The 57,671-nt window shown below is 43.2% G+C and carries 60 protein-coding genes (2 of these 60 running past the window's edge); 18 read left to right on the forward strand and 42 right to left on the reverse strand.

The window, feature by feature from the left end; translation table 11 throughout:
• The 5 genes from MHH54_RS17300 to pta all read right to left on the reverse strand — a co-directional run.
• Positions 1-1,117, reverse strand: the 5' portion of a protein-coding gene (locus MHH54_RS17300) for a TRAP transporter large permease subunit (protein WP_003214816.1). The gene continues 218 nt to the left of window position 1, outside the view; only the first 1,117 of its 1,335 coding nucleotides appear in the window; its start codon is at positions 1,115-1,117; its stop codon lies off the left edge, out of view.
• A gap of 45 nt (positions 1,118-1,162) precedes the next feature.
• Positions 1,163-2,038 (reverse strand): prephenate dehydrogenase/arogenate dehydrogenase family protein, encoded by an 876-nt coding sequence (locus tag MHH54_RS17305; RefSeq protein ID WP_003215347.1) that lies wholly within the window; start codon positions 2,036-2,038, stop codon positions 1,163-1,165.
• Positions 2,039-2,049: 11 nt separating this feature from the next.
• Complete coding sequence (locus tag MHH54_RS17310; RefSeq protein WP_080550323.1) at positions 2,050-2,721, reverse strand: RraA family protein; 672 nt, start codon at positions 2,719-2,721, stop codon at positions 2,050-2,052.
• 153 nt (positions 2,722-2,874) lie between these two features.
• Positions 2,875-3,726: a MurR/RpiR family transcriptional regulator gene (locus MHH54_RS17315; protein ID WP_003214860.1), complete on the reverse strand. Its 852-nt coding sequence runs from the start codon at positions 3,724-3,726 to the stop codon at positions 2,875-2,877.
• A 133-nt stretch (positions 3,727-3,859) separates the two neighbouring features.
• Positions 3,860-4,831: a phosphate acetyltransferase gene (pta, locus tag MHH54_RS17320; protein ID WP_003215086.1), complete on the reverse strand. Its 972-nt coding sequence runs from the start codon at positions 4,829-4,831 to the stop codon at positions 3,860-3,862.
• Positions 4,832-5,071: 240 nt separating this feature from the next.
• On the opposite strand from pta, the gene hemQ reads away from it, so the two are divergent.
• Together hemQ and MHH54_RS17330 are read left to right on the forward strand one after the other, a co-directional pair.
• Positions 5,072-5,842, forward strand: a complete 771-nt coding sequence (gene hemQ, locus MHH54_RS17325) for a hydrogen peroxide-dependent heme synthase (protein ID WP_003215092.1) — start codon at positions 5,072-5,074, stop codon at positions 5,840-5,842.
• Positions 5,843-5,909: 67 nt separating this feature from the next.
• Positions 5,910-7,070, forward strand: a complete 1,161-nt coding sequence (locus MHH54_RS17330) for an MFS transporter (protein WP_268492339.1) — start codon at positions 5,910-5,912, stop codon at positions 7,068-7,070.
• 13 nt (positions 7,071-7,083) lie between these two features.
• Here MHH54_RS17330 and MHH54_RS17335 read toward each other — a convergent pair whose 3' ends face one another.
• Entirely contained in the window at positions 7,084-7,563 is a 480-nt protein-coding gene (locus MHH54_RS17335; RefSeq protein ID WP_342500478.1) for an Lrp/AsnC family transcriptional regulator, read from the reverse strand.
• Between the two features lie 145 nt (positions 7,564-7,708).
• Between MHH54_RS17335 and MHH54_RS17340 the strand changes: the two genes are divergently transcribed.
• The 6 genes from MHH54_RS17340 to MHH54_RS17365 all read left to right on the forward strand — a co-directional run bounded on the left by MHH54_RS17340 (position 7,709) and on the right by MHH54_RS17365 (position 13,809).
• Positions 7,709-8,941, forward strand: coding sequence for an MFS transporter (locus tag MHH54_RS17340; protein WP_050944482.1), 1,233 nt, complete (start codon positions 7,709-7,711; stop codon positions 8,939-8,941).
• Between the two features lie 149 nt (positions 8,942-9,090).
• Complete coding sequence (locus tag MHH54_RS17345) at positions 9,091-9,693, forward strand: hypothetical protein (protein WP_003215386.1); 603 nt, start codon at positions 9,091-9,093, stop codon at positions 9,691-9,693.
• 1 nt (position 9,694) lies between these two features.
• Positions 9,695-10,402, forward strand: a complete 708-nt coding sequence (locus tag MHH54_RS17350; protein ID WP_106029501.1) for a cupin domain-containing protein — start codon at positions 9,695-9,697, stop codon at positions 10,400-10,402.
• Positions 10,399-11,160, forward strand: a complete 762-nt coding sequence (locus tag MHH54_RS17355; protein WP_106029500.1) for a glucose 1-dehydrogenase — start codon at positions 10,399-10,401, stop codon at positions 11,158-11,160. The genes MHH54_RS17350 and MHH54_RS17355 overlap by 4 nt, the downstream gene beginning before the upstream one ends.
• Positions 11,161-11,175: 15 nt before the next feature.
• Complete coding sequence (locus tag MHH54_RS17360; RefSeq protein WP_106035714.1) at positions 11,176-12,597, forward strand: ATP-grasp domain-containing protein; 1,422 nt, start codon at positions 11,176-11,178, stop codon at positions 12,595-12,597.
• 18 nt (positions 12,598-12,615) lie between these two features.
• On the forward strand, positions 12,616-13,809 hold the full coding sequence (locus tag MHH54_RS17365; RefSeq protein WP_199852790.1) for an aminotransferase class I/II-fold pyridoxal phosphate-dependent enzyme: 1,194 nt from the start codon (positions 12,616-12,618) through the stop codon (positions 13,807-13,809).
• 14 nt (positions 13,810-13,823) lie between these two features.
• Here MHH54_RS17365 and MHH54_RS17370 read toward each other — a convergent pair whose 3' ends face one another.
• The 12 genes from MHH54_RS17370 to MHH54_RS17425 all read right to left on the reverse strand — a co-directional run bounded on the left by MHH54_RS17370 (position 13,824) and on the right by MHH54_RS17425 (position 24,871).
• Entirely contained in the window at positions 13,824-14,615 is a 792-nt protein-coding gene (locus MHH54_RS17370) for an SDR family oxidoreductase (RefSeq protein ID WP_269457876.1), read from the reverse strand.
• A gap of 102 nt (positions 14,616-14,717) precedes the next feature.
• Positions 14,718-15,173 carry a dTDP-4-dehydrorhamnose 3,5-epimerase family protein gene (locus MHH54_RS17375; protein WP_003215275.1) on the reverse strand — a complete coding sequence of 152 codons (456 nt, stop codon included), beginning with the start codon at positions 15,171-15,173 and terminating at the stop codon, positions 14,718-14,720.
• Positions 15,166-16,020: a dTDP-4-dehydrorhamnose reductase gene (gene rfbD / locus MHH54_RS17380; protein WP_003214612.1), complete on the reverse strand. Its 855-nt coding sequence runs from the start codon at positions 16,018-16,020 to the stop codon at positions 15,166-15,168. Before rfbD ends, MHH54_RS17375 begins: the two co-directional genes overlap by 8 nt.
• 3 nt (positions 16,021-16,023) lie before the next feature.
• Positions 16,024-16,989 (reverse strand): dTDP-glucose 4,6-dehydratase, encoded by a 966-nt coding sequence (gene rfbB, locus MHH54_RS17385; protein ID WP_342500479.1) that lies wholly within the window; start codon positions 16,987-16,989, stop codon positions 16,024-16,026.
• Positions 16,986-17,726 carry a sugar phosphate nucleotidyltransferase gene (locus tag MHH54_RS17390; protein ID WP_342500480.1) on the reverse strand — a complete coding sequence of 247 codons (741 nt, stop codon included), beginning with the start codon at positions 17,724-17,726 and terminating at the stop codon, positions 16,986-16,988. The genes rfbB and MHH54_RS17390 overlap by 4 nt, the downstream gene beginning before the upstream one ends.
• Positions 17,727-17,728: 2 nt before the next feature.
• Entirely contained in the window at positions 17,729-18,757 is a 1,029-nt protein-coding gene (locus MHH54_RS17395; RefSeq protein WP_106035716.1) for a glycosyltransferase, read from the reverse strand.
• Positions 18,754-19,494: a glycosyltransferase family protein gene (locus MHH54_RS17400; RefSeq protein WP_003215406.1), complete on the reverse strand. Its 741-nt coding sequence runs from the start codon at positions 19,492-19,494 to the stop codon at positions 18,754-18,756. The genes MHH54_RS17395 and MHH54_RS17400 overlap by 4 nt, the downstream gene beginning before the upstream one ends.
• Entirely contained in the window at positions 19,484-20,608 is a 1,125-nt protein-coding gene (locus MHH54_RS17405) for an N-acetylneuraminate synthase family protein (RefSeq protein ID WP_106029493.1), read from the reverse strand. Before MHH54_RS17405 ends, MHH54_RS17400 begins: the two co-directional genes overlap by 11 nt.
• A 1-nt stretch (position 20,609) precedes the next feature.
• Entirely contained in the window at positions 20,610-21,485 is an 876-nt protein-coding gene (locus MHH54_RS17410; protein ID WP_212045675.1) for a GNAT family N-acetyltransferase, read from the reverse strand.
• Positions 21,482-22,660, reverse strand: a complete 1,179-nt coding sequence (locus MHH54_RS17415; RefSeq protein WP_113387471.1) for a DegT/DnrJ/EryC1/StrS family aminotransferase — start codon at positions 22,658-22,660, stop codon at positions 21,482-21,484. Before MHH54_RS17415 ends, MHH54_RS17410 begins: the two co-directional genes overlap by 4 nt.
• 21 nt (positions 22,661-22,681) lie before the next feature.
• Complete coding sequence (locus MHH54_RS17420; RefSeq protein ID WP_342500481.1) at positions 22,682-24,094, reverse strand: CDP-glycerol glycerophosphotransferase family protein; 1,413 nt, start codon at positions 24,092-24,094, stop codon at positions 22,682-22,684.
• A gap of 6 nt (positions 24,095-24,100) precedes the next feature.
• On the reverse strand, positions 24,101-24,871 hold the full coding sequence (locus MHH54_RS17425) for a glycosyltransferase family 2 protein (RefSeq protein WP_170965962.1): 771 nt from the start codon (positions 24,869-24,871) through the stop codon (positions 24,101-24,103).
• 184 nt (positions 24,872-25,055) lie between these two features.
• Between MHH54_RS17425 and MHH54_RS17430 the strand changes: the two genes are divergently transcribed.
• From MHH54_RS17430 to MHH54_RS17440, 3 genes are all read left to right on the forward strand, one after another.
• Positions 25,056-25,721, forward strand: a complete 666-nt coding sequence (locus tag MHH54_RS17430) for a YIP1 family protein (protein WP_223251197.1) — start codon at positions 25,056-25,058, stop codon at positions 25,719-25,721.
• Positions 25,722-25,906: 185 nt separating this feature from the next.
• Complete coding sequence (gene gerQ, locus MHH54_RS17435) at positions 25,907-26,449, forward strand: spore coat protein GerQ (protein ID WP_003215192.1); 543 nt, start codon at positions 25,907-25,909, stop codon at positions 26,447-26,449.
• A gap of 133 nt (positions 26,450-26,582) precedes the next feature.
• Positions 26,583-27,200 (forward strand): cupin domain-containing protein, encoded by a 618-nt coding sequence (locus MHH54_RS17440; RefSeq protein WP_050944496.1) that lies wholly within the window; start codon positions 26,583-26,585, stop codon positions 27,198-27,200.
• A 41-nt stretch (positions 27,201-27,241) separates the two neighbouring features.
• Here the strand turns inward: MHH54_RS17440 and MHH54_RS17445 are convergent, their stop codons facing one another.
• From MHH54_RS17445 to MHH54_RS17455, 3 genes are all read right to left on the reverse strand, one after another.
• Positions 27,242-27,613 carry a DUF423 domain-containing protein gene (locus MHH54_RS17445; RefSeq protein WP_003215282.1) on the reverse strand — a complete coding sequence of 124 codons (372 nt, stop codon included), beginning with the start codon at positions 27,611-27,613 and terminating at the stop codon, positions 27,242-27,244.
• 70 nt (positions 27,614-27,683) lie between these two features.
• Positions 27,684-28,991: a purine/pyrimidine permease gene (locus MHH54_RS17450; protein ID WP_003214905.1), complete on the reverse strand. Its 1,308-nt coding sequence runs from the start codon at positions 28,989-28,991 to the stop codon at positions 27,684-27,686.
• Positions 28,992-29,024: 33 nt separating this feature from the next.
• A complete protein-coding gene (locus MHH54_RS17455; RefSeq protein ID WP_106035719.1) occupies positions 29,025-29,357 on the reverse strand; it encodes a YwdI family protein in 333 nt (110 codons plus the stop codon).
• Between the two features lie 170 nt (positions 29,358-29,527).
• Between MHH54_RS17455 and MHH54_RS17460 the strand changes: the two genes are divergently transcribed.
• The gene (locus tag MHH54_RS17460) at positions 29,528-30,886 is read left to right on the forward strand and encodes an aldehyde dehydrogenase (protein WP_106035720.1); all 1,359 of its coding nucleotides are present in this window, start codon (positions 29,528-29,530) and stop codon (positions 30,884-30,886) included.
• A 33-nt stretch (positions 30,887-30,919) separates the two neighbouring features.
• On the opposite strand, the gene MHH54_RS17465 is transcribed toward MHH54_RS17460, so the two are convergent.
• Both MHH54_RS17465 and MHH54_RS17470 read right to left on the reverse strand, forming a co-directional pair.
• The gene (locus MHH54_RS17465; protein WP_050944499.1) at positions 30,920-31,600 is read right to left on the reverse strand and encodes a uracil-DNA glycosylase; all 681 of its coding nucleotides are present in this window, start codon (positions 31,598-31,600) and stop codon (positions 30,920-30,922) included.
• Positions 31,597-32,424: a glycosyltransferase family 2 protein gene (locus MHH54_RS17470; RefSeq protein WP_106035721.1), complete on the reverse strand. Its 828-nt coding sequence runs from the start codon at positions 32,422-32,424 to the stop codon at positions 31,597-31,599. The genes MHH54_RS17465 and MHH54_RS17470 overlap by 4 nt, the downstream gene beginning before the upstream one ends.
• 128 nt (positions 32,425-32,552) lie before the next feature.
• On the opposite strand from MHH54_RS17470, the gene MHH54_RS17475 reads away from it, so the two are divergent.
• Complete coding sequence (locus tag MHH54_RS17475; protein WP_003214888.1) at positions 32,553-32,858, forward strand: general stress protein; 306 nt, start codon at positions 32,553-32,555, stop codon at positions 32,856-32,858.
• Positions 32,859-32,983: 125 nt separating this feature from the next.
• Positions 32,984-33,793, forward strand: coding sequence for a bifunctional hydroxymethylpyrimidine kinase/phosphomethylpyrimidine kinase (locus MHH54_RS17480; protein ID WP_113387473.1), 810 nt, complete (start codon positions 32,984-32,986; stop codon positions 33,791-33,793).
• A gap of 48 nt (positions 33,794-33,841) precedes the next feature.
• Here MHH54_RS17480 and MHH54_RS17485 read toward each other — a convergent pair whose 3' ends face one another.
• The 6 genes from MHH54_RS17485 to MHH54_RS17510 all read right to left on the reverse strand — a co-directional run bounded on the left by MHH54_RS17485 (position 33,842) and on the right by MHH54_RS17510 (position 39,799).
• Complete coding sequence (locus MHH54_RS17485) at positions 33,842-34,915, reverse strand: chitobiase/beta-hexosaminidase C-terminal domain-containing protein (RefSeq protein WP_212045679.1); 1,074 nt, start codon at positions 34,913-34,915, stop codon at positions 33,842-33,844.
• Between the two features lie 154 nt (positions 34,916-35,069).
• Entirely contained in the window at positions 35,070-35,324 is a 255-nt protein-coding gene (locus MHH54_RS17490) for a hypothetical protein (protein WP_008359596.1), read from the reverse strand.
• Positions 35,325-35,514: 190 nt separating this feature from the next.
• On the reverse strand, positions 35,515-36,972 hold the full coding sequence (locus tag MHH54_RS17495; RefSeq protein WP_342500482.1) for a sucrose-6-phosphate hydrolase: 1,458 nt from the start codon (positions 36,970-36,972) through the stop codon (positions 35,515-35,517).
• 19 nt (positions 36,973-36,991) lie between these two features.
• The gene (locus MHH54_RS17500) at positions 36,992-38,380 is read right to left on the reverse strand and encodes a sucrose-specific PTS transporter subunit IIBC (RefSeq protein WP_003215414.1); all 1,389 of its coding nucleotides are present in this window, start codon (positions 38,378-38,380) and stop codon (positions 36,992-36,994) included.
• Between the two features lie 254 nt (positions 38,381-38,634).
• Entirely contained in the window at positions 38,635-39,468 is an 834-nt protein-coding gene (locus MHH54_RS17505; protein ID WP_342500483.1) for a PRD domain-containing protein, read from the reverse strand.
• Between the two features lie 52 nt (positions 39,469-39,520).
• A complete protein-coding gene (locus MHH54_RS17510) occupies positions 39,521-39,799 on the reverse strand; it encodes a hypothetical protein (protein ID WP_106029482.1) in 279 nt (92 codons plus the stop codon).
• A 500-nt stretch (positions 39,800-40,299) separates the two neighbouring features.
• On the opposite strand from MHH54_RS17510, the gene MHH54_RS17515 reads away from it, so the two are divergent.
• Positions 40,300-42,726 carry a S8 family serine peptidase gene (locus MHH54_RS17515; protein WP_342500484.1) on the forward strand — a complete coding sequence of 809 codons (2,427 nt, stop codon included), beginning with the start codon at positions 40,300-40,302 and terminating at the stop codon, positions 42,724-42,726.
• 81 nt (positions 42,727-42,807) lie between these two features.
• Positions 42,808-43,035 carry a hypothetical protein gene (locus MHH54_RS17520; RefSeq protein WP_003214732.1) on the forward strand — a complete coding sequence of 76 codons (228 nt, stop codon included), beginning with the start codon at positions 42,808-42,810 and terminating at the stop codon, positions 43,033-43,035.
• Positions 43,036-43,050: 15 nt separating this feature from the next.
• On the opposite strand, the gene MHH54_RS17525 is transcribed toward MHH54_RS17520, so the two are convergent.
• The 3 genes from MHH54_RS17525 to MHH54_RS17535 all read right to left on the reverse strand — a co-directional run bounded on the left by MHH54_RS17525 (position 43,051) and on the right by MHH54_RS17535 (position 46,180).
• Positions 43,051-44,052, reverse strand: coding sequence for an LLM class flavin-dependent oxidoreductase (locus tag MHH54_RS17525; protein WP_342500485.1), 1,002 nt, complete (start codon positions 44,050-44,052; stop codon positions 43,051-43,053).
• Between the two features lie 56 nt (positions 44,053-44,108).
• Positions 44,109-44,858 (reverse strand): oxygen-insensitive NADPH nitroreductase, encoded by a 750-nt coding sequence (nfsA, locus tag MHH54_RS17530; protein WP_003214931.1) that lies wholly within the window; start codon positions 44,856-44,858, stop codon positions 44,109-44,111.
• A gap of 110 nt (positions 44,859-44,968) precedes the next feature.
• The gene (locus MHH54_RS17535; RefSeq protein ID WP_106066982.1) at positions 44,969-46,180 is read right to left on the reverse strand and encodes an FtsW/RodA/SpoVE family cell cycle protein; all 1,212 of its coding nucleotides are present in this window, start codon (positions 46,178-46,180) and stop codon (positions 44,969-44,971) included.
• A 474-nt stretch (positions 46,181-46,654) separates the two neighbouring features.
• Here MHH54_RS17535 and MHH54_RS17540 point away from each other — a divergent pair, with 474 nt between their 5' ends.
• Complete coding sequence (locus MHH54_RS17540) at positions 46,655-46,921, forward strand: spore morphogenesis/germination protein YwcE (RefSeq protein WP_003215279.1); 267 nt, start codon at positions 46,655-46,657, stop codon at positions 46,919-46,921.
• A gap of 77 nt (positions 46,922-46,998) precedes the next feature.
• Here MHH54_RS17540 and qoxD read toward each other — a convergent pair whose 3' ends face one another.
• The 8 genes from qoxD to MHH54_RS17580 form a co-directional block, all read right to left on the reverse strand.
• Positions 46,999-47,379 (reverse strand): cytochrome aa3 quinol oxidase subunit IV, encoded by a 381-nt coding sequence (qoxD, locus tag MHH54_RS17545; protein WP_003215204.1) that lies wholly within the window; start codon positions 47,377-47,379, stop codon positions 46,999-47,001.
• 1 nt (position 47,380) lies between these two features.
• On the reverse strand, positions 47,381-47,998 hold the full coding sequence (qoxC, locus tag MHH54_RS17550) for a cytochrome aa3 quinol oxidase subunit III (protein WP_003214975.1): 618 nt from the start codon (positions 47,996-47,998) through the stop codon (positions 47,381-47,383).
• A complete protein-coding gene (gene qoxB / locus MHH54_RS17555) occupies positions 47,998-49,956 on the reverse strand; it encodes a cytochrome aa3 quinol oxidase subunit I (RefSeq protein WP_003215069.1) in 1,959 nt (652 codons plus the stop codon). The genes qoxC and qoxB overlap by 1 nt, the downstream gene beginning before the upstream one ends.
• Before the next feature lie 27 nt (positions 49,957-49,983).
• Positions 49,984-50,940: a cytochrome aa3 quinol oxidase subunit II gene (gene qoxA / locus MHH54_RS17560; protein ID WP_095117964.1), complete on the reverse strand. Its 957-nt coding sequence runs from the start codon at positions 50,938-50,940 to the stop codon at positions 49,984-49,986.
• A 516-nt stretch (positions 50,941-51,456) separates the two neighbouring features.
• Positions 51,457-52,539, reverse strand: coding sequence for an aminopeptidase P family N-terminal domain-containing protein (locus MHH54_RS17565; protein WP_003214911.1), 1,083 nt, complete (start codon positions 52,537-52,539; stop codon positions 51,457-51,459).
• A 4-nt stretch (positions 52,540-52,543) separates the two neighbouring features.
• Positions 52,544-54,064, reverse strand: coding sequence for a UDP-glucose--hexose-1-phosphate uridylyltransferase (gene galT / locus MHH54_RS17570; RefSeq protein ID WP_342500486.1), 1,521 nt, complete (start codon positions 54,062-54,064; stop codon positions 52,544-52,546).
• A 34-nt stretch (positions 54,065-54,098) separates the two neighbouring features.
• A complete protein-coding gene (gene galE, locus MHH54_RS17575) occupies positions 54,099-55,091 on the reverse strand; it encodes a UDP-glucose 4-epimerase GalE (RefSeq protein ID WP_106032070.1) in 993 nt (330 codons plus the stop codon).
• Entirely contained in the window at positions 55,091-56,275 is a 1,185-nt protein-coding gene (locus MHH54_RS17580; RefSeq protein ID WP_342500487.1) for a galactokinase, read from the reverse strand. The genes galE and MHH54_RS17580 overlap by 1 nt, the downstream gene beginning before the upstream one ends.
• A gap of 176 nt (positions 56,276-56,451) precedes the next feature.
• On the opposite strand from MHH54_RS17580, the gene MHH54_RS17585 reads away from it, so the two are divergent.
• Positions 56,452-57,297, forward strand: a complete 846-nt coding sequence (locus tag MHH54_RS17585; RefSeq protein WP_003214606.1) for an AraC family transcriptional regulator — start codon at positions 56,452-56,454, stop codon at positions 57,295-57,297.
• A 35-nt stretch (positions 57,298-57,332) separates the two neighbouring features.
• Here the strand turns inward: MHH54_RS17585 and MHH54_RS17590 are convergent, their stop codons facing one another.
• A complete protein-coding gene (locus MHH54_RS17590; protein WP_342500488.1) occupies positions 57,333-57,590 on the reverse strand; it encodes a hypothetical protein in 258 nt (85 codons plus the stop codon).
• Positions 57,591-57,617: 27 nt separating this feature from the next.
• Positions 57,618-57,671, reverse strand: the final stretch of a protein-coding gene (locus tag MHH54_RS17595) for a GtrA family protein (RefSeq protein ID WP_223251280.1). Its footprint extends 330 nt past the window's final position; only the last 54 of its 384 coding nucleotides appear in the window; its start codon lies beyond the right edge, outside the window; its stop codon occupies positions 57,618-57,620.

A 57,671-nucleotide genomic window follows, 5' to 3' on the forward strand; every position in this document is an offset into this window, starting at 1 on the left:
AAGCTGAAAATGAGACAAGCCCAACAGCTGTTAATGTGGCAGTTGAAGATAATGGTCCAGCCACCAGCGTGACAAGAACACCAACAATGAGCACCATGAGCCACTTCGGAATGGCAAGTACTGACGTGATTTGCGTCAAATCTTCTGCGAGTCCTAATTCAGCAAGCACCTGACTAGCAGCAACAGCAAACAGCATCAAGGCACCGATCGTTGTAAACTTAGGAATGGCCGACTTGAAAAACTGAGACCAATCTAAAGCAGACGCTTTTTTTCTTCCAATTGTTAAGCTAATCAGCATCATGAGAATCGGAATCCACGTAATTAAAGAAATTTGATCCATTGCCTCTGGTCCAATGTTTGGATTACTTTTTAAGTAGTTTGCCAGCGGACCAATTGTGATGATGATAGGGATCAAGGCACCGAAAAAAATAAAAATCGATTTCCATCCCTGTTTCACAGCTTCTCTAAAGGGAACAATATCATCTGGCGGCATCGCTTGGATTTTATTCTTTTTCACCAGAATATACACCAAAATAAACCGGTATACGACTTGATACAGTCCTCCTATTAAAAGAGCAATATATAAATCACCTTCAGAGACAAGGGCTGCAACTGGTGCAAAGCCCAGCATGATAAACATGGAAGAGTTTGGTGGCAGCGCGGCTCCAAGTCCGCCATTCCCGGCTAGAATCGTGGCCGTATGGGTTCGGCTCCATCCTGATTTAATCATCCAAGAAGCCGTAATAGAGCCAGTGGCAGCTGTGTTTGCAGAATTTGAACCTGAAAGAGCACCTAAGACTGCTGAACCTAACGTACTCATATAAGCCGCTCCCCCAGGAAGCTTGCCGACAACCGAATTCAGGATGCGCAAGAGTGCGTGAATTAATTCCAGCTTTTCGATTAAATAGGCCATGAACACAAACGCAACGGCTGCATAAAGCACCTCATATGTGGATGCAAATTTTAAACCATCCCAGAACAGTCTAAGCGCATCCATTCCGCCAAACAAAGTGGTTGCAATAAAGCCTAACAGCATGGCTTCTCCCATATTTCGTTTCACGACGACATTCCATATAATGATGACGGCTATGAATACAATTAATGCAATAAAACCCATGTCGTTTCTTCGCCTCCCCTTATTTTAATAAAGCGCTTACAAACATCACCCTTGCTGCATCACGTCAATGACTTCTTCCCAGCTGGCTGGTTTTTCCCCATTAAACCGTTCAACGAATTGAAAATCTGCTAATCTCTCTAGCTTCTGTTGTGCTGCCCGGGACATGCTCGCATCAATATGAGCTGAATCCAGCATTTCAATAGAGCCAAGTAGTTCGACCGCTCGTCTTTTTGCATGTAATGCACTTCCTGTCACAAGACGATTCATCGTCTCTTCAAAACTTTTGCTGTCCAGCGTTTCGCTTAGTGAAGAAATCACTTGATCTTCGACATTATATTTTTTGGAAATTTCCAAAAATTCAATGAGTAAACCGACAATCCCTTTCATATAAATGCTTCTTATTAGCTTTAAGGCTGAGGCATCTCCTGGCTGATCACTGATTTTTGTAATATTCATACCGTATTCTTTCGTTAATTCAATGAATCGATCTGTTCCACTTCCGCTAGCAGTGATTGGAACCTTGTGTTTGTTAACCGGAAGAGATCCTAGCATGGCGGCATCTACAAATAGAGCTTCTTGCTTTTTAATTTCGTCTGCCACTTGTTTTTTAATATCTGGAGTTGATGCCGACACATCCACATATACTTGATTTTTTTTCAAACTTCCTAATACGGATTGAGCCACTTCTAGGGTTTTATTCGCTGGCACAGCCGCAATGACAATGTCAGATTTTCCAATGACTTCACTCACATTACTTGTTAATTCGACGCCTGTGCGGGCTGCTTTTTCTTTCATTGGTCCAGCAAGTTTCTCATTCTGTAATAGTACATCATACGCATAAAAATGATCTAATCCTTCTGTTTTCAATCCCGTTGACAGCTCATATGCAGCTTCTCCATAACCGATAAAGCCTATCTTCATCACAGATTCCCCTATCTCTGGAATTTTTTCATTCTGCCCTCTAGCCATGCAGGGGCTAAGAGACTGATATCCTGCTTTCCTTCGCTCATATAATGTTGAATGGTTTTTAATCTTTGATGTTCATATGCTTGTTTCTCTTCAGCCAACGACAGCATCTCTTCTGCTTTCTCCTTCGGAACAATCACCACTCCATCATCATCTGCAACGACTAAGTCACCTGGTGATACTTTGACCCCTCCACACGAGATGATTCCATTCAATTCACCAGGCCCATCCTTAAAAGGTCCATTCGGCGTGAATCCCTTACTATAGATTGGAAAAGCTAATTCCTCTAAAGCGACTTTATCGCGGACAAGACCGTCGATCACGATTCCTTCTATTCCAACAGCTTTTGCTGAACTAGCCATCAATTCTCCTAAATATGCGTGACCCCTATGATCTTTCCCATCTACGATGAGTACATCGCCTACTTGTGCAGAATAAATCGCTTGGTGAAGAAACAGATTATCTCCTGGCCGTAAGCTCACGGTAAAAGCTGTGCCGACTACATTCATGCCTCTCGCAACTGGTTTGATTTGATGATCCATCGCGCCGGTGCATCCCATCACGTCTGACAGCAAGGTCGAGTTAAGCTTTCTTGCCCTAGCTATAAGATCATTTGACACGAATTGAACAGTACTCATTGTTTCCATCATCCCCTTTGAGTTATATTCATTACATTTAATTTTATATAAAGTAATATATATTACTTTTGTGATAAGATCATACCATCTCATTTTTATTTAGTAAAGCGCTTTCAGAAAATTTTAAAATAAAAAAAATGAGTCACCACACGACTAATGTGTTGTGTGATAACTCATTTTCGTTAACATATGATTGATTTGATCTAAACGTGGTTTTGTTCTTTCAGGATCATTCATCGCTAATGCACTTAAGATGAAATCGACGATAAAGATAGCAGATACGACAGAGTTATGAGAGCCTACACTTGCTGAGGAACACGGTAATACATATTGTGCATATTTGGTTAGTGGAGAGCTGTAACTGTCTGTAATTAAAAGGACTTCCACTCCATAAGACTTCGCTGCTTCCATCAAATCCTTCATACGCTTTGCATAGCGCGGATAGCTGACAGCTATAATGAAATCATCCGAGTTGAAATGAACCAAATCATCCATCCAGTCACTTTGATCTGCATCAATATACTGGCAATTCCCCAATAGCCGATTGATTCCTAATGACATGTACTCGCCAACAGGTCTTCCACTTCGGACACTTGTACACAAAACGTGGCGCGCGTTGGCTATTTTCCCAACAATTTGTTGAAAGGTTTCTTCCGTGATATTGTCCAATGCGTACTGGATATTTTGAAATTGCAGTTCTACATGGTTATGCAGGAGCTTACTCTTATTTGAATGCTTGAGATTCGCCTCAAGTCTTGTTTGAGGGTCAGCTTTATGCTTCATCGCTGATTGAAGCTCTTTTTGAAACTCAGAAAAACCAGAATACCCCACAGCAGCAGAGAAGCGCATGATGGTTGCTGTACTCGTCCCGACTTTTGACGCTAATTTATCGACAGTTAAAAAAGCGACCTCCATTGGATGTTGTACGATATAATCTGCAATTCTCCTCTGTGCATCAGTTAAAAAAGCGACCTTATGCTGAAGCTTATGTATCAAATCCTCCATTTTAGCACCTGCCCATCCTATCGGCTTTATCTACGATCAGATTGTTTTCTTTCTATATTGTACACATTTGTCCAAAATAAAAAAACAGCCAGCACGAATCTATCGCGCTGACTGTTTTAGCCGAGATGCTATTTTATAGTGCTTGAGCTGCTGTGATAAGTGCAAGGTTGTAAACGTCTTCGGCATTACAACCTCTTGAAAGGTCGTTTACTGGCTGATTTAAGCCTTGTAAGATTGGACCTACAGCTTCAAAGTTACCTAAGCGCTGTGCAATTTTGTAGCCGATGTTTCCAGCTTCTAGGCTAGGGAAAACAAATACGCTAGCATCGCCTTTAATGACGGAATCTGGTGCTTTTTTCGCTGCTACTGAAGGAACGAAAGCTGCATCGAATTGGAATTCCCCATCAAGTACAAGCTCAGGTGCCTTTTCTTTTGCAATACGAACTGCTTCAGATACTTTTTCTGTTTCGTCTGATTTTGCTGAGCCTTTTGTAGAGAAGCTAAGCATTGCCACACGTGGTTCGATGTCGAACATTTTGGCTGTGTTTGCACTTTCGATTGCAATTTCAGCTAGATCTTGGCTGTCTGGTGCAATGTTGATTGCACAATCAGCAAACACATATTGCTCTTCGCCGCGAGCCATGATGAAGACGCCAGATGTTTTCTTTACGCCTTCTTTTGTTTTAATGATTTGAAGTGCTGGGCGTACTGTGTCAGCAGTTGAGTGTGCTGCACCGCTCACAAGTCCGTCTGCAAGACCTTTGTACACAAGCATCGTACCGAAGTAGTTTTCATCTAGTAATGCTTTTCTTGCTTGCTCTTCAGTTGCTTTGCCTTTACGTCTTTCTACGAAAGCTTGTACAAGCTCTTCAAAACCTTCATATGTATGAGGATCATACACGTCAACACCATCAAGTGTAAGACCTAATTCTTTTGCTTTTGCTTCAACTTCTTGTGTTTTACCTACAACAATTGGCTGCAAGACTTTGCCATCTGCTAGTTTTTGAACGGCTGTTAGAATGCGTTCGTCCATTCCCTCAGGAAAAACGATCTTTACTCCTTTACCTGCAACCTTTTCCTGAACTGTTGAAAAAATATCTGCCACTTATATACCCTCCTTGATTTTACAAAAAAAGCGTTCTCTTTCAAGCATACTCTTCTTCTACATAAATTCAAACTACCAACTTACATTATAGCGCTTACAAATTAAATTCATATTTTTCAAACTAATTTAATCAATTTCCATAAAAGCTGACTTCGTCGTTCAAGTTTTGATCACATCTCCATTTGGACAAACTATGTTATAGTTGGAACAGATGGAAAACTGTAAATAGGAGTGAAATAAATGAGCGAACAACATACAACCAATGAAGCAGCTCAAACACTAGACGGCTGGTATGCACTGCATGATTTTAGAACCTTTGACTGGACAGCTTGGAAGCTGCTGACAAGTGATGAGCGGCAAGCGATTCTTCATGAGTTCACAGGTCTATTAGAAAAATGGAAAACAGCTGAGCACGATAAGGCTGGAAGCCAAACAATCTATAGTATTGTCGGCCAAAAAGCAGATATTATGCTCATGATTTTGCGTCCAACCATGGAAGAACTGGGTGAAATTGAACTTGAATTCAACAAGACACGACTAGCAGAGTTTACGATCCCAGCTTATTCGTACGTTTCAGTTGTTGAACTTAGCAACTACTTAGCAGGAGGCGGAGATGGCGGAGATCCTTACGAAAACCCGCATGTACGTGCACGTCTATACCCAGAGCTCCCTTCTTCTCAATACGTGTGCTTCTATCCAATGGATAAAAGACGTTCCGGCAATGACAACTGGTACATGCTCTCTATGGATGAGCGTAAATCACTCATGAGAAGCCACGGTTTAATCGGCCGCAGCTATGCTGGTAAAGTAAAGCAGATCATTACAGGCTCCGTCGGTTTTGATGATTATGAGTGGGGCGTCACTCTTTTCTCTGACGATGTGCTTCAATTCAAAAAATTGGTTTATGAAATGCGCTTTGATGAAGTCAGTGCACGCTACGGCGAATTTGGTTCCTTCTTTGTCGGAAACCGATTAGCAAACGAGCAGCTGGCATCTTATTTTCATGTATGATAAACTCTTAAGGCTTCGGATCTTTCCGAAGCCTTTTTATGTATTTTTTTAGAAGGGTGATCACATCATGAAAAACTTCCCCATCGCTATTTTTGCTTTAACGCTCGGTGCGTTTTCAATTGGCATGACTGAATTTGTCATTATGGGACTTTTGCCAAACGTCGCAAACGACCTTCATGTATCTATCTCTGCTTCAGGGCAGCTGATTACTGGATATGCACTTGGTGTGGCAGTTGGCGGACCTATTTTAACTTTATCGACTGGGAAAATGTCGAGGAAACGTCTTCTCATTTTATTAATGATCCTGTTCGTGGCGGGAAATGCTGTTGCTGCTGTATCAACCTCCTATGGTCTATTAATGGCCGCACGTATTTTGACATCATTTGCTCACGGGACCTTCTTTGGCGTCGGGGCGATCATGGCTGCACGGCTTGTACCTAAGGAGAAAAGTGCAAGTGCGATCAGCTTCATGTTTACAGGACTGACGGTCGCCAATGTGCTGGGTGTGCCGTTCGGTACATTCATCGGAAATCAATTCGGCTGGCGTATGTCGTTTCTCGTCATTGCCGTTATTGGGCTCATTTCCTTAATCGGTATCATCAGCTTAGTACCCAATCAATCGAAGGAAGAAGTACTGGATATTCGAAATGAAGTGTCTGTATTGAAAAAACCACAAGTGCTCGTCTCTTTTGCAATGACGATCTTTGGTTTTGCAGGTGTGTTTACAGCCTTTACGTATATCAGCCCAATCCTGCTCCAAGTGACTGGTTTTCAGGAAAATGGAGTGACGCTTATCCTTGTTCTCTTCGGACTTGGGGTCACTATTGGAAACTTAGTTGGTGGAAAGCTTGCCGACTGGAAGCTGATGCCGAGTATTATCGTGTCCCTGATCCTGCTAATGGCTGTCCTGTTATTGTTTACAATCACTTCCGAATTCAAAGTGCCTGCTGTGCTGACCATTTTTGTGTGGGGAATCATTTCATTTATTCTTGTTCCTACCTTGCAATACCGCACGATGAACATGGCACATGAAGCACCGACACTCGCATCAACGCTTAGCCATTCTGCCTTTAATATCGGGAATGCCGGCGGAGCAGCGCTTGGCGGTCTTGCCATCGAAATCACACATTTACAGCTTGTTCCGTTATTTGCTGCAGCTGTAACCTTCATTGGACTTATCATTACGATCATGAGCTATCAGTCAGATAAACGAACAAAAAGGGCCTGAGTCAGGTCCTTTTTTATTTCATCACGGTCATTTCTGGCTCTTCTATTGGTTTCACACGTTCCTGAATGGGATGAGAAAAAGAGTGCCCTGATAAGACGATATGAGATACTGTTTTGGTAAACCCAGACACTGCCTGAATAAAGGCTTCAATTTCTTCAAGGGAAGCGACAGACAGCTTAATGAAAAAGCATGACTGCCCTGCCACTCGATAAGCAAAAAAAGCGCGTGGATGCTGATTCATAAAAGCCACAAAACGTTGATACTCCCCGTTTAGCACTGTGACTTCCAGCAGGCAGTCAATCATAAGCCCTAATTTTTTATAGTTAACCTGAACCGAATACCCTTCGATAATCCCTGCATCTTCTAATTTACGCACTCTTTCTGCTACCGCAGGTGCGGATAAATTGACCCGCTTGGACAATTCCCTCATAGATAAGCGGGCATCTTCTTTCAATTCATTTAAAATATGCACATCAACATCGGTGATTTTCATTCGTACCTCTCCTATCCAAAAATCGTTCCATTTGAAAAGTATTTTATGATAATACTTATGATGCGAAATGTAAAATAAAACTAAATAATGGTAGAATTTATTTTAACGGAATTGAATGAAAAAGCAAGTTTGGAGGGGTCACCTGATGAAAGAATCTTTAGACAGCCAGGCTTCTAAAACATTTCCCATCACACTTGCCATTGCGCTCACACTTGGCGTCTTTGCGGCGGGATCGGAAGAACTGGTGATTTCACCACTGCTGCCTGATTTATCAAACTCTTTTCAGCACTCTCTTGATATTCTCGCCCTTTCCATCAGCATTTATGGGTTAGCTGTGCTGGTTGGAGCCCCGCTGCTTGTTCCTTTAGGGGACCGGTATTCAAGGGAGCTATGCCTGATTATCGGGCTTTCTTTCTTTTTGATTGGCACTGTAATGTGTGCGGCTGCCCCGAATCTGGCCGTATTTTTTGCAGGCCGTGCTATTTCTGGGCTGGCGACCGGTGTATTTGTGCCAACAGCCTATGCGCTTGTGGGTGACCGGGTTCCTTATGAATATCGAGGCAAAGTGATGGGGCTCATTGTGTCGAGTTGGTCTCTTTCTCTTGTCCTTGGTGTACCAATTGGCGCCTTCATCGGGCAGAGTTTAAACTGGCGATGGACCTTTTGGATTTTCGCCATCATGAGTCTCATTGTCCTGCTGCTCGTCATCCTTGAATCTCGTAAACAAACCGCCACAGCGAATACAGGAACACCTCAAGCTAGGGAGAAAGCTGGCTCTTTATGGGGAGCTTTGAAAATTGATCGTGTCCCCGCCTATTTGACCGTGACATTTTGTAATATGCTTGGATTTTATGGCATGTACTCGTTTTTAGGAGCGTATCTGCAAAGTTTGTTTTCTGGAGGGCAATCGACGGCAGGACTTCTGATCATGGCTTACGGTGTCGGTTTTTCCATGAGTGTATTTACAGGGAAATTAGCAGACTGGTTTGGCAAAACTCGTTCTCTTTTCTTTGTGCTGGGCGGCATTACGCTCGTTCTCGCCTTACTTCCTTATGCTCCTTTCTCATGGACATTGCTGATTTTTGCCCTATTTATTTGGGGTGCCATGCAAAGTTTATCTGTCACGCTTTTGAGCACTGTTCTAAGTGACTGCTCCCAAACCCACCGAGGCAAAGTGATGGCTTTTTATAGCCTTGCGTCCAATCTTGCCGTTATGCTTGGTTCCGCTCTTATGGGACCTGTCTATGTCCATTTCGGCTATCATACGGTAGGGCTTGTATGTGCTCTCGTTACGCTTGTTGGTTTTCTTATTAGCTTCGTCAGCTATAAACGTGAACGAACCTTACAGCAGAAACATAAAAACACATTTGAAACGTAAGTTCAATTCACTGCACATCTAGGTATGTGCAGTTTTTTAGATCAATTTTTAATATCATCATAAAATACATTTTTTATAAATTTTGTTGACAATTGCCAATTTTATTTTTTATAATCTAGTAAAAATTTGAAAAAGATTGGATGGTAAACATGATCTTAAAGAATGATGTTTTTCATTTCAAAGAAGAGCCCATCGTTTCACCTAAGATGTTTACAGTCAATACACTAGGCCCTAAGGGGACAAGCAGTGAATACGCAGCAAAACACTTCATCTCTCATTCCACCACTACTCTCGGCACTCATACGAAACTATCCCTTTATGACACATTCGAAACTTGCATTGAACATACTCTCTCTCACGCACTCCAATACACTCTCGTTCCACACGCATACGAAGGAATCAAACACTTCTACATGAGACCTGACCTGCAGCTCTTACAAATTTTCAGATGTGACACACCCATGTATGGCTTGGCTGTCAGACCAGATTTTCCATTTCAAGAACAAATGCTCCACCATTTAAAAATTGTCTCTCACCCTGCACCTGTCAATTTGATTCAATATTTCATTCACCAAAATGCTGAATTTGAGCTAGTCAATTCGACAAGTACTGCCGCACAAAAAGTAAGAGACGGCGAATTTGATTTCGCTTTAACCAATGAGGTAGCCAGAGCCACATATGGCCTCACCTTCGTTCGAACGTTTAAAAGTATTCCTATGAGCTGGTCCATATTCGGAAAAGGAGAGATATAATATGCAAACTGAACAAAAGACGCAAGAACGATATTTTCCACAAGCCAAAAAAATAGAATGGGAGAATGGTGTCACACAATATTCCACGGTCAGAGGTGATACGGAAGTGCTCATCTCATACATCCCTCCTCACACGATCATTAAACCTCACGAGCATCCCGAAGCACAAATCGGCATCGTATTAAAAGGCGAGCTTCAAATGACAGTCGGCCCATCGATCCAATTACTCACCCCTTTAGAATCAGCCTATATCGCACCACCTTTTGTCCCTCACGGCGCTTCTAACCTGACAGATGAAGAAGTGATTGCTATTGATATTAAGAGATTAAAAGATGGCGAGGAATATACGGCGCCTCCTACTTATTTCTTAGACATTTTCAAAACACGGGATTTACTCCCTGGCATGGAAGTGACCTTTTTTGTTGAGGACTGGATGGAGCTCATGATTGCCAACATTCCTGGAAATGGCGGAGAAATGCCTTTTCATAAACACCGCAATGAACAAATCGGCATTTGCATTAGCGGAGGTTATGATATGACGATTGAAGGCTTTACAGAGAGAATGGAATTTGGTACTACCTACTTTTGTGACCCTAGGGAAGACCACGGGGCGATAAATCCAAAGCCGGAAGCCTCAAAGTCTATTAACCTCTTCTTCCCTCCCCGCTATAATCGGTTGAAGCCAAAAGCGTCTAAGGTGAAGAAATGAACCTCGACGGAAAAGTCGTCCTGATTACAGGAGGTGCATCGGGAATTGGGCTTGCCGCAGTCAAGCTTTTCCTTGAGCACGGAGCAAAAGTCGCAGTGGCTGACATCAATGAAAAAAGCGGCAAACAGCTCGTCGAATCATTGGCGCACGAGCATGTTGCGTTTTTCAAAACAGATATTACGAATGAGTCTGACTGTCAAAAAACCGTTCAGTCTGTGCTGACCCAGTTTAGGACAATCGATGTGCTGATTAACAATGCAGGCATTGAAATTGTCTCTCCCGTTCACGAGATGACACTAGAGGATTGGAACCACATTGTACAGGTCAACCTGACGGGTGTATTTCTCATGAGTAAGCATGCTTTGCCGCATATGCTTGAAAAGAAAAGCGGAAGTATTATCAATACTGGATCTGTCGGAGGTCTTGTCGGCTGGCCTGACATCCCTGCCTATAACGCAACAAAGGGCGGTGTCATCCAGCTCACCAAATCGATGGCGGTCGACTATGCCGCCCATCAAATCAGAGTGAACTGTATCGCCCCAGGCATTATTGATACACCATTAAATGAAAAATCCTTTTCAGACAATCATTCAGAAAGCCTTGAGGTTGTTAAAAAGGAAAAAGCAAAGGTGAACCCATTACTTCGTCTCGGAAAACCCGAAGAAATTGCGAGCGTCATGCTGTTTCTCGCCTCTGATCTATCCAGCTATATGACTGGAAGTGTTGTCACAGCAGATGGCGGTTACACCGCTAGATAAAAAGGAGTGCTTTCATTGAGTAAAAAAACCGTACTTGTCATTGCTGATCTGGGAGGATGCCCGCCCCATATGTTTTATGAAAGCGTGGCTGTATCGTATCATATCGTTTCTTATATCCCGAGACCTTTTGCTATTACAAAGGGACACGCTGAGCTAATCGAAAAATACTCTATTGCGGTCATCAAAGATCGAGATTATTTTGACAAAAACCCTTCTTTTGAACACCCAGATTCGATTTACTGGGCACATGATGATTATCTAAAATCAGAGGAAGAGGTGGTGGATGACCTAGTTCGCGTCGCTTCCTTTTTCAAAGCGGATGCGATCACCACCAATAATGAATTATTCATTGCACCAATGGCAAAAGCCGCTGAGCGACTTGGGCTGCGCGGCGCTGGGGTAAAGGCGGCTGAATTAGCGCGTGATAAAAGCCAAATGAGGGCTGCATTCAACGCGGCTGGGGTCAAAGCAGTAAAAACTCAGCCTGTCACGACTTTAGCTGATTTTCAGCAAGCCATTGAACATATCGGTACACCGCTTATTTTAAAGCCTACATATTTAGCAAGCTCCATTGGCGTGACCCTTTTTCATGACCGATCCGGCAGTGATGATCTCTTTTTAAACGTACAATCCTATTTGCAAACCATTCCCGTTCCAAACGCTGTGAAGTATGAAGCACCGTTTGTCGCTGAAACGTACTTAGAGGGCGCTTACGAGGATTGGTATCAAGACGACGGCTATTCTGATTATGTCAGTGTAGAAGGATTAGTTGTTGAGGGTGAATATATCCCTTTTGTCATTCATGATAAGACCCCTCAAATCGGCTTTACAGAAACGGCTCATATCACTCCGTCGATCCTAGACAATGAAGCCCAGCAAATCATCATTGAGGCAGCGAGGAAAGCAAATGAAGGATTAGGTCTTGAAAACTGTGCCACTCATACAGAAATCAAGCTTATGAAACATCGAGAAACCGGACTGATCGAATCAGCAGCTAGATTTGCTGGCTGGAATATGATTCCGAATATCAAAAAGGTCTTTGGGGTGGATATGGCTAAATTGCTGATTGATGTATTAGTCGATGGAAAAAAAGCTAATTTGCCAAAAGAACTACTTTCTGGACATACGCATTATGTAGCAGACTGTCATTTATACCCTCAGCATTTCAAAGAGAACGGACACATTCCGCCTGAGGCCACACACATCACCATTGATCATGTGCATATTCCGCAGGACACTTTAGTTGGAGATACTGTCATCATCAGCGAATCTGTCCCACCTAAAGGAACATTTGTAGATCTATCTTTATTTGAAGCATTTAATGGCATCGTGTCTCTTGAATTAAAAGGGTCGTCTTCTCAGGATGTTGCCGCCTCCATCCGTAACATTCAAAAGCAGGCAGCCATTCAGTTAATGGATGAATTAGTGAAGGGATAAGAAAGAGAGGATGTCGTGGTGAAGATCTTACCATCTAACATGATTGAACGGCTGCCAGAACAAAAATTTGGAACCGTATTTGAGAAAATTGCGCATAAAACACAACACGGAGCGAACATTGTGAACCTTGGTCAGGGAAATCCTGATCTTCCTACTCCGGCGCACATTGTGAATGCCCTTCAAGAGGCAGCAGGCTCTTTGCAATTTCAGCAATATGCACCTTTTAGAGGCTTTGACTTTTTCAAGCAAGCCATTGCAGATTTCTACAGAAAGGAATTCGGCATTGAGGTTGACCCGAAGAAGGAAATTGCCCTTTTCAATGGAGGAAAAACAGGGCTTTATGTGATGAGTCAGTGCCTGCTTGATCCAGGGAATATTGCCCTCGTCCCCGATCCGGGATACCCAGAATATCATTCAGGTATCTTGATGGCGGACGCAAAGCCACATTGCATCCAGCTTGAAAAGAAAAATGGCTATTTGCCGAATTTCTCTTCAATTGATCCAGACGTGTTAAAAAAGGCAAAGGTGCTTTTCTTAAATTATCCGAATAACCCAACTGGTGCTGTGGCGAATGAAGCTTTTTTTGAAGAGGCTGCAGAATTTGCGTCCGCTCACGATCTGCATGTGATTCATGATTTTGCTTATGGTTCCTTTCATTATGAGCAAAAACCAGTGAGCTTTCTAAAGGCTCCTCTTGGGAAAAACGTAGGAGTGGAATTATATTCTTTATCCAAAACATTCAATATGGCAGGATGGAGAGTCGCTTTTGCTGTAGGCAATGAGGACATCATTCATGCCATTAACGCCTTCCAGGATCATGTGTTTGTCAGTATGTATGGTGGATTTCAACATGCCGCCACCGTCGCTTTACAAAGTGATGACTGTCATATTCAATCATTGAAAGAAGTCTACATTGAACGAATGGCTTTCTTCATCCGTCAAGCGGAGAAGCAGCTTGGCTGGACCATTGAACGTCCAGCCGGCGCCTTTTATTTGTGGGCACCGATTCCTGATGATTTCGAGGATTCTCATGCATTTGCCGACTATTTACTCGAGCATGCAGATGTCGTCGTGACGCCTGGGGGTGTGTTTGGAACACATGGAAGACATCATGTTCGCATCTCAATGGTGGCGCCAATTGAACAGCTTGCCCTTTTTATCGATCGGCTGCATATACTGCCGATTCGTTTTCATCAAAAAACCCGCATATAGCGGGTTTTTCATATTTATATACTTTTCATCGAACCACCATCGACAGATATTTGCTGTCCGGTGACATAGGAGGCTTCCTCTGATGCGATAAATGCCGCCAATGAAGCCATTTCACTCGCTGAACCTACTCTTTGCATCGGGATTCCTGACGCAACAGCCTGTACAGCTTCTTCCCGTGATAATGACTGCTCACGCATCATGTTTTCGATAAACTGTTCATATCGATCTGTAGCAATAAATCCTGGGTTTAAACAATTCACTGTGATCCCTGAAGGCGCAAGCTGTGTGGCTGCATTTTTACTAGCATTGATAATCGCTGCATTCATCATACTGTTCGTAAACATTTGATCACCAGGTTCCTTCCAAAGGTTCCCGACAATTTGAATGATCCGGCCATATTCATGTCTTTTCATCATCGCTGCCGCACGTTTCATCATATCAATGTACGCTAGGGCTTTCTGAGAAAATGCTGCCAGCATCTGCTCGCTTTCACAAGAATCAAAAGTATCTGGCTTCCCTCCTGGAATGTTATTAATCAACACATCCAGTCTGCCATACTCTTTATCTATTGCCGCAAAGGCCTCAGCTCGCACTCCTTCATGCGACATATCACCACAGAAAAGAGACACCGGCTCCTTTGTTTCTGCCATACGCTCAATATGCTGCCGCGCATCTTCTAGTAAGGATTGATTTCTAGAATTGATGATGACCTTTACATGGTCCTGGGCGGCAAGCTTTATGGCGATTGCCTTCCCAATCCCTGTACTTGCCCCTGTTACAAATGCAATTCTTTTAGACAAACTCATCCACATCCCTTTTCTGCTTAACTTAGAAAAATACATAAAATGACACTTACAGAATGTATTTCAACAAAAAAAGACCTTTCTCCTGCGAAAGGCCTTTGTTCTTTATTTAAATGTCGTTTCCCAATCAAATCCGATTGTCTCGTCATTCCAAGCGATTCTCTTTTCATCTGGGTTTTTCGGGTCATAGGATTCTGTCGTGAAATATACAATTTGCAGCGGCGTCTCGCCTAGTACCCGGTAGCCATGTGCGACACCCTTTGGGATGAGGAGGAGCATTGGATTGTCTTCCCCCATATAATACACATCGGTTTGACCCTTTGTAGGAGAGTCCTCACGCAAATCGTATAAAACGACCTGAGCATGACCTGCTGGGAAAAACCAAACATCATCTTGCTTTTCATGATAATGAAAGGCTTTGATCACACCTGGAAAGCTTTTCGACCACGATGCCTGCCCAAAACGTTGCAGCATGGGCTCATCATCTCGAATGAGCTCTGCAAAAAAGCCGCGATCATCACAATGTTTCATGAGTTTTTTCGTTTGTACACCATCAATCATGCTGATGCCATCTCCCTTCTTTCTGCAAAAATTCGTGAAGCGCATCCTTCCAATGTCTCGGCTTCCAGCCTGTGGCTTCAATCGCTTGAAGGTCTAACACAGAATAGGCTGGACGAGGTGTTTGGAAGCCGTACTCTTCTGTGGAAATTGGCTCAATGGTCGTAGACAGGCCGCTTTTTGTCACAATTTCTGACGCAAAGTCAAACCAGGAACAGCTTTCTCGGTTACTGACATGATAAATTCCTGCCTGTTGATCAAATAAATGAATGATGGCCTCTGCGACATCTTTTGTATAAGTAGGTGAGCCTATTTGGTCATTCACGATGCGCAAATGATCCTTTGTTTCTGCGAGCCGTAGGATGGTATTCACAAAATTATGTCCCTCATGTCCGTATAGCCACGATGTACGGATAATTTTCACTTCGTCTGATACAAGATGAAGCAATTCCTCACCAAGCTTTTTACTTTTTCCATAAATGGTGTGAGGATCTGGCTGTGCATCGACTTGATAAGGCGTGTCTGCTTGCCCGTCAAACACATAATCTGTACTGACATGTAGCACATCAGCCCCTATGTTCTTAGCCTCCAGCGCTGTATAGTAGGCGCCAATGCCATTAACAAGATACGCCTTTTCCGTTTCTGTTTCACACTGATCTACAGAGGTATATGCTGCTGCACTGACAACAATATTAGGGCGAAAGTGTCTCATCGCGTGTCTGACTGCTTGCTGGTCTGCGATATTGAGCATGCTCCTCGTTAAGGCAATGACGGTGATGTCTTTCTCCTTGAGCTGTCTGCTCAATTCTTTCCCTAGTTGCCCGCCTGCACCGGTGATTAAAACTTTCATCCGTCACCCTTCTTCGCTCTGATCATATTTGGCATGATACCAATTGATCGTTTTTTCAATACCTGCTTCAAATGATGTCTCCTGCGTCCAGCCAAGCTCCCGTTTTAGCTTACTGGCGTCAATCGCATACCGTCTGTCATGTCCTTTACGGTCTTCAACAAACGCAATACGGTCATGACTGATCCCGAGCTGCGTCAGAATGGTTTTGGTCAAATCGAGATTCGTTTTCTCGTTGCCGCCGCCAATATTGTACACTTGCCCAGCTGTTCCGTTTTCAAGGACCTGCTTTACAGCTCTCGCATGATCCTCTACATACAGCCAATCGCGAATCTGCTGGCCGTCCCCATAAATCGGGATCTTTTCTCCATTGATTGCTTTTCTAATAATCGTCGGTATTAATTTCTCTTCATGCTGATGCGGTCCATAGTTGTTGCTACATCTTGTGATCATTGCGGGTAATTGGTGAGTGTGGATATAAGATTTTACAAGCAGGTCTGAGCTTGCCTTGCTTGCTGAATAAGGATTATTCGGTGAAAGTGGTGTTTGTTCTGTGAAAGCAGGATCATCTGGCTCTAAATCTCCATATACTTCGTCTGTTGAAATATGAATAAGTTTTTTCGCCTTTCCTTTTAAGACCGCTTCAAGCATACGATAGGTACCGAGGACATTTGTTTGAATAAAAGGCTCTGCCGATTCAATACTGCGATCAACATGAGATTCCGCTGCAAAATGAATGATGGCATCATAGACTTCATCAAACGCTTGATCCAGCTCATGTTGAAGAGCGATATCCCCTTGAATAAAACGAAAATGAGACAGCTTTAATAATTCCTCCATCTCCTCTGGGTGACTGGCATATGTTAACTTGTCAAAAACAGTGAGCCGGATATCTGTTTCCTGAAGCAGCAGCTTCACAAAATTCAGTCCAATAAACCCCGCTCCGCCTGTAATTAAATAAGACTTCGTCATTCGTATCCCTCTTTTTTCTTCATCGTTTCAAACATTTTCGTCGATGCTTGGTGGAGAGATTCATGTGTTCCTGCATCAATCCACCATCCTTTTAACATATCATAGGTCAGCTGGCTATTTGAGATATAGAGATTGTTTACATCTGTAATCTCTAATTCGCCTCGATCTGACGGCGAGATTTTCTCAATATATTGAAAGACTTCTTGATCATAAAAATAGATACCCGTGACGCAGTAGGATGAACGCGGATGCTCCGGTTTTTCCTCAATTGATAAAATTCGGTGGTGGGTGGCATCAATTTCTGCAATACCAAACCGCTTTGGATCTGCCACTTCTTTCAACAGAACCTTCGCTCCGCTTTCTTGCTGCTGAAAGGCTTCAACAAAAGGGGTTAGCGAATCCTCAAATACATTATCACCAAGCATTAGCACAAACTTTTCCCCTCCTACAAAGGGCTTTGCGTAGGATAAGCCGTCCGAAATTCCAGAAGCTTCAGGCTGGACCTGATACACAATGTTCATCCCTAGTTCCTGATCGCCTTCAAGTAGCTTTTGAAACAGCGGGATTTGTTCTGCTTGTGATATGACCATTACATCCAATATTCCCGCTTCTTTCAATTTGAACAATGACCAATAAATCATCGGATATGGGCCAACCGGCAATAAATGCTTATTGAAAATCTTTGTTAAAGGTGCCAGTCGTGATCCCTTTCCTCCTGCTAAAATAACTCCCTTCACATCTACACATCCTTATGTTCTTTTTGGTGATGATTCATGAGGTGTATAAGAATGTATTTCACTCGTTCGGTTCCTTTTCCATCAATGAGTGACCGTCCATTGAGATGGATGCTCCTGCGGAGAAAGTAGCTGCCGGATAGTCTGCGAGTAGCACGCCATATATCCTTTTCATCCACAAGGCGACCTAATCCAAGATGGTGACAGGCTCCCTTTTGTGCAAAACGAGTGGCTGTTACTGCTTGGTGGTCTACTTGCGAAAGGACAATGCTGGGCACTCCGATACAAACGGCCTCATATAACGTCATCCCGCCAGCAACAATCGCTAGATCGGCTTCTGCAAGACGGGCAGGTAATTGATCCGTATGACGAATGAATTGAATATGTGCAGCCTCGATTTCTTCTTCGATGCGAGAGGCTTTTCCTGTAACCGCTAGAATGTGTAAATGGCAAGCTTCGAGAAGTGCTGATACAGCCTTTGTTAATAATCCGCTTGGATCACTGCCTCCAAGGCTGATCACCACCTTCTTACATTCTTTGCGAACCTCATATGTGTCTTTTAATTTGCTGATCTCGTGATCTAACAATAAATAAGGTGTTCCATAAAAGTAGTCCGTTCCATTTACTTGCAGGTGCTTTTCATCCAGTCCACCATAAATGCCGTTTACGACAGCATCAGCAAGCTGGCAAGCTTCTGTTCTTTCTTCTTCAAATAAGACCAGTTTTGCATTTCTGGAGGACGCTTTGATCGATCGAAGGAACTGAAGGTCACAATCAAGGACATCGATTAGCAGAAGATTAGGATTTAGCTCTTTTATGTCCTGCTCCATTTGAAGGAATACGTTTGATTCCTGCACCAAATGAACGTGCCATGCTGGATGCGAGAGCATTTCTACACAAATCTGTTCATTTGTATAAAAATATAAGTCGTTTCCTTCTTCAATCAGTTCCTTTGCCAGCCGTTTCATTCTAACGACATGCCCCATCCCTCTTAAAAAACCACCGTACACAACAATCATGATTTTTTTATTCATTCAGCATCCTTCTGTCTCACAAATTGATTCAACCGAACAATATTAGGGTCTTGTTCACAAATGACGATAAGCTCAGCCGTAGGCACAGTAATAGATCCACCGGCTTTCTCAAGTAAACGGGTAGCAAATACATAGTCTTCTTCTGTATCAATCGTGAATCGATAAGCAGGATATGCGAGTTCTTTGGGCGGTGTGAATAATTGCAGTTGAAATCGATCAGGATGCTTTCGGATATACAGTGTGACATGCTCACGCTCCGGCTGCGTAAGGGGAAAATTGTCGATTTCACGTAAAATGGATGCGTCGATCATTTCCCCGGAAATACCGAGTGGCGTTCCAGTCGTATACGTATAATCAGCCTTCTTCCGTCTATGTTCTTCAAGCATTTTCGACAAAAGCGCCGGATCTATAAATGGATTATCTCCCGTTAAACGTACAATGGTTTGTGGTTCAAAATGTTGAGCTATCTTTGCGAATCGCTGCAATACATCCATCTCACTGCCACGAAATACCTTATAGCCCTTTGATAAACAATAATGAGCCAATAGATCATCTTCTGCTTCGACTGTTGTGGCGATCATGAGGTTCTGCGTTTTGTGATTGTAATGATCTGATTGCTTTACCCGTTCAACGATGAAATCGATCAATGCCATACCTCCGATCGGCTTCATCACCTTTTTTGGCAGTCTTGTTGAGCCCATTCTAGCCTGTATGACAAAGAGCACATCATTGATCATTTGTAGACTCCTGCATGAGCACATCTTTCCACGAAACCCCTGTATGGGCTGGAATGTCTCTGACAGCCTTGACGCCAAGTAAAATCTCCATGTACCGCGGATGCAGACCTTGGCTTTTTTGTCCTGGACGTAATACGGCTAGATTTTCTTCGGTCAATGTCTCGCCCTTTGCAATCCCTTTTGTCGTAAAAATCCCTCGATACGCAAATTCACGAATCTGCCCTTCAATGGCTGTTGTCGTTTTAAAAGAACTGCCAAGGAGCTCCTCTGACACAGAATGAGCGTCTGTTTCTGATTGATTTCGGTCCTTTTCTGCCGCTCGAATATGCTGAACCATTTCCTTTAATTCTCCGGGATCGAGTGCAAAGGAATGATCGGCGCCAGGCAGCGTCTTATCTATCGTAAAATGCTTTTCAATCATGGCTGCCCCAAGCTTTACAGCAGCAACAGGGGCTTCAGTAGGATGCTCACTATGATCGGAAAAGCCGATGACTGCCTCAGGAAAAGCGGCGGCTAAGGTTTGGAGCACACGAAGATTCGTGTAAGCTCTAGGTGCTGGATACTTTGCGACGCAATGCATGATGGCGACCTGATCGTTTTGCACGCTTGTAACCGCCTCATATGCTTCATGAACATCTGCAATAGTGGCCCCGGCTGTTGAGAAAATGATGGGCTTTTGAAAAGAAGCTGTGTGACGCAAAAGAGGCAAATGATTGATTTCATAGGATGCGAGTTTGAAAGCTGGGGGATCGGTTTGATTTAATAAATCCGCAGATTCTTCGTCACACACGGTGCTTAAAAATATTAGCCCTTTTTCCTCACAGCGGGTTAATAACACCGGCAGCCATTCTGGCGGCAGCTCCATTTGTTCGACTAAGGAAAAAATGGACACCTCTTCTCCTTTGGCTGTTTCGTATAAACCTGGTTCCTTTTGATACATCCGATCAGCTTGAAACATTTGAAACTTCACTGCATCGGCACCTGCTTCTTTTGCCACATCAATTAAAGCAAGCGCCTGATCCAGCTTTCCATCATGGTTAATGCCTGCCTCTGCAATGATAAAGACAGGCGCACCATCCCCCACTTTGCGATCTCCAATGTAGAAATGCGCCATCTTATCTCTCTCCTTTTTTCGGCCATACATGGTAATACAAGAAGGCATTTGTTGTTCTAAATCCCATCTTTTCATACAGCTGAATGGCGGTTGTGTTATGCAGCTGTGTTCCGGCAGAAATAAAACGATGCCCTCTCTCATAAGAGACCTTCATCATCTCAATAAACAGCTTTTTCCCGATCCCTTTTCCTTGTACATCCGGTCTAATCGCAAACAGCTCAAGCGCCAGCTCCTCGCCCTTGGTCATCCCTTGTATCAAGCCCACGACTTCATCGTTCACCTTTGCTACGATATTGATATCTGCACGTCCGAGCACATTATTTCTCATCCACTCTTGATAGAAATGCTGGACGACATTCTGGTCTAAAAATGGATCGAGGGCATACCGGCTTTTGACAAAAGCCTGATAAGCGAGTGACACCGCCTCATCGTATTCCTTTTCATCCGGCAGACTGATGACCACATCTTCACCTGTTGATGGCATTTCCATGTGAACAGGTGGCGCTTCAAGACGAGTGAGACCGCCCACATAGTACACATGTGACAGCCTTTGGACGATGCGGTTTTTTTCAACATCCGCCGCTTCAAGACGTAAAAAGAAAAAATCGCATTTTTCTGTTCTCATCCAATTGATGAAGCGCTCCATCAATTCCTGAAAAGCAGATGCTGACTCAGCTTCCGCAAACTTCACATGAAAAATATGCTGATCAAATATGCCGCTTTCCCATTTTGACCAGTCGTATAACAGCACTGCTTTCAGCTGGGCGCCACTGACAAGACCAAACTGTTTGAAGCCTTTCATTTGTTCAATTTGTTGACCGTATTTCTCAATCCAAGCGGACAGCACCTGATCGTCTATTGCATGAACGGCCTTCATGAAGATGCCTTCTGTTCTTTTAAAATAGACAGCACCGCAGTGATGACATCCTGCACATCTTCATCTGTCATACTTGGATAAAGAGGCAGTGAGAGAGTCCGCTTGTAGTACGCGAGTGACTCAGGGAAATCCTCTGGTGAATAGTGATAGGTTTGTTGATAGTATGGATGCAAATGAACAGGGATAAAGTGAACACTCGTGCCGATTTTATAGTCCTTTTGCAGCTGATCAATCAGCTCATTGCGTGTGATGAATGCTTCTTTCGGGTCCACTTGCAGTACATATAAATGCCATGCATGTCTTCCCTCATGATGGACTGGCGGCAGGATCAGCCCTGCTTCCTTTTGAAATGCTTGATTGTATGCTTTCGCAATTTGTTCTCTCCGTGCCTGCATATCATCTAAACGGCTTAGCTGAACAAGCCCTAACGATGCCTGCACATCAAACATGTTCATTTTATAGCCAGGTTCCTCGACCTCGTAGTACCACGTTCCTTTTTCTCCATAACGATTCCATGCTCCCTTGCTCATCCCATGGAGTGCTAGTCTTCTGATCCGAGCGGCAAGTGCATCATCATTCGTCGTCAGCATGCCGCCTTCTCCGGTCGCTATATTTTTCGTCGCATAAAAACTAAAGGCAGTCGCATCACCAATCGAACCAACGGGCTGACCGTGGTACGTTGTGTAAAGAGCATGAGCGGCATCCTCAAGCACAAATAAATCGTACTTTTTGGCAATGGCTAAAATCCGTTCCATATCGCACGATTGACCAGCAAAATGAACAGGGACAATCGCTTTTGTGTGTGGTGTAATCGCCGCTTCTAGTTTCTCTGCATCGAGGTTGAGTGTCGCTGGGTCAATATCGACAAATACAGGAGCTGCCCCTGTATGAATGATCGTATTGGCTGTTGCGCAGAATGTCAGAGGCGTTGTGATCACCTCATCCCCATTCCCAATCCCTCTTGCTTTTAAGGCTAAAAATAAAGCAGCCGTACATGAATTGACAGCGATCGCATGTTTTGCACCGGTCAGCTGCCGAAACTCTTCTTCAAACTGTCTGACTTTTGGTCCGGTTGACAGCCAGCCGGATTTTAATGTTCCAATGACTTCGTCAATTTCTTCCTGCTCAATCAACGGCAGGGCATAAGGAAGAAATTGTTCTCTCTTTTTTTCCATATCGCTTGCACACCCCTATCCTCATCTCTGAAAATCCACACCTGTTTTTGTTTGAAGCAGAGAAAGCAGAACATCGGTCGATCGCGCATGCGGATAATGTTGTTTAATGAACTCAGCTCCTTGCCTCTTTGCCAGCTTCATTTCTTGATCATCCGACAAAATACGAATGGCTTTCTCAGCCAGTTCAACAGGGTTTTCCATATGATAGCTGCCAAGCGACTCGTAATAAGGGTATCTTCTGCCTTCTGTCATTTTCCCGATCAGCACACTCTTTTCAAACAGCATCGCTTCAAGGCCGACGGTTGATGTGAGCGTAATGACCATATCCATATAAGGCAATAGGTCATACAAGTCGATTTCTTTTTTAATCAATCTCACATGATTTCCTGCTCGTTCAATGGACACATACTCATTTAATCGGTTTCGGGCAATTTCCCACGGATGCGGCTTCATGATCAACTGAATGTCTTTCCGTTTTGCAATCGTTTTAAGCACATCACCATAGAAGGCTTCTGAAAACGGCTGCGTTGCCACAAGCACGGTCTTTTTGGCAGGATTGAAGTTCAATTTTCGAAAGACCATTTCCTGTTGAAGCGGCGTTCGATCCTTCACCAAATCAAACCTCGGATGACCTGTGATCTCCACCTGTTCCGGCTGACAGCCTTTGTGTACATACCAGTCTTTTTCATACTTTCCAAACACCCCGTGGCACGTCGTGAAAATCGGCAAAAAGGCTTCGTCTCCCATCAGTGCGCCGTGCTGAAGACAGATACTCGTGAGCTGGCGTTTCACAGTTTGCAGTGCAAGTACGCGGCTGTAAGCATCCTCCGTTGTCCCCACAATAATGGCTCCAATTGGCTCCATCTGAAATAGCACTTCTGTCTGGTCAATCACATCAATAAATTGCACAATGTCCTTCCGAAGCTTTTCTCTAAAAAAGACATTGCCAAAGACGGGGTGCTTTGCGTAAGGTTTAAGGAGAGCATTTGCTTTCTCAATATATTCAGCATGGGCTTCTTTATTAACCTCTCCCGCTAATTCCGGCTTGCTGATGACGGGTAAACCGAAATAGTCTGCCTTCTTCCAGCGAGCAAGCACCACCGTTTGACTCGGATGGAACCACGTGTAATTTTGTTCAGTAAAACGCAGATGTTCAAAGTGAAGCAAAACCTTTCCATTCGCCGGACGATAAGCAATACGCTTGATCTGCTGCTTATGTTGATCAAAAAATGGCTGAATCTCTTCCGGCAATGGACAATCGGTTGTCAATTCATGACCGAATGCTTCATCCTCCATACGTTCCCTCACTTCAGGACTGATATATTGATAGAAATTGCTGATCAACCCAAGAGGAATTTGTTGATAGGACAAATCCTTCATGAGATTTACATACTCAAAATACACCTGCCAATAATGATGAATATAGTGCGACACTTTAGGTCACCTCCCATGTCTTTGTTTTAATATATGGCGGAGCTCCCAGCAGGTAGACTGCTCAGGAAGTGCTTGAATAAAGGCACTTTTCTCTTCTTCCGCCAATTGATAGTGAATCGACTGTTCTGTGATGTAATTTGTATCTAACACTTCATCATAGGGATAGAACGGATAAAAATGATTTAATCGAAAAAAGAACCGGGCATCCCCTATTCGATAAAAATGCGGACTCTCGTCCCAGTAAGACCCAAATTCAGCATGAATTTTTGTTAAAATAGAAGCACGATGAACGACCGAGCAATGATCTATGGCACAAGGTGCATTCCATTGCACCGTTTGCGCAGGTCGAATCGTTTCCTTTACCGGCTCTTTATTGCTATTTAAATAGATTACTTTCGATGCAGAATAGACAATATCTTCACCTGGTCGAGCATCTAGATAATGTGTGAGCTTCTCTAAACGGTCCGGGGCATAGACATTGTCATCTGTGGCATAGGAAATATACTCGCCCTTTGCTAGTTCTAAAGCTTGATTAATGAGGACGGCGTATCGGGTTTTCGCTGTTCTCTCCTCCAGCGATTTGACACCGCTTTGGATAAAATGAACACGGGGATCTTTGCGAAAGGGCTCAATCGCGGCAAGGGTTTTTTCATTTGAACCATCGTCCATGATAAATAGTTCAAAGTCTGACAGTGTCTGCTGCAAAACCGCTTCAATCGATCTGCCGACGTAAGCCGCCTTGTTGTAGCTCGTCATAATGACAGTTACTTTTGTCAAAGTTTTCACCTCGGTCTCTTTCAAACTATGTTTATCATATGTGTCTCCTCTTAAAGAGACTGTAGAGTGACCTATTTTTTATAAAATTGTATTTTTTTAATGATCTATCTTTGAAAAACGCGAACTTTTTGGTAATATAAGTAATCATTTATGTGTATTAAAGGAGTAAAGAACATTGGAAGCTATGAAGAATGATCACTCCCAACAAGAGGAAGTAAAAGGTTTTTTTCGATTTTTCAAAATTTTTGTCGCAACAAAAACGATTATTCGCTCATATCAACATTCCTATATTCCCATTTGGCTGATGATGCTCCTTGCAAGTATCGCTGGTACAGGCTGGGTCTACGAAGGGTATTTTAGCGAGTATATGGGCAATCATATTCCATTTCCTTTTATTTTGTTACAAGGTGCGGGATATGGTATTCTCGCAGGCAATCTCGGTCTATTTTTCGCTGTACTCATCCTAAAGTGGTTAGGGCGTCTTTTTTTCGGCAGTCAAACGGCATATCGAGATGTACTCAAAGCCTTCACGCTGACGACCTTTTTCCCTTCCGCTTTATTTGCACTCAGTTGGATTTGCACGATTGGAATGCTTGGTCCGTATACGTTTGTCAAAATCTCACCCTATTTAGATCAGCATTTTGAGGTATGGTATTATCTCGATCTTTTGACACTGATTGATGCTTATGCAAAGACGTGGATATTTGGAATGACTGTTTTAGGCATTGTCGCTGTGATGAAGCTGAAATTATGGCAAGCCTTCCTCATCGTGATCACACCGCTTGCGGCATGTTTTCTTATCATTACTCTTTTATTTGGTGTCCAGCGCGCTGTAAATTGGATGATGTAAGGCCTGACAAAGAATGCGAGGGTTTGCCCGCGCCTAAGGAACTGCACCACAGTTCCTTTTTTTCGTTCAATGTACATATTCTCCTCTCCTGTCTCATAGTGTGAAAGAGAGAAAGAATGCTATGGAAACAACAGGTGCTCAAGCGCCTTCTGTTTAGAACACCATGAGGAAAGAGGAGGAACGTTATGAAATTGAAAAATCAATTTGGGCAAGGTTCGGGTTTCGAAGGTCAAGATTTTCGCCAGCAACAATATGGAGCAAATCCGTATCCTGCGCAGCAGATGGGTTATTCAGTCCCTCCCCAAACGCAGGGTCAAATGCAAGGACAAATGCAGCAGGGATTTTCACCAATGCCGTCTACTGGTTCTTCACCAGGGGGGCAGGGCACGCAGAGCGGCGGGCAGCCTTATCAAATTCCTTCTGGACCGATTTATCAGCAGAATGTCACTGGTCAGCTGCCAATCGAGCAGTCCTATATTGAAAATATTTTACGATTGAACCGCGGCAAGGTAGCCACGATTTATATGACGTTTGAGGCAAGTAAGGAATGGAACTCGAAGATTTTCAGAGGCGTCATTGAAGCTGCAGGACGTGACCACATTATCATTAGTGATAACAAGACAGGAACACGATACTTACTATTAACGATCTATCTTGATTACATTACGTTTGATGGGGAAATTCAATACGACTATCCATACTCCATGTCCACGTATTCTCCGAGGTAGATAACGCCACATATCGCAAAAGCAAGGAGCAGGCGCCCTTGCTTTTTTCTTTTGATTAGGTTTTTGTCACACCTCTAGGGCGCTCGTCATAAGATGCCTAGTAGTTTTTATCAAACGCCTAGAGGTGACATTCATGACTGTTGAGCTGGATTATACATCACCAAATGTTAAATATTCATACGACCTGAATCAAAGTCCCCTTGTGAAATACGATCAGCATAACCTGATTAACGTTTTAGGAAAAAAACAATTAAACTCGTTGGATCAAGTATCTCTGCTGGATATATATTTGAGTAAAAGCAAAGTCGTAGAGCCTCATTATCATCAAAATGCCGCAGAGCTTGTTTATTGTATAGCCGGTTCTGCTGCCGTCTCGATGCTGAATCCATTTACAAAAAAACTTCACACCTATACCATCACCCCAGGACAGGTAGCAAACGTACCTCAAGGCTGGTGGCACTATGAAGTTGCCCTTCAAGACAGAACTCATTTGTTAGCCATTTTCAACGCATCTACGCCAGAAGTGATCCTAGGCTCAGACCTTCTCACCCTCACCCCTGCTCACATCATGGCACATACGTATTGCATGAACGAAACACAGTGGAAACAGGCGACACAGCCGGTGAAGCCAAGTGTATTTATCGGACCATTTTGCCACAGAGAAGAGGAAGCACAAACGAACCCTGTCCCTCCGTCTCACTACATCCCTTATTATCAAGCACCGCCAAACTACGCCCCTTACTGGAATTAAGAAAAAAACCGATGCCCCTCACAGAGCATCGGTTTTTTGGCTTATAAATTTTTTGCTGCTGCAATGACAAGCATGATCCAAGAAGCGATAAACGCCACTCCGCCAATTGGGGTAATGGCACCTAGAATCTTCACCTGAGTCAATGCTAGGACATAAAGGCTTCCTGAGAAGAAAAGGATACCTGCAAGCATCACCCAGCCAGCGGTTGGGACTAGAGAAACACCTGACAGCTTATCTGCAAGAAAGGCGACAATAAATAGTCCAATCGCATGGAACATCTGATATTGAACCCCTTTGTTCCAAATCTCTATATACTTTTCAGGGATTTTCCCTTCAAGACCGTGCGCACCGAAGGCTCCGAGTCCAACAGCTAGCATCGCATTAATCGCACCTAAAATGAAAAATAGTTTCATTCGTCATTCTCCTTATCTCGTCAATTATATTTATCATAGCGCGGGTGACAGACGATATTCAACTTTCCCTTTACGTTGACACGAGATTGTCGGATTTCTTTTTCTTTCGTAACAGAACTTGATCGACCGCGATCGCAATGAGTGTACCTAGAACAAGTCCATTGCTTAATAATGAAATGAGCACAGGATGCATGCCTTTCAAGGCTTCCTGCGGTACAAACATCGCCCCTACACCTGCTAAAACGGCAATCCCTAGGACAAAGCGAATCCGCGGAATTTCTTCTTTCTCATACTGATCAAACTCAGACATCGCAATTCCAATCATCGAGGAGAACACCACAAAGTTTACAGCAAGCCCCACAGGTGATGGCAATGCGGAGAAAAAGCTCATGAGCAGCGGGAATAAACTAATGAGTACAATGAGCAGACTTCCTATGAAAAATGGCTTTCTCGATGGAATTTTCGTTGTCTGGATAAATCCTGCTGCCCCGGAAATAGGTACAGGCGCAATCGCTCCGATCAATCCGCTCAGTAAGTGACCAAATGCTGCGACAAAACCAGCCGGACGAGCTCTCTTCCGCTCACGCAGTTCACCAAATGCCTTCACTGAACTTTCCACAATTCGAATACTTGCCAGCATGTTCACAATGAGTAATATGGTAATGAAAAAGGACGTGACAAGCAATCCACTGTCAAAGACTGGCATGCCGAATGGGAAAAGCTTCGGAAACTCGATGATTTTTTCTGGAATTCGAACCGGCTTTGCCAACCCGAGTAAAGCGAATAACAACCAGCCTCCTGCAAGGGCAAACAACACAGAAAACTGTCTTAAGTAATGCCATTTTGAGCGGCTGATCATGAAGGTCAGGATAATAATGAAGATTGATAAGCAAAAGACAAGCCCATCCACCTGATTTCCCCTATAGCCGATGCCCATCAGCCCTTTCATGATCGGCTGACTTAACTGGACAACTAATAATAGCAAGTAAATGCCTGTGACGACTGGCGTAAATAAAGACGCGAGCCAATTAATGATTTTAAATAAACTAAAAATAAAAAAGAAAGCGGCACTAAAAATTAAAGCCCCTTGTAGTGCTTGCAGAGTTTCAGGATACGTCGCAAAGATGGTTCCTGTCATACCTGCATAAAGGGTATACACACCCCACCAAAGCCCCGCTGGACTTTCATTGATTGGCAGCATATGGCCGCATAAACACTGAACCATCGCCACAAGACCAAGTGAAAAGAATGTACTTTGAATCAGCTCCGCTGACTGCACTTGGTTCAATTCAAATGCTTGTGCAATCGCAATTGGTACAGCAATAGAAGCTGCGATAAAAAATGCCATCCACTGAATGGCGCCCAAAAATAGTTTCAAACCGATCACCTTCCCTTTGTCGTGACAAGACCATTAAAAATCAAAGATAGAGTCGCCGTTCCCATCCTTCTCTTTTTGCCCCTCTTCTTGATGCTGAAATTTCTTCGCACCACTCGCACCCATCAGTTTCTCAAGCATGGCTTGATCTGAGGATACGGGCGGCACGGGCGGTGTCTGTATCGAAGAAGGTGGCGAGATAACCGGCGTTTGCGGCATTTGCACCTGTGATGGTGCATCGAGAATGACATCACATAGTGAAGAAATCGCCGCCACTTGGCGTTTCACCTCTTCATCATTTTCACTTTGTTTCGCCTTTTGAACCGCTTCCTCCATTTTTTGAAGCAGGCTTGATATATGAATATTCAAGGGTAGACCCTCCAATCTAAAAAAGTCTCTTTTCAACATTATTTTACCAAATGAACAAACGAAATGGGTTCATTTTTTCAAAGCAGTCTGCTCCCGCCTCTCTTATTTGACCCGACATAGCCCTTCACACATAATAAAGGAAACAACATCGTTTATGAAAGGATTGAATAATGGACAAACTCACTACTCTTTTTCAGAAACAAAAAGTCTTTCAAAAGCCGCCGGTGGAAGAACGCATCCGTCTTCTTAAAGACTTAAAAGCAGCCATCAAACAGCATGAGAAGGATATTTTACAAGCCTTGGCCCATGATTTACATAAATCCGAACAGGAGGCCTACACAACAGAGATCGGGATGGTGTATGAGGAAATCAATCATACCATCAAGCACCTCCACAAATGGGCAAAGCCAACACGCGTGAAAACGCCCCTGACTCATATCGGGTCGAAAAGCATGATTATGAAGGAACCTTATGGCAATGTGCTCATCATTGCCCCTTGGAACTATCCTTTCCAATTGGCCCTTTCTCCATTAGTTGGTGCCATTGCTGCGGGTAATGCCGTTATTTTAAAACCGTCTGAGCTGACGCCGCAAGTTTCAGAAGTAATCAGTGCAATGGTCGAACCTGTATTTCAAGAAGACCATGTAGCTGTCGTAGAAGGCGGTGTAGATGTGAGTACAGAGCTGTTGAAACTGCCCTTTGATTATATCTTCTTTACAGGAAGTGTGGCAGTTGGCAAAGTCGTCATGGAAGCCGCCGCAAAGCATTTGACCCCTGTCACACTTGAGCTTGGCGGAAAAAGCCCTTGCATCGTCACGCCTGATGCAGATATCAAATTAGCGGCAAAGCGAATCACGTTCGGCAAATTTACCAATGCTGGCCAAACGTGTATTGCACCAGACTATTTGCTTGTTCATGAATCCATTAAAGACGATCTTTTACGGGAAATGACAGCCTGTATACGTGACTTTTATGGCGACCAGCCTGAAACAAATCCGCACTTTGGGAAAAATGTCAGCCAGCGTCATTTTGACAGGCTCTCACAATTTCTCTCAAATGGAACGATCGTTACAGGTGGACAGCGCAACGAAGACGAGCTCAAAATTGCACCGACCATATTAGACCACATCACATGGGAAGATCCTGTCATGCAGGAGGAAATTTTCGGACCGATTCTGCCTGTCATGACCTTCGATTCTCTGCACGAGGCAGCTCATATGATCAAAACAAGACCGAAGCCGCTTGCACTTTACTTATTTACAACAAGTAAAGAAACAGAAGCCTATATTCTAGACCATCTCTCATTTGGTGGAGGATGTATCAATGACACGCTCATGCATGTCGCTACTCCTTACCTGCCATTCGGAGGCGTGGGTGAAAGCGGCATGGGACGATATCATGGGAAAGAAAGCTTCTTTACGTTTACGCATGAAAAAAGCGTCCTGCGCCAAACCAATCGCTTCGATTTTTCCTTCCGTTATCCAAATGCGAAAAACGGACTCGACTTGGTTCGTAAATTTTTAAAATAAACAGGACGAAGGGTCTCTCCCCTCGTCCTCTTTTTACTCAATATCTTGGATACACCAGTTGATTTCTTCGATCCCCATTTGCTTTAAATACGCGTTTACCTTTGAAAACGGACGACTGCCAAAAAAGCCGTTTCTTGCAGAAAAAGGACTTGGATGAGGTGACTCAATGATGTAATGCTTGTTTTGATCAATGCGTTCTTTCTTATTTTGAGCATGTCTTCCCCACAGCACAAAAACGACGGGCTGATCACGTTCATTCAGCACATCAATCACGCGGTCTGTCACACGTTCCCAGCCCTTGCCTTTATGCGAGTTCGCCTCGCCCTTTCTCACGGTTAGCACAGTGTTTAAGAGCAGCACACCTTGCTCTGCCCAGCTCACAAGTGAGCCGTGATTTGGAACAGGACAGCCAAGATCATCCTTTAGCTCCTGAAAAATATTTCTCAATGATGGCGGATGCTTCACACCAGGCTGAACAGAAAAGCTTAATCCATGTGCCTGACCTGGGCCATGATAAGGGTCTTGTCCCAAAATCACCACTTTGACCTCTTCATATGACGTCAAATGAAGCGCACGATAAACGTCATCCGGTTTCGGAAAAACGGTCTGCGTGCGATATTCTTCCTTCATCCATTCACGTAATTCTTGATAATATGGCTGTTCAAATTCACTTTTCATCACAGCCCACCAGCTATCATTTAAAAATGGCTTCATTGGGGTTTTCCTCCTTGTGTCTGCTGCGTTAGTCTGGAGATCATCGGTTTTCCGTCCCACACAATCTCACTCTCTGATTCTCGTTTTTTCATCGCTGGTTCTTCTAATAAGACAGCAAAGTTCGCTGTCGGGAGGTCACCCAGCCCATGCTTTTCACTTAGATCATCTAAGTAGTTCTTCCTTGTCTCACCAAGATCACTAGACTGATTCCCTCCGCCGTCAAAAAACGCATAGATCACGCTGGCAGCTGGCACTCGTTTGATCCGGGCATACTGTGATACACGCAAAAAGAAGTCCCAGTCCCAATAATGATGCATCGCTGGATCAAAATAGCCAATCTCATCGTGTATACAGCGTTTATACATACTGCCGGAAGGAACATATGTAGAAAAGACACGCATATCCTCAATAGCAGCTGTATACGCAAACAGACGTCTTGACACCGGGAAGCGGGTCGCGCCTTTTTCTTCAAATGACACAATTTCTGCATCAGAAAAGACAAAATCGGCGTCCTCCAGCGCCTTACTCATACGTTCAATATGACAAGGTGTAAAGTAATCATCGTCGTCACTCAGCATGATGACATCGCCAGTCAGCTCCCGCACCCCCACGTTTCTAGCATTCACATGCTGGACGTTCTCATCTAAATGGATCAAGCGGATCGGAAGTTCGGGGTAGAGTTCCTGAATGATCTCGACGCGCTCTCCTGCATCATTCACAACCACAATTTCAAAAGGCTGTACGGTTTGTCTCGTAATAGATTCAAGCAGCTCACACAGTGCGCTGAGCCGGTTATGTGTCACAATTAATAAGGAAATCTTCATATTCAGCTAACTCCTTTAATAGATTCGTCTTTTTCCATTAAAACATAAAATGACGTTCTTCTCATGATATAAAAGGCGGTTTGATGTGACGGGAAAATGGGAATTTTCGATGGAAAGGAGTGATCACGATGGAATATTTCACAGTAGAAAATAGCAAAGAAGCGAAGCAGACCATTGAACAAATACGCTCAGCAAAAGATGATATTTTTGTTTTTGCATACGATCCAGAACGCTCTGATACCGTCACAGAGCATACGAATGCCAAAAGCATGACAGCGGTCGATCAAGGGATTTTAGATCAAATTGCCAATGTCATCCGCACTCGGGATGACGAGCTCATGGCCAAAATGATGTCAGTTGGCGCCGATCAGGAATTAGCTTTAACTCTTTTAGACGAACTGAAAAAGGGGAAATTGGTGATTTGTAAAAGGTAAGGGGAAAGGCGTTCTTCCTAGGGTAGAACGCTTTTTTATGTCGTTTCATTGTGATAAATGGAAAAGCTGATTATAATAAGGATAGAACAGTAACTGTTACACATCACATTGGAGGTTCAGCAACTATGTCTATGAATAAAGCACTCACCATCGCAGGCTCGGATTCAAGCGGCGGTGCAGGTATCCAAGCAGATTTAAAAACGTTTCAAGAAAAAAACGTCTACGGGATGACAGCTTTAACCGTTGTCGTTGCAATGGACCCTCATAACCATTGGGATCATCAGGTGTTTCCAATTGATACGGCGACGATTCGTGCGCAGCTCTCTACCATTGTAGAAGGTATTGGGGTAGATGCGCTGAAAACGGGTATGCTCCCAACAGTCGACGTGATCGAACTTGCGGCTGACACCATCAAAACATACGACCTAAAAAATGTCGTCATTGATCCTGTTATGGTTTGTAAGGGTGCGAACGAAGTCCTTTATCCAGAGCACGCGGAAGCACTGCGCGAAAAGCTTACGCCACTGGCAACAGTCATCACGCCTAACCTTTTCGAAGCAGGTCAATTAAGCGGAATCGGCGAGATCAAAACGATCGAACAAATGGAAGAAGCAGCAAAACGCATTCACGAACTTGGTGCCAAGTATGTGGTCATCACTGGAGGCGGTAAGCTAAGCGCAGATAAAGCGATCGATTTGCTTTATGATGGACAAACCTTCGAACGACTTGAAACAGAGAAGATCGACACAGAAAACACACACGGCGCAGGCTGCACATTCTCAGCAGCAGTCACAGCTGAACTGGCAAACGGCTCAGACGTGAAAGAAGCCATTTATGCAGCAAAAGAATTCATCACAGCTGCCATCAAAGGCTCTTTCCAGCTAAATGAATACATCGGACCAACAAAGCATTCTGCTCATCGTTTTGACAAATAAAACAGAAAAAACCCGATTCGCCTTGTTAGAAGGTGAATCGGGTTTTGTTTATCGATAGCTGCGTCTCTGTGCAAACAGCCAATCTGTTAAGCCTGGTGTCTCATAAGCAGGCGTCCATGATGCATGGTCATATCCATACTTGCTTGCGTACTCCGTATAAAGCGGCTGGCCGCCAGCTTTTTGAATAGCTTGAATTGTATTTCTCGCATAGCTGATAGGGATAATGGAATCATCTTCTGCATGAAATGCCCATATCGGCTTGTGCGCTAAAATTCCTGCCTTGCTTGGATCTGCACCCCCCGCAATAGGAATCATCGCTGCAAACAAACGAGGATATGTGATGTTCAACTGGTACGTGCCAAATCCACCTTGTGATAAACCCGTCGCATAAATTCTTTTCTGATCAATCTGATAAGAAGTTAACACATGCTGAAGGACATCATAAGCTTTGTGTAAATCTGGTGAAAATTGAAACACGTTTGTCAGATCGATTTCATTTTGCAAATTTCTTGTTAATGCAAAGCCTCCATCGACAGCATTTCGCGCCTGAGGTGCTAGTACGTACGAAGGATGTTTCTTTTGAACTTCAGGGGAAGCCCATAAAACTGCACCATCATTCGCAAGTAACTGCTTTTGATTGTCTGTTCCCCTCTCCCCGCCTCCATGTAAGAACAGGACTAGAGGATAGGCTTTACCCCTCTTACGGTTTTTTGGAATATACAGCCGATAAGGCATTCCTTGGTATTCGAAAGATAAAAAAGATGATGCAATGTCCTCTCGTGTGACAAAGCGATAATTGTACGTAGACGTGGAAAGGCGGTGGTTTTTCTTGTAAGCGCTTACTTTTAAAGTCGTATCAGTTTCTATATGAATGGGCTTTTTGTATAACTGACTTTGAGTTGTCGGCTGGCTGCCATCTGTTGTGTAATAAAGAGAAGCTTTTTGAACGTGAGAATGCAGAGCTACCTCTTGTGAACGATAATATTGACCAGATGGGACTGAAGCAGTTGATGCAAAATACGACGTATGATTTCGGGCAGAAGAAACGGAAGGAAAAAGAAAACTCATAGAAAATAGGACAATGATAAAGGTGATCAGGCATTTCTTGGTTGTATGGTTCATATCGTTCCTCCTGTACATGCTCAGATGAATTTTTATTTATTATTTATCATGACAATAGAAATGTCAACGCTTTCATTTTAATTACTGAATCATCTGACCGAAATAAAAGAGTGCACTCGCACGCAAGTACACTCTTTTATCCATAAATGAATACCTACTTTTGCTGATCAGATTCTTTCGCCATTTTTCGAATAAAGGCTTCAATGGATTCAACAAATAAGGCATATTCTTTCATTTGTTTATACGTATCTGACAGCTTCTCTTTTAATTCTTCCTGCTCTAGAGAAGGTTCACCGAGAATAGATTGGACTTGAATGAGCAATTCTTTATATTCTTCACGTTTATCTTCAACATGATCTGCCATTGTCTCCAAGCGTTTTCTAGTCGTCGGCTGCTGTTTTGAATTCAAATAAACAACCCCTTTTTTTGTCCTACCGCATTTGGATAAACGTCAGCCTCAGCTGTATATATTTTAAAATGATACCATAATGCCACTTGATATCCTATATGTAAAACGTCATCAAACCGCTTCCAGCCAACCTTGTATATACATGATATAGCTCCTTAGATACAGGCTGAATTCACTAGAAAAAAGCAGATCATTGACCTGCTTCTCTTTGTAAATGCCATGTTTTTAGTTTAAGATTTGTTTCATTTCTACCACTGATCGAGATTGATTTATTTCCCGGGGAAGGAAAGTAACGAGCAGTCAATACTTCCCGGCCTCCGTTTACAAAAATCTCAATCGACGATGCATCTATAAAGATGTGAAGATCTTGTAATTCCTCTATTGCTACTTCTCGAACTTCTTTTGATCGATCTTCAAATCGATCTCGCTCTAGTGTCAGTTTGCCCTCATCTTTATCATAAATGATACGGGCTGCCGCTCGAATACAGCATTCAAACCCTTTTTGTGTATCAATTTGATCAATGAATAACTCTGCGCTCGTAATATCATCTACAGGAATCGATTGAACGGAGCGTTTGATATGGAAAATATGCTCTTGTTCGTTGGTTCTCATCGCCTGAAGCTCAGTGACTGGCTTTTGAATCAGATGTCCGTCATCATCTAAACGCAGCTCTCTCGGAATGGTGAGGCAGTGTATCCATTGATACGAAATCGTTGGGTGATGCTCTTCTCCTTGATCAGGCACTCCCATCCATCCGATTAAAAGACGTCTGCCTGATTCGTCTAGAAAGGTTTGCTGCGCATAGAAGTCAAAGCCTCGGTCCAGCTCCTCAAATGCTCCGTGCGTATATTGATAGGTATGGTCATCCAATCTCCCAACAAAATAGCCTGATTGATGTGTATTATGATATTTTAAGCCATCCGGCTTGAGCCCCTGCGGCGACACAATCAATACATCCCGGCCATCTAATTCAAATAGATCTGGACATTCCCACATATAGCCGAAATCCTCTAATCCATTTTTCCCACTGCCTGTAATGATGCCTTGAAACGTCCAATTATCTAAAGTATCAGAGGTAAACAAGACGAGATTCCCTTTCAGGTTCAGGCTTTGTGCACCTAGAACCATGTACCACTGGCCATTTCGCTTCCATACTTTCGGATCACGAAAATGGGCGGTGAATCCATCTGGCAGCGTCGCCACGACACCTTTTTTCTGAAAATGAATGCCATCCTCTGAAACAGCTAAACATTGATACGTCTCGCGGTTCCCTTGTTCATCGCGAACGTTGCCAGTGTACATCACATACATATGTCCATCGTCAATGACTGCACTGCCAGAATAACAGCCGTTTTGATCAAACCAATCACTTGGCGCAAGGGCGGCTTCCTCGTGCTGCCAATTTACTAGATCTGTCGATGTGTAATGGCCCCAAAATTTTGCGCCGTGACCCGTTTCGAATGGCTGCCACTGATAAAAAACGTGGTAAACGCCTTTCCACTGAATCAACCCATTCGGGTCATTTAAAAGACCTACTGGCGGCATTAAATGAAAATGCTGGCGGTACACATCTTTTTTCACCAAATGCTCGTAGTTTCGAATACGTTCTGCTACCTTTTGACGAAGTACTGCGTCAGTTGTTGTCATGACTGTGACCACTCCTTGATTATTTTTCGACTTCTTTTACTTTAAAGATGATGGTAAGAGTAAATGAAACAGCAACAGCGATTAACATACCAATCACATAATTCACCACATTTTGCACACCGAATGGCGCTGCAATCGCAATCATCGGAATCCCCGTTAAACCATAGGCGTTGGCGGCTACCTTTGTGAAGACAACAAATGCCCCGCCTAATGCGCCTCCGATCATCGCGGCAATAAACGGTTTACGATAGCGGAGGTTGACACCGAATATAACAGGCTCGGTAATCCCTAGGAAAGCTGAGAAGGCTGCAGGAAGTGCAATTTCTTTTGTTTTCGCGCGTTTCGCTAAGAAAAAGACTGCCAAGCCTGCCCCGCCTTGCGCTACGTTGGACATCGCCCAAATTGGCAGCAAATAGTTCCGCCCAATATCATTCAGCAGTCCTGCTTCAATCGCATGGAAGCTATGATGAACCCCTGTGAGCACAATGAGAGAGTAGGCTCCTCCGAAAATGAACCCTGCTAAGAAGCCTGCATGATCATAAATAAATGTCAGTGCATTTGAAATTCCTGTACCGAGCATTCTTCCAAGCGGTCCAACAGCAATAAACGTCACAAATCCAGTTGCAATCACCGTCACAAATGGGGTCACAAGTAAATCAATACTGTTCGGAACCACTTTTCTTAAATTCTTTTCAACAAGACACATGATGTACACAGTCAATAACACTGGAATGACTGTTCCTTGGTAACCAAGAAGAGCAATATCAAAATTGAATAAATGCATATACTCTGGTTTCGCATCCGTCAGTCCCCACGGGTTGAGCAGGTTCGGGTGAATCATAATCCCCCCAATAACGGCTCCTAAATACGGATTTCCACCAAACTCTTTCGCTGCACTGACACCAATTAAAATCGGTAAAATGATAAAGGCTGCACTTGAGAACATATCAAGCATTTGGAAGATCGCGGAGCTTGGGTCAGCCCATTTGAAGGCTTTCATCATGCCTAAAAGCCCCATTAATAAACCGCTTGCAACAATGGCTGGAATGATCGGTACAAAAATATTTGACAACGTCTTTGCAAAACGTGCAAGTGGATTCATTTTTTGTTTCACTGCTTCATCATGGCTGACAGGTTTTTCTTTCTCGTCGTCTGTCTCAAGGCCGGTCTCACGAGCAAATGGTTCATATACTTTGTTGACCGCTCCCGTTCCAAAAATGATTTGGAATTGCCCCGAGCTTGAGAAAGCCCCCTTTACCCCTTCAAGTTCCTCAATGGCATCTTTGTCAATCAGTTCCTCATCTTTCATCACCAATCTGAGTCTTGTTGCACAATGCGTGGCACTGATGACATTTTTCTTGCCGCCTAATAGTTCTGTTAATTCTTTGGCTGTTTTTTGATAATCCATGTTGTCTCCTCCTTTTTTAAAACAAAAAAGACCTAAAATTCACTAACGATAAAAGGACATACACGTCCCCTCGTTACGCAAATTTTAGGTCTTGCCTGCCTGACAGTCACAATCCCGCGATATCAAGTTTTGATTACGCTTTCATCATAGTATAAGAGCGTGACGTGCGTCAACCTCTTTTTTCGAATCTATTGACCCATATACACTATTTAAAGTAGTGTGCATAAAAAAAAGCCTGCATGCAGGCACAACCACTAAACCAATTCGGCATCCTGCAGACGCTGGACATGCAGCGTGATGTAGCCGATCTCCGATTCAGGGAGATGAAGTTCATATTCATTTTTCAAAAAATCAGCGAGTCCACGTGCACACTGGTAAGCCAAATCATACTTTGTTTGGATAAAACTCAGCATGTCATCGTCCATGATTTGAAATGCCTCATTTGATTCCAACCTGCCTAATGCATACCTCAAATGTGTCACAAGTCGCTGATAGGAAATACTATCCTCATCAATTGAATGCTGAAAATAGCTTTCTATATGCTCGATCATTTCTTTGATCATCGTTGTATATTTCACGGTTTTTTTCATGGACTCCGTATTCATTTTGGCCGTATGAATATGGAGTGCCACATACCCTGCCTCATCGTCCGGCAGTTCAACCCCAAGCCGATCCTTTACATAACGAATGGCATACTTTCCAATTTCATATTCCTGCTTATATAAGACTTTGATCTCACCAAGCAATTTATTATATAGCACAATGCCCTTTTGAATGCGCTCAATGGCAAAGGATAAATGGTCAGTCAGTGATATGTGGATATGATCACTAAGTGGCATCATCAGTTCACCCTCTGCATAACTGATGATATGCTCTGCCACCTCAATATGAACTTCGGGCAATGTCGCAAGAATTTGTTTGAATTTCTCATTTTCTTCACGCACAACAAAGATTTTCTCTATTTTTTGAACGGGAACGACGTCATTTTTCCCCTTCTGAAAAGCAATTCCGGGCCCCATCACAATTTTCTCCTGATCACCCTCCTTTACAATCACTGCATTGTTATTCAATATCTTATATATCTTCAAGGGGTATCCTCTCCCACTAGATAACGTTTCTTATGTGGGATTTTACCCTGTTTCATCTCCCATGTAAAGGTAAGAGCGGACCAGCACGCGCCTCTCTCGTCGTCTTCTCATCAAGCATCATCAGACTTTGCTTAAACAGTTTCTCTGACCTGCGCTTCTTGTTCTTTTCTTCTGCCAGCTTCTCTAGCTCTCTCTCTTTCACGACTTGAAAGAAACGATCATCCACCGCAGCCGCCTGAAAACGTTGCTGCTTCATCATCACACCAGGATTCACAAGCACATTCATCATGAAACCAAACCATACACTCAACCAGTTTCTGAATTTCCTCACTAAACATCCCTCCGCTTTTCTTAGAATCTAGCAGTTCTAGCAAAACAACTGCTCCTATCATATCTCGAGAAAAAAGAGAGGTTTGTCACAATCTGGGTGAAAAAACAAACTAGTTTTCAGAAGTTTTGTTGAAAAGTGCAGAAGATCATCATGTACGAGGATGTTTGAATAAAAATTTTATACACACTATATCCAAAAGATAAGCACACCTTATCAACAGGGTTTATCCACATATCAACACCCCATTACTAGATTTTGTGTATGAGATTTTTTTGTTTTCCATATATATATCTAAATAATTGAGTTATCAACAGGGGTTTGTGCATAAGTGAGACTTTATAAACAAAATAGTTCTTTATAACTATGTAAAATAAGACCATTTTAGTAAAGGAATTGTTTTCATCGTATTGAATACTTAATAACGGGCAGTGAATCTTTCCTATTTATCCACATAAAGAAAGGCTATCTCCCTAAAAACACAGCTAGAAAGGGGAAAATTAATGAAAAAGGTCATCTCTCGTTCTTCTGTTCTATTGTTCTCCACTATTTTTATTTTATCCACATTCTTTACAGGTCAACAGGCTAGTGCCGCTCCATCGAACAAACAGGTGGAACTGGAAAAAGCAGAAATCTTCGGTGAAATCAATGTCAAATCTAAAAAACATACCACTGTCATTGTTGAATTAAAGGAAAAATCCTTAGTTGAAGCAAAGCAAGAAGGCAAAGCTCAAACAAAGGCCTCCCTCAAAAAATCTCGAACAAAAGTAAAAAATGAAGCACTCAAAGAAATTGATAAAGCGAGTGTTCGTCAAGAATATGAAAAAGTCTTCTCTGGTTTCTCTATGAAACTTCCTGCAAACGAAATTCCGAAGCTGCTCGCAGTTGACGGAGTAAAAGCCGTTTATCCGGATGTTACATATCAAACAGATGAAGTGAAAAAAGAAAGCATCCAGCTTCCAAACGAAGATGTCTCCCCCCTTATGGATAAAAGCGCTCCATTTATCGGTGCCCCAAAAGCTTGGGATGCCGGCTACTCTGGAAAAGGGGTAAAAGTCGCTGTCATTGATACTGGAGTAGACTATACCCACCCTGATTTAAAAGGAAACTTCGGTTTATACAAAGGCTATGATTTTGTTGATAATGATTATTCTCCGCAAGAGACACCTAAAGGAGACCCTAGAGGTGAATCGACAGACCATGGCTCACACGTCGCAGGAACAATTGCTGCCAACGGACAAATTAAAGGTGTCGCAAAGGATGCCACACTTCTTGCTTATCGTGTACTTGGACCAGGCGGTTCTGGGACGACTGAAAACGTCCTTGCAGGCATCGACCGTGCTGTTACTGATGGAGCAGATGTCATGAACCTCTCTCTCGGAAACAGTGTGAATAACCCTGATTATGCTACAAGCATCGCACTCGATTGGGCCATGTCTGAAGGCGTTGTCGCTGTCACATCAAATGGAAACAGCGGTCCGAACAGCTGGACAGTCGGATCTCCCGGCACGTCAAGAGATGCAATATCTGTCGGAGCAACTCAGCTTCCGTACAGCCTTTACAATGTGAAATTCCCGAACTATTCTACTGCAAAAGTGATGGGCTACTACCAAGAGAGTGATTTAAAAGCACTTGACCAAAAACAAGTCACACTCGTCCATGCAGGTATCGGTGACGAAAAAGCGTTTGAAGACATCGACGTGAAAGGAAAGGTTGCCGTGATCGAACGAGGAGCCATTGCCTTTGTTGATAAAGTCGACAATGCAAAAGCTGCTGGTGCAATCGGCGTTGTGATGTATAACAACACCGATGGAGAAATCCCTGTCGATGTACCGGGTCTTGCTCTTCCTACGATTAAGCTTTCAAAAGCTGAAGGAACGGCGCTTGTCAAAGCCATTGAGGCTGGAAACAATACAACGACTTTCTCCATTCAATTTGTCAAAGAACTTAGTGAGCAAGTCGCTGACTTCTCCTCTCGTGGACCAGTTGTGGATACGTGGATGATTAAACCTGATTTATCAGCGCCAGGCGTCAGCATTGTGAGTACAATCCCAACGCATGATCCTTCTCAACCTTACGGATATGGCTCAAAGCAAGGGACAAGCATGGCTTCACCGCATGTGGCAGGGGTTGCAGCGATCATGAAGCAAGCAAACCCATCTTACTCAACAGAACAAATCAAAGCATTGCTGATGAATACAGCAGAAAAACTATTTGACGCAAACGGCAGCCCATTCCCTCACAACACACAAGGGACAGGCAGTGTTCGAATCATTGAATCACTCCAAGCGTCATCTATCGTTTCTGATGCGAGTTATTCTTACGGCACTTTCTTGAAAGAAAAAGGCGTTCAAATCAAAACAAAGAAATTCAAGGTAGAAAACCTTTCAAAAGCACCGAAAACGTATACCATTGATTACAAATTCGATGGCAGCGGCATCAGCACAAATGGAACGAAAAAAATCACTGTCAAAGGGAATTCCACTGGGTCCTTTACTTCCGCGGTACAAGTGAAATATGGTAAAACGAAAAAAGGAACGTACCAAGGCAGCATTACCCTTCGCGAAAATGGCAGAAAGGTCACAGAGATTCCGACTTTATTGATTGTAAAAGAGCCTGATTATCCTCGCGTCACTTCGGTTTCTGTAGAGCCGGATAACCGTGCTGGAAGCTATGTCATTAGCAGCTATCTGCCTGGCGGAGCTGAAAACCTTGCATTCCTCGTCTACTCGACAGATGGAGAGTATTTAGGTGAAGCAGGTGTTTATCAACATGTTGATAAAGGAGAACACCGCGTAAAATGGAATGGCACAATTAATCAAGGTCAAAAGCTCGAACCTGGTGAGTATACAATGCTTGCGTATGCAAGTTTGAAAGGGAAATCCGACACGGTTCAAACGAAGGAACCTTTCGATATTTATCCTGAATAAATGTGAATCACAAGAAAAGCCTTGTATGAGCGGATCCGCTCATCAAGGCTTTTCGATCATATATGGAGGAAAGAGAGATTGATGTTGATATTGCTATGGATCGTTTCTTTTTTTATTGCTTTTTTTCTAACGATCACCTTGGTGTATTTTTTCACCCTTTTATATGCGAACCATCCTCGTCCTTTTCATCAAGCATGCGAGCTGACGGTCTATGTGTCCTTCATTTACCCGCTTAGTTTGCTGGTGACAGCCGCGTTTATTTTCATCATGATGCTCCTCTTCCCTATCTACCGGCTGCGTGGACGGTAAACAGACATACATACGTTATGCATCAAAGGCTTCTTTTAATAAACGATAAGATGTGAGCCGGTCTTGCATGCGGTGAGTGATGGTCACGGCGATCACTTCATCTGTACGATAAGCCTTCGTTAGTGCCGTCAGCTGTTTTTTCACAGAAGATGGCGTTCCAACCACCATCCTTTGACGATTGGCAGCCACTCGTTTTTGTTCATATGGACTATAGGAATAAGCCTGTGCCTTTTCATATGAAGGAAAGCCCCCGAGGTTTTGCCCCTGTTCATTGGCAAGTAAGGATAAATCTAAGCTGACTGCCAGTTTTTCTGCCTGTTCCTCTGTTTCAGCACATAAAACGAAGACCGCCAGACTAACGCGCGGCTCATCACCGAATGCTGAAGGTTCGAACCGGTTGATATATTGCTCCACAGAATCTTCTCCGCCTTCGCCATTGATAAATAGAGCAAACGTATAGCCTGCACCTGCTTTCGCCGCAAGTCTTGCACTTCCTCCAGAGGAACCAAGCATCCATACCTCTGGTGCAGTCTCTACCTTCGGAGAAGCGGTTAAATGGGGCAGCGGGTAAAATTCATCCGCTAGGTCGTGTAAATAGACCTTCAACTCTTCTACCTGCTCAGGATATTGATCACCTAGACGTTTTCGTTCACCATGATGAAGAGCTATGGAGGAAATGGGCATACCACCAGGAGCATGTCCAATTCCAAGATCGATTCTGCCAGGAGCGAGTGCTTCAAGAACCCTGAAGTTCTCTGCTACTTTATAGGCACTATAGTGAGGCAGCATCACACCGCCTGAGCCAATACGTATATGTGACGTAACGGCTGATAGATGACCGAGAAGCACCTCTGGACTCGACCCTGCAAGCCGATTTGAAAAGTGATGCTCTGATACCCAAAAACGGTGATAGCCCCAATTCTCTGCCTGCTTTGCCAATTCAACCGTTTGCATCAAGGCTTCAGCAGGTGTTGCATCTCCAATTAAAGGAGATTGATCCAGTATACTTAATTTCATCTTACTGCACCTCTTACAGAAATCCCCCTCTCTCCATCGAAAGGGGGATTTCTTATTTATTTTCGATTAAAGCCCTTCTCTTTCACAAATTCTCCAAGGAAGGCACGCTTTGGCTGACTAAAGCCGCGAAGCATCTGCTTAGACCAAGTATCGGTTCTCTCTCCGTTTGTCCGTTCTTCATAATATGATGAAATACGGTCATCGTATTCTTTTATATAACGATCCACATGTGCTTCATCTTGCTGATATGAATTTTCATGATAAATGAGTTCAACTGGCAGTCGTTCCTTTTGTGACGATTGACTCGCTGGATGTCCGACAACCAGACCAAATAACGGCAGCACATATGATGGCGTTTCAAGCAAATCAGAGACTTCTCTCAGTTGATTACGCAGACCGCCTATATAGCAGATCCCAAGTCCCATTGATTCTGCGGCTATACTCATATTTTGCGCAGCGAGCGCCGTATCAATGACGCTAATGAGAAAGGCTTCCGTATTCTCAAGCGCCTCCTGATGATTCTTCCCTGCTTTTTTTGCAATATCATCATGGCGTTTCAAGTCTGCACAGAAGACAAAGAAATGCCCATTCTTCTCAACGTATGGCTGATTCCCAGCCAGTTCAGCAAGCTTGGCCTTCTTCTCCTGATCTGTCACCCCAATAATACTATACGCCTGTACATAGCTTGATGTCGAAGCAGCCTGTGCACTTTTAATAAGTGTCAGCACCTCTTCTTCGGACAAACGCTCGTCTGTAAACGAACGGATGGACCGATGATTTAATATCGTTTCTATCGTTTTGTTCAATTCGAAGACCTCCTTCACTTCTACTATCATAAGGCAAAGCCATATGGCTTTTCAAAAATTAAAACTCGAATGAAAAAAGACAGTCTATGCTTAGACTGCCCTTACCCGTTTTATTTAAATAAATAACTTTGGTATTTCGTTAATTGAACACTTGCGTTATAAGCAATTCCGAATCCAATGAGAACAGATAAAACAGAGCTTCCTCCGAAGCTGATAAATAGGAGCGGAATCCCTGTTACAGGCATTACGCCTATGTTCATTCCAATGTTCTGGAACGTATGGATCACAATAAGTGCTGTATATCCTACACAAAAGAATGATGCAAATCGGCTATAAGGATGGATACGATCAATCAGCACAACAAGCCGGTAGATCAAGAAGAAGAACATGATCACAACAAACGCACAGCCAATAAAACCAAAGGCTTCTCCTATAATGGAGAAAATCATATCTGTTTGTGCTTCTGGGACATAGACTTTTAAGTTTTTAACCCCATTCCCAAAAATCTGTCCAGCACCAATAGCCATAATGGCCTGGTCTACTTGATATTTATCAGACCCAGACGCATCCTGAGTCTGCGCTTGGTTGGCTGACGTAGAACTATCAGGTAGCCAAGCGGTAATCCGGTTAATCTGATACTGCTGAATGCCGATTGTTTTTGCAACATCAGGGAAAAGTATGATCACGGCTAACACAGCGGCAACTAAAAGCACAACAACGGAACCGATGAGAGAAATCAGCTTCCAATTGACCCCTGATAAAAACACCATCACAACGACAATAAACATACAGACAGCTGCCGTACCTGCATCCTGTAAGAAAATCAGTCCAACTGGAACAGCTGCCACCCCGGCAATTTTTAATAGAAGGAAGATATCATCTTCTAATGTCCGTTTTCCTCTAGGGCTTGACTTGCCAATAACAGATGCGAGCATCATAATCAAACCAATTTTCATGAACTCTGAGGGCTGAAGTGTTCCAACCCCCGGTATCACAAACCAGCTTTTTGCACCATTTTTAATTGGAGCAAAATCATGACCTCCGATTTGTGCAGGAGCGACTTTCAGAAAGAGTAACAACAGGATGCCGCCTATAAAAATATAGAGACTTAGCTTCTCTAATTGCTCCAAATCAAAGTAATTTATGGCTACGATACATATAACTCCGACCATGTAATAAATAATCTGTCTGGTCCATGCATTAGATCCATACTGCCCAAATTGACCCGCAGCATAAATCGCAATGACACTGATGGCAAAGAAGGCTAAAAATATAAAAATTAAATCCCCTTGATAGTACGGAGATGTATTCTGCTTGTTCATGAACTAACCACCCTTATTACAAAACATAAAAGCCCTTATTTATATTAGATTGAAATTTTCACAAAAGCAACTCACCTTAAATATGACGGAAGATACATCCGAAAGGTTCCAATCATTTTTCAAAAAATGAAATACTTTTCATCCTAACAATAGGAAAAAATTCCTCTATACTCTTTCCATTCAACCGATCACGAGTCCTTTAAAAAGATTATTTTACAGATATTAAGGGGAAAATTCAATGACCTATGTGGCGATATGACAAGCAATTATCAAGTCAGCATAAGTTTTATGGACAGAAAAGGAAAAAACTACTCTACGGAATAAGGCCCATTTTCCAATTATTGAGTTTACTTCAAAGTCAATTGTGGTATAATACTTGTAACAAAATGTTCACAATATCTCCTAAAAACAGACACAATTGCATCCTGACCTCTCATTTGAATTGAACATCAACTTACAAAGGAGTTGGATACGATGGATATGTTCTTTGCGTACCTATGTATTGCAACGGCTACACCCCTGTTTTTATGGCTCGAAAACAGAAAAATTGCACTAGCTTCTATTCCACCCATTATGATTATGTGGATTTTCTTCGGTCTTTACATGACAAGCAGTTTATCTCCAGCAGGACATACCTTCATGATCGCATTCTTTGCCATTAACGTCATTTTGGCACATATTGCAGCGTTCCTCATTTATGGACTTCCATTCATTCGCAAAAGATTCAGTAGCACCAGATAAATAACGCACCACTTATTGGAGACGTTATCAACATCATGATAAAAACCACTCACCTTTGAGAGATGAGTGGTTTTTTATTATTTCTCTGAATGCTCAGATTGCTTTGGCGCAGAAGGTGAATAACCGTCTTTGCTGTTCTCTCCGTGGCTGTAGTGAGCCGCAAAGATCCAAACAGATCCGATAACGAAGATAATCGCACAAAACAGACCAAACAATGTATTTCCGACTTGAACAGTTCCGTTCTCGCTTTCTGTCATGTGCATAAACATGAATAGCTGCAAGAACGCTTGAATGAAGGCAAAACCAAAGATAATCCAAAGTTTTGCAGAACTGCCAATTTCAGCTCCAATGGCAATCCAGAATGCTAAGATCGTTAGCACGATGGATAGGATGAAGCCAACTACGTGTTTCCAAGGGAAGTGTTCGTGCTCTGCTGAGGAATTTGTTTTTCCAGCCATATCACAAAAGCCCCCCTAATCCGATCAAGTAAACAGCTGTGAAGATGAAAATCCATACTACATCAAGGAAATGCCAGTATAGACTTGAGATAAAAATCTTCGATGCTGTTTGTGGAGTTAATCCACGTTTTTTAATTTGGAACAAGACCCCGGTAATCCAGAAGATACCGATGGATACGTGTAGTCCGTGAGTTCCTAAGAGTACAAAGAATGCAGACCAATACGCACTTGTATGAATGCTCGCGCCCTCATGTACATAATGGAAGAACTCGAAAATCTCAAAGCCAACGAAGCCTGCACCTAGAAGCAGTGTCAGAATCGTCCAAATGACAACCCCTTTTGTACTTCCACGGCGCATTTCATGAACGGCAATCCCACATGTAAATGAACTAACCAATAGCAGGAATGTCATGATCAATACAAGCTTCATATCAAACAGCTCAGCTGGTAAAACGCCGCCAGCTGTTCTGCCATGAAGAACAAAGTAGGTCGCAAAAAGTGTTGAGAATAACACGATTTCCGCGCCAAGGAATATCCAGAAACCAAGGATGTTTAAACGTCCCGTTTCAGACTGATATTCAAGCGGTGCATTTGCATAGCTGCTATCATTATGTCCCATTACTTCTGCGCCTCCTTATTCTTTTTCTCTGTTTCAATCACTTCTTCAACAGGAATATAGTAGCCATCGTCGTATTCGAATGAACGTAAAATCATCGTTGCAAATACACCGATTAAGCCAATAACGCCAATCCAGTACCATTCAAATACAAGACCGAATGCACCAAGTCCGAAGAATGCAGACATGATAAGCGGTCTGCCTGAATTGTGCGGCATGTGAATTTTCTTGAATTCTTTTTCAGGATGAACGTCTACATTGTTTTGCTTCCAATGATGGAATGCATCTGGTGTTGTCACTTCTGGAAGTGCTGCAAAGTTATAATGCGGCGGAATTGCAGAAGATGTCGCCCAGTCAAGAGTACGTCCCTCTCCCCAGCTGTCTCCAGACACTTCACGCTTCGCGTGTCTCCAGCTGTAGTAAATGTTGTAGCAAAGGATGATGAATCCGACACCCATCATAAATGCACCAATTGTTGAGATAAAGTTTAGTGCAGTCCAGCCATCTTCTGGTCCATACGTATAAATACGTCTTGGCATTCCTTGCAGTCCTAAGAAGTACTGCGGGAAGAAACAGATGTTAAATCCGATCATGAATACCCAGAAGAACCATTTGCCGATTCTTTCGTTTAACTTGTAACCAAACATTTTTGGATACCAGAAAACAAGACCAGCAAAACAAGCAAAGACAGTACCTGCGATTAATACATAGTGGAAATGGGATACAAGGAAGTACGTGTTATGGTACTGGTAATCCGCAGCTGCCATCGCAAGCATAACCCCAGTGACACCACCGATAACGAAGTTCGGGATGAAACCAAGTGCCCAAAGCATTGGTGAAGTAAAGCTGATACGGCCTCGATACATCGTAAAGAGCCAGTTAAAGATTTTCACACCTGTTGGTACAGAAATTGCCATTGTTGTAATCGAGAAGAATGAGTTAACCGCTGCACTGTTCCCCATTGTAAAGAAGTGGTGAACCCACACAAGGAAACTAAGAACAGAGATTGCCACAATCGATACAACCATCGCTTTGTAACCAAACAACTGTTTTCTTGAGAACGTCGCAAAGATTTCTGAGAAAATACCGAAAGCCGGCAGGATCACGATATATACCTCAGGATGTCCCCAAATCCAGAAAAGGTTCGCCCAAAGCATTGGCATACCGCCTGCTTCGAGTGTAAAGAATGCAGAACCGAATAAACGATCAAATGTCATAAGTGCTAAAGCAACTGTTAGTACAGGGAATGCGAATACGATGATGACAGACGTGATCAATGTTGTCCATGTAAACATCGGCATACGCATAAGCGTCATACCTTTTGTACGCATTTTTAAGATGGTCACCATGAAGTTAATACCAGTCATAAGTGTACCAATACCTGCAATTTGGAGCCCGAGCAAGTAATAGTTCTGTCCAGGTCCTGGTGAGAAATCATTTCCGGCGAGCGGCATGTAACTCGTCCAGCCTGCACTTGGTGATCCTCCAATGACGAAGGAAATGTTGAACAGCATCGCTCCGACCATAAATGTCCAGAAGCTCAGGTTGTTCAAATAAGGGAATGCAACGTCACGTGCACCAATTTGAAGAGGTACAACGACGTTGATTAAACCAATTAAAAATGGCATCGCCATGAATAGAATCATGATCGTACCATGCGTTGTGAAAATTTCATTATAGTGGTTGGAATCTAAAAACGTATTATTAGGAAGCGCCAGCTGTGCGCGCATCATCAGTCCGTCTACCCCACCGCGGAAGAACATAATCACAGCAGCAAGGATATACATGATCCCAAGCTTTTTATGATCAACTGATGTTAGCCATTCTTTCCAAAGCCATTTCCACTTTTTAAAGTAGGTTAAAACAAACACGATAGCAATGGAAGTAAGAGCGATAGAAATTTGCGCACCAAGAATTAATGGGTCTCCAGTTACAAAAAACTCATCCCATTTCAAATGCATAACGGCCTCCTCCTTTCCTTAGTCAGTTTATTCATTATCTAGTTTTCTTTTATAGTTCTTCACATTCTCGAAAGGATCTGTTTTGGAATGCGGAGAAACTGATTGGTAACCTAAACGTTTGCGTGCTTGGAGTGCGTATTCAGAATCCTCTCCATGCTTCGCAAAGGATAAATGTGTTGATGAGAATGTCTGCACATCTGCAGCATCAGGAAGCATCAAGTAGTCATACGTTTTCTTCGTTAACTTCGGTGCTTCTTTTTTCGTTTTGCTTACCCATTTATCATAGTCAGACTGCTTCATCGCATTGACTTTGAATTTTTGCTGAGCAAAGCCCTCGCCTGTGAAGTTGGCGTTTCTTCCTTCATATGTGCCAACTTGATCAGCTTGAAGATATTGTTCCATCTCCATTCCAGCCATCGCATACTTCTCCCCGCCTAGCTGAGGAATCCATAGTGATGCCATTGTATCAGCAGAAGTGATTTTGAATAAAACCGGCTGATCTTTTGGAATGTTTAAGTAGTTCACTGTCTCAATATTTTCCTCTGGATAGCTAAAGATCCATTTCCAATCAACAGCTGTAGCATAAACGACAAGAGGATCTTTATGGCTTGTTGCTTGAGGTGCCTCTTCCAAAGAGTAAATTGTTTTTACAGTTGGAACTGAAAGGGCAGCAACGATTAATATTGGGATCACTGTCCAGATAACTTCTAGAAGCGTATTCCCGTGTAGTTCTGGATTATAAGAGGCGTTTCCAACGTCCTTACGCTCACGGTATTTTACCAAAATGATGGTAAACAGTACAAATACCGCACCAACGATAAAGAGCATGAATCCGATGGATAAAAGGATTAAGTCTTTTTGTTGTGCTGCGACAGGTCCTTTAGGATCTAAAACAGCGATATTGCTGCAACCTCCTAATAAAAAAACACTCACGAGCATCGCTAATAAAAGCATAGGTTTAATGGCTCTGAACAAGAAGATCACCATCCTTCCTTAGATAATGTATATATTGCTGAATAATTGTGAAAAGCCATCTGCCTTCGAAAACTTTTCTTCCCTTTGTAATGCTATCAAAATCTGTTAGAGTTAGCTTCCCTTTTTTCAAAAGTTCATTTATTTTTCAACAGATTTCTATTAAAATGTCATAAATTCGACATAAATTTATATTATTGCACACACAATAAATTTCTAGGATTTTGAAAAGTTGAGAGTTGAAGGCAAAGGACAAACAATCAAGAACTTTGTCAAATTTAGGTTTACCACAATAAAAAAGTTTGGTCAAATTTCAATTTAACTTAATGAAATTTTATCTAGGTAAACAATTTCAAAATAGGTATCCCCACATTTAACAAAAACCTTACTCATTTTAACGCAAGTTCACAAGAAAAGAAAGTATCGATCCTCTGTGTATACGCTGTAAGAATTGGTAATGATGCTGAATTAGTGGAATCTCGCTAAAGACTTCCAGCAAAAAACCGGCTCAGCGCCGGCACTCTGCATTTATTCATCTCTCACTAAGATGTCAGGTCGTCTATAGATCTTCCCTTCATGTTCAATGTCCATGTACGTCCACTTGCCTGTATACGTTAAAAAGCGGTTGCCCTCTTTTTCTACAACAATCGTATCCTCTGATTTCAGTCCAGGCAATGAAGGGTTCCATGTAAACACTTGATGAAGCTGAATTTCTTCCTTCGATGAGGGAACAGCAATGATTTCCCTAGATACAAATCCCGTCTTTCCCCCTTGATGAAGCTTTTTCCAGCTATCAGGGAAGCCCTCTTTTTCGTACTGAGCAATACCTGCTTTCAGAACATCTCCTAATGTTTCCCCAGGACGTGTGGCGGCATTCATGACCGTGTCAATTCGTGCTAGCCGCTCTTTGTTCTCTTCAAGCTCCTTCGGAAGCTGACCAAAGTAAACAGACCTTGTAACATTTGCAACGAGCCCGTGCCGCTCCGCGCAGAGAACAACAAGCGCGTGCTTTTGAAGAGCTTTATCTGTTGGAATCGGGTGACGGTATTGATGGATCCGGTCATCCGTTGCCACAAGCAGGACTTCTATCGTCATCCCTTGCGCAATGGCTCTTTGAGCAACAAGCGAAGCAATCTCGTGCTCGGTCTGCCCTGGAACAATTTCTTGACAGACACTTTCTACAATGACCGCTGTTTCATGACAGAGCGTTTCATATTGTCTGAGCTGTGAGGCAGTTAGGATCGAGCGAATATTCGACAAATCCGGTTCGATCCATTCGAATCCATCCATTTGAATGTCCGTCCCAATTCGTTTACCTTTTGTGAGTTCTTGAATGTATGGGGTCTCATCCTCATACCAATCCATTGTGACCACTTGAAACGGATGATCGACGTACGCCATTTCCTCTTCAATGATCCGCTTTTCTTCCATTTGATTCACAATGAGAACGAGGTCGTCTTTTAAGACGAGCAGCTGGCACACGCCCTCTGGCGTATTTAACACAATATGATTCCTTCTTCCGCCTGTCAGCCAGGAGAAGTTATTTCGCTTTTGAATCAAAACACCCTCAAGCTGCTTTTCTTCCATTAGTTCTCTTACTTGTTCAATCATCTAATCACCTGCCTGTTTGAAGTGTTTGAATGAAACGGTTAAAAGCTATTTTCCCTTGCTCAGTTCTTTTAAACACACCTGCCTGCGAGAGAATTCGAGAAAAAATAAAGCCAATTTCTTTTTGTAAAATGGTTTCGGTATTGTTCTCTGTAAAGGAATTCTCTTCAAGCAGCCGCTTCGCCCAAGCCTCGTGCTTCATGATAGCAGGACGGGCTTTGATTTCTTCAAGTGGATTTTCGGATAGCAAAGCCTCTTTTAATTGGCTTATTTCCTCTGCTAATCTACCAGGAAGCACAGCAAGGCCCATGACTTCAATTAATCCGATATTCTCTTTTTTAATATGGTGGACTTCTTCGTGCGGATGGAAAATGCCGTCCGGGTGCTGCTTATTTGTACGGTTATTACGAAGCACTAAATCTAATTCATAGTCATCCCCGTGGCGCCTCGCAATAGGTGTAATGGTGTTGTGAGGTGTCTCTCCTGTATGAGCGATGACCCCCACCTCTTCATCTGAATACAGTTTCCACTCATGTAAGATAAAGTCTGCTGCATCTGCGAGCGACTGCCGCTCACTGCTTCGAAGGCGGATCACAGACATCGGCCATTTCACAATACCAGCTCGCACACCTGGAAAGGCATTGAGAGAAAAGACCTCTTCCATCTCTGCTTTTGCCATCGGAAATTCATGTGCACCGCCCTGAAAATGGTCATGACTTAATATACTGCCACCGACAATCGGAAGGTCGGCGTTCGACCCGATGAAATAGTGCGGGTATATAGATATGAAGGAAAGCAGTCGTTCAAAGGTCTTTTTGGTGATGCTCATTGGCTCATGTGTGCCTTTGAACACTATACAGTGCTCGTTGTAATACACATAAGGTGAAAATTGCAGAAACCACGATTCACCTGAGAGTGACACAGGAATAATCCGATGATTCTGTCTCGCTGGATGGTTAATCCGTCCCTCGAACCCAACGTTTTCTTTACAAAGGAGACAAAGAGGGTATTGCTTTTGACTGAGCTTCTTGGCTTCAGCGATGGCTTTGGGGTCCTTTTCCGGCTTCGATAGATTAATGGTGATCTCTAGCACACCATCGTCTGTTCGTGTAAACCACTGTACATTTTTGGCGATCCTGCCTGTATGAATGTAGTGTGCATGCTGCTGCATCTCATAGAACCAGCTCGTAGCTGCCTTCGGTCCTCCCTGCTGACGTTTTTCCTCAAACTTCGCATAGATGACACTTGGAGGTGCCACCAAGCAGCCCATGATTTTCGCATCTAGTAAATCACGATACGTATCCGTCCCCTCAGGAATAAGTTCTGTTTCTACTGCCCAATCGAGCATCGGCATTAAGATGTCTTCAAGGTCTTCTTCTCCTGAGACTGTTCTTGCTTCCGCTTCATCGAGTCTGAGCACCTCAAGCAGTCGATTTCTCGTATATTCGATATCTAGTGATGTTATCAGCTCTTTATTCATCCCGTATTGAATCAGCTGTTCCAGCTTTTCAAAAATATCAATCGCCATTCCCTCTGTCCCCTCTCTTGCCTGCCTTTACGTTTTATTCACTTTGGTAGCCATCTGGATGCTTCTGAAACCAATCCCACGCACTCTGAATGATCGTGTGAAGGTCAGCATATTGAGGTGTCCATCCCAATTCTTGCAGTGCTTTTTCAGAAGAAGCAATCAGCTTTGCTGGATCTCCCGCGCGCCTTTTTGCCACTTGTGCAGGGATGGCATGCCCGGTGACTTTTCTGACGGCTTCTACGACCTGCTTCACAGAGAACCCTGTTCCATTCCCTAAATTGTAGGTCGCACTGCCTTTTCCAGCACGCAGCCGGTCAACAGCTAAGATGTGTGCCTCTACTAAATCCATCACATGAATGTAATCTCTAATACACGTGCCATCCTCTGTCTCATAATCATCACCGTAAATCATGATTTGATCCCGTTTTCCTAAAGCAACTTGCAGAATAATTGGAATGAGATGCGTCTCAGGCTGATGATCCTCTCCGACAAGTCCTTCTGTATGGGCACCAGCTACATTAAAGTAGCGAAGTACTACGTATTCTATTCCATACGCTTGCTCAGACCACTTCAGCATTTTTTCAATGGCTAGTTTCGTTTCTCCATAAGGATTCGTTGGGTTCGTTTCATCCGTTTCATCGATCGGCACCCGCTTCGGTTCACCGTATGCAGCAGCAGTGGAAGAAAAGACGATGTGTTTCACATCAAATTCATTCATGACTTGTAGTAAAGCAGTTGCTCCGCCGACGTTGTTGTTATAGTACTTAAGCGGGTCTGTTACACTCTCCCCAACAAGTGAATCTGCCGCAAAGTGCATGACCGCTTCTATTTGATGCCTTTTGAACACCTGTCTTAAAAAGGCGTGATCTCGTAAATCACCCTCCTCTAAGACAGCTCCTTCCAAAACAGCTTCTTTGTGGCCTGTCTGCAAATTATCCACTACCACTACTCGTTCGCCTTTCGCTAAAAGAGCCGCCACCGCATGACTGCCTATGTACCCTGCTCCTCCACAAACTAAAATTGTCATCACACTTCCCCCTTTGTGAGTTCTCTTGCGCCGCCTCCAATTCCAGCTGTGTAAAAAGAGGCTTGAATCCCTGTTTTCTCTTGATATATCGCACCAGTTTCTTCTATAAATGAATCTAGCAGCTCTTCTTTCACGATGTTGATCGTACATCCGCCAAAGCCTGCACCTGTCATACGGGAGCCAATCGTCCCCGGGTGCCGCCAAGCTGCTTCAGCCAGTGCATCTAGTTCAAGTCCTGTTACTTCATAATCATTCTTTAAAGAAAGATGAGAAGCCTTCATGAGCCCACCTAGTTCTTCCATTTTATCATCTTTCAGAAAATTTACTGCTTTCATCGTCCGCTCGTTTTCCGTCAAGACATGTCTTGCTCGTTTGCGGCAGACGTCATCTTCAATCAAGTGGGCAACCCTCGCAAATTCATCCGCAGTGAGCTCACATAAGTGGGCAATGTCGATTTCTTTCTGAAGATCATTTAAAGCGGATTGACACTCTGCCCGGCGCTCATTGTATTTGGAATCAGCCAGTGTCCGTTTTTTGTTTGTATTGGCGATGACAAGCGCAAGTCCCTCTTGCCGAAACGGACTATATTCAAAGGCAAGGGTGTCACAATTGAGCAAAATGGCGTGATCTTCTTTTCCAAGGGCAATCGAAAACTGATCCATGATCCCGCAATTGACACCAATAAATTCATTCTCTGCACGCTGTGAAAGGAGGGCAAGTTGGACATTTGAAACGCTGAATGAATGCCATTCGTTGATGAGAACAGCGGTAACAAGCTCAATGGAGGCAGAGGAAGACAGGCCTGCACCATTTGGAATATTGCCACTGTACACAATGTCAAAGCCTTCTTCTATCTTCATTCCTGCTTCGATAAACTGTTTGAACACACCCTTCGGATAATTTGCCCAGCCGTCCGATTCTACGTAAGCGATTTCAAAAAGATTGAATTCTTTCACACCATCACGATCAAAGTTCAAGGAATACATTCTCACGCGGCCATCTGACCGCTTCGCACAAGCAGCATACGTCCCGAGAGTAAGCGCGCATGGAAATACATGTCCTCCATTGTAATCTGTATGTTCACCAATCAAGTTCACTCTTCCTGGGGCAAAAAAGTAGCGAAGTTCTTCTCTATCTCCAAATTGCTGGTGAAATGCCGCGCGTAACGTATCGATCATATCCATTCCCCTTTTCTCTTCTGATACTTTTTATTTTAGTTGTCCCAGCAGCATCAGTTCAATGGTAAAAAAATCGTTAAAAAATACCCTTTTTTTGCTGTGAATGGTACGATGTGATATGAGGTGTAACATGATTCTAAATAGAAAAAGGTTGTTTTTTGCTGTGAAGGAGGGTTTCCAATTTGAAGAAAGAAGCATTTGCATTTCGTTTTCACCATTCTGATGTGACATTGCCAGCACAAATCTGGTCTGTTGGCTGGGAAGTTCAATCTTCTTCGTTATATAGCTGGAATGGCGTGGAGCGGAAGGATCAGGGCAAGTGCATCTTTCAGCTCACACTGTCTGGACATGGCATGATTGAAATCGGAGAGAAACGTTTCAAAGTATTGCCGGGTCAGGCCTTTCTCGTGAAAAGCCCAAGTGCCTACCAATATTATTTTCCAGAAGACAGTGAGCATTGGGAATTTCTTTATTTAACGCTTTACGGGGAAGCCTGCGATCTTTGCTTTGACCAATTTATTGACCAAGGAAAGCAGGTCATGCGTTTTCATCCGAATTCCAGACCTATCCGCCTGCTCAAGACCATTTATGATGAAGCCAGTGAAAGACGGATTACCAATCCATTTGAGGGGTCTAGCCTTGCTTATCAATTTGTCATGGAACTGTATTCATATTTGCCAAAGCTTGAGGGACAAATGGAGAAATGGCCCGAGCCTATCGTTCAAGCGGCATTGTTTGCCAGCCATCATTTTCACGAGGAAATTGGCCCGGACGATATGGCAGCTGCGGCACGTTTATCCAAAAGTCATTTTACGAGGGAATTCAAAAAGGCCACTGGCTTCACACCTATTCACTATCTAACCAATATTCGGTTAGAAAAGGCGGAAACGTTATTGAAAACAACAAAATACTCGATTGAAGAAATCGCCATACAGTGCGGCTACAGAAATGCGAATTACTTGAATAAAGTCTTTCGAAAGAAAATCGGCATGTCTCCAAAGCAACTGCGGGAAACAAGCGATGCATAATAAAAAGCAGCCGCTTTCACAATTGGCTGCTTCTTTTACGCTTTCGTCAGGTCAACATGAATTCTCCCTTGTCTTAAAACAATGGTCATTTGCGTGTGAGGTGTCATTAAGTTTTCCAAAATGTCCGTTGCTGTTTGAAGCGCAATGTCCATTCGGTTGATCTTTTCCTTTTCTTGTTCCGAAAACGCTTCTGGATGTGCGGTCATTTCTTTGACTAGCCTCAGCACTTGTTCATGCTGCTTTTCTGTTTGCTGATATATGACATCATATAATTCGTCTGGCCTGCTGCTCATTTCATATCACCTATCTTTTTTCAAGTGTTAAATCGCATCTTCTTTTGTTTTCTTGAAGACGAACCATTTACTGGCGACATA

This window comes from Bacillus sp. FSL K6-4563, from assembly GCF_038630405.1.
Classification (GTDB): domain Bacteria; phylum Bacillota; class Bacilli; order Bacillales; family Bacillaceae; genus Bacillus; species Bacillus pumilus.

What these genes read in the sequence shown, in the direction of transcription:
- MHH54_RS17305 (WP_003215347.1), bottom strand. Translation starts at nt 2,038, where the DNA reads ATGAAGATAGGCTTTATCGGTTATGGAGAAGCTGCATATGAGCTGTCA.
- MHH54_RS17310 (WP_080550323.1), bottom strand. Translation starts at nt 2,721, where the DNA reads ATGAGTACTGTTCAATTCGTGTCAAATGATCTTATAGCTAGGGCAAGA.
- MHH54_RS17315 (WP_003214860.1), bottom strand. Translation starts at nt 3,726, where the DNA reads ATGGAGGATTTGATACATAAGCTTCAGCATAAGGTCGCTTTTTTAACT.
- hemQ (WP_003215092.1), top strand. Translation starts at nt 5,072, where the DNA reads ATGAGCGAACAACATACAACCAATGAAGCAGCTCAAACACTAGACGGC.
- MHH54_RS17330 (WP_268492339.1), top strand. Translation starts at nt 5,910, where the DNA reads ATGAAAAACTTCCCCATCGCTATTTTTGCTTTAACGCTCGGTGCGTTT.
- MHH54_RS17335 (WP_342500478.1), bottom strand. Translation starts at nt 7,563, where the DNA reads ATGAAAATCACCGATGTTGATGTGCATATTTTAAATGAATTGAAAGAA.
- MHH54_RS17340 (WP_050944482.1), top strand. Translation starts at nt 7,709, where the DNA reads ATGAAAGAATCTTTAGACAGCCAGGCTTCTAAAACATTTCCCATCACA.
- MHH54_RS17345 (WP_003215386.1), top strand. Translation starts at nt 9,091, where the DNA reads ATGATCTTAAAGAATGATGTTTTTCATTTCAAAGAAGAGCCCATCGTT.
- MHH54_RS17350 (WP_106029501.1), top strand. Translation starts at nt 9,695, where the DNA reads ATGCAAACTGAACAAAAGACGCAAGAACGATATTTTCCACAAGCCAAA.
- MHH54_RS17355 (WP_106029500.1), top strand. Translation starts at nt 10,399, where the DNA reads ATGAACCTCGACGGAAAAGTCGTCCTGATTACAGGAGGTGCATCGGGA.
- MHH54_RS17370 (WP_269457876.1), bottom strand. Translation starts at nt 14,615, where the DNA reads ATGAGTTTGTCTAAAAGAATTGCATTTGTAACAGGGGCAAGTACAGGG.
- MHH54_RS17375 (WP_003215275.1), bottom strand. Translation starts at nt 15,173, where the DNA reads ATGATTGATGGTGTACAAACGAAAAAACTCATGAAACATTGTGATGAT.
- rfbD (WP_003214612.1), bottom strand. Translation starts at nt 16,020, where the DNA reads ATGAAAGTTTTAATCACCGGTGCAGGCGGGCAACTAGGGAAAGAATTG.
- rfbB (WP_342500479.1), bottom strand. Translation starts at nt 16,989, where the DNA reads ATGACGAAGTCTTATTTAATTACAGGCGGAGCGGGGTTTATTGGACTG.
- MHH54_RS17395 (WP_106035716.1), bottom strand. Translation starts at nt 18,757, where the DNA reads ATGAATAAAAAAATCATGATTGTTGTGTACGGTGGTTTTTTAAGAGGG.
- MHH54_RS17400 (WP_003215406.1), bottom strand. Translation starts at nt 19,494, where the DNA reads ATGATCAATGATGTGCTCTTTGTCATACAGGCTAGAATGGGCTCAACA.
- MHH54_RS17405 (WP_106029493.1), bottom strand. Translation starts at nt 20,608, where the DNA reads ATGGCGCATTTCTACATTGGAGATCGCAAAGTGGGGGATGGTGCGCCT.
- MHH54_RS17410 (WP_212045675.1), bottom strand. Translation starts at nt 21,485, where the DNA reads ATGAAGGCCGTTCATGCAATAGACGATCAGGTGCTGTCCGCTTGGATT.
- MHH54_RS17415 (WP_113387471.1), bottom strand. Translation starts at nt 22,660, where the DNA reads ATGGAAAAAAAGAGAGAACAATTTCTTCCTTATGCCCTGCCGTTGATT.
- MHH54_RS17430 (WP_223251197.1), top strand. Translation starts at nt 25,056, where the DNA reads ATGAAGAATGATCACTCCCAACAAGAGGAAGTAAAAGGTTTTTTTCGA.
- gerQ (WP_003215192.1), top strand. Translation starts at nt 25,907, where the DNA reads ATGAAATTGAAAAATCAATTTGGGCAAGGTTCGGGTTTCGAAGGTCAA.
- MHH54_RS17440 (WP_050944496.1), top strand. Translation starts at nt 26,583, where the DNA reads ATGACTGTTGAGCTGGATTATACATCACCAAATGTTAAATATTCATAC.
- MHH54_RS17445 (WP_003215282.1), bottom strand. Translation starts at nt 27,613, where the DNA reads ATGAAACTATTTTTCATTTTAGGTGCGATTAATGCGATGCTAGCTGTT.
- MHH54_RS17460 (WP_106035720.1), top strand. Translation starts at nt 29,528, where the DNA reads ATGGACAAACTCACTACTCTTTTTCAGAAACAAAAAGTCTTTCAAAAG.
- MHH54_RS17465 (WP_050944499.1), bottom strand. Translation starts at nt 31,600, where the DNA reads ATGAAGCCATTTTTAAATGATAGCTGGTGGGCTGTGATGAAAAGTGAA.
- MHH54_RS17470 (WP_106035721.1), bottom strand. Translation starts at nt 32,424, where the DNA reads ATGAAGATTTCCTTATTAATTGTGACACATAACCGGCTCAGCGCACTG.
- MHH54_RS17475 (WP_003214888.1), top strand. Translation starts at nt 32,553, where the DNA reads ATGGAATATTTCACAGTAGAAAATAGCAAAGAAGCGAAGCAGACCATT.
- MHH54_RS17480 (WP_113387473.1), top strand. Translation starts at nt 32,984, where the DNA reads ATGTCTATGAATAAAGCACTCACCATCGCAGGCTCGGATTCAAGCGGC.
- MHH54_RS17485 (WP_212045679.1), bottom strand. Translation starts at nt 34,915, where the DNA reads ATGAACCATACAACCAAGAAATGCCTGATCACCTTTATCATTGTCCTA.
- MHH54_RS17495 (WP_342500482.1), bottom strand. Translation starts at nt 36,972, where the DNA reads ATGACAACAACTGACGCAGTACTTCGTCAAAAGGTAGCAGAACGTATT.
- MHH54_RS17500 (WP_003215414.1), bottom strand. Translation starts at nt 38,380, where the DNA reads ATGGATTATCAAAAAACAGCCAAAGAATTAACAGAACTATTAGGCGGC.
- MHH54_RS17515 (WP_342500484.1), top strand. Translation starts at nt 40,300, where the DNA reads ATGAAAAAGGTCATCTCTCGTTCTTCTGTTCTATTGTTCTCCACTATT.
- MHH54_RS17520 (WP_003214732.1), top strand. Translation starts at nt 42,808, where the DNA reads ATGTTGATATTGCTATGGATCGTTTCTTTTTTTATTGCTTTTTTTCTA.
- MHH54_RS17525 (WP_342500485.1), bottom strand. Translation starts at nt 44,052, where the DNA reads ATGAAATTAAGTATACTGGATCAATCTCCTTTAATTGGAGATGCAACA.
- MHH54_RS17535 (WP_106066982.1), bottom strand. Translation starts at nt 46,180, where the DNA reads ATGAACAAGCAGAATACATCTCCGTACTATCAAGGGGATTTAATTTTT.
- MHH54_RS17540 (WP_003215279.1), top strand. Translation starts at nt 46,655, where the DNA reads ATGGATATGTTCTTTGCGTACCTATGTATTGCAACGGCTACACCCCTG.
- qoxD (WP_003215204.1), bottom strand. Translation starts at nt 47,379, where the DNA reads ATGGCTGGAAAAACAAATTCCTCAGCAGAGCACGAACACTTCCCTTGG.
- qoxC (WP_003214975.1), bottom strand. Translation starts at nt 47,998, where the DNA reads ATGGGACATAATGATAGCAGCTATGCAAATGCACCGCTTGAATATCAG.
- qoxB (WP_003215069.1), bottom strand. Translation starts at nt 49,956, where the DNA reads ATGCATTTGAAATGGGATGAGTTTTTTGTAACTGGAGACCCATTAATT.
- MHH54_RS17565 (WP_003214911.1), bottom strand. Translation starts at nt 52,539, where the DNA reads ATGATTGAACAAGTAAGAGAACTAATGGAAGAAAAGCAGCTTGAGGGT.
- galT (WP_342500486.1), bottom strand. Translation starts at nt 54,064, where the DNA reads ATGGCGATTGATATTTTTGAAAAGCTGGAACAGCTGATTCAATACGGG.
- galE (WP_106032070.1), bottom strand. Translation starts at nt 55,091, where the DNA reads ATGACAATTTTAGTTTGTGGAGGAGCAGGGTACATAGGCAGTCATGCG.
- MHH54_RS17580 (WP_342500487.1), bottom strand. Translation starts at nt 56,275, where the DNA reads ATGGATATGATCGATACGTTACGCGCGGCATTTCACCAGCAATTTGGA.
- MHH54_RS17590 (WP_342500488.1), bottom strand. Translation starts at nt 57,590, where the DNA reads ATGAGCAGCAGGCCAGACGAATTATATGATGTCATATATCAGCAAACA.